General features: G+C 49.9%; 59 protein-coding genes, 8 tRNA genes and 1 riboswitch (2 of these 68 cut by a window edge). Of the genes, 57 read left to right on the plus strand and 10 right to left on the minus strand.

All coding sequences use genetic code 11. From position 1 onward, the window contains the following. The 3 genes from LKH74_RS07955 to LKH74_RS07965 all read left to right on the plus strand — a co-directional run. On the plus strand, positions 1-385 hold the 3' portion of the coding sequence (locus tag LKH74_RS07955; protein WP_287708188.1) for a GNAT family N-acetyltransferase. The gene continues 134 nt to the left of window position 1, outside the view; 385 of the gene's 519 nt are visible here — the last part of the coding sequence; its start codon lies beyond the left edge, outside the window; it ends in the stop codon at positions 383-385. 64 nt (positions 386-449) lie between these two features. Continuing rightward, positions 450-857, plus strand: a complete 408-nt coding sequence (locus LKH74_RS07960; RefSeq protein ID WP_135367557.1) for a hypothetical protein — start codon at positions 450-452, stop codon at positions 855-857. A gap of 276 nt (positions 858-1133) precedes the next feature. After that, on the plus strand, positions 1134-2405 hold the full coding sequence (locus LKH74_RS07965; RefSeq protein ID WP_287708189.1) for a uracil-xanthine permease family protein: 1272 nt from the start codon (positions 1134-1136) through the stop codon (positions 2403-2405). A gap of 765 nt (positions 2406-3170) precedes the next feature. Here LKH74_RS07965 and LKH74_RS07970 read toward each other — a convergent pair. Together LKH74_RS07970 and LKH74_RS07975 are read right to left on the minus strand one after the other, a co-directional pair. Continuing rightward, positions 3171-3506, minus strand: coding sequence for an AzlD domain-containing protein (locus LKH74_RS07970; RefSeq protein ID WP_135367555.1), 336 nt, complete (start codon positions 3504-3506; stop codon positions 3171-3173). Further along, positions 3497-4201, minus strand: a complete 705-nt coding sequence (locus LKH74_RS07975) for an AzlC family ABC transporter permease (protein WP_287708190.1) — start codon at positions 4199-4201, stop codon at positions 3497-3499. The genes LKH74_RS07970 and LKH74_RS07975 overlap by 10 nt, the downstream gene beginning before the upstream one ends. Positions 4202-4388: 187 nt before the next feature. On the opposite strand from LKH74_RS07975, the gene LKH74_RS07980 reads away from it, so the two are divergent. Further along, a complete protein-coding gene (locus LKH74_RS07980; protein WP_125574909.1) occupies positions 4389-4628 on the plus strand; it encodes a MerR family transcriptional regulator in 240 nt (79 codons plus the stop codon). 670 nt (positions 4629-5298) lie between these two features. On the opposite strand, the gene LKH74_RS07985 is transcribed toward LKH74_RS07980, so the two are convergent. Both LKH74_RS07985 and LKH74_RS07990 read right to left on the minus strand, forming a co-directional pair. Continuing rightward, complete coding sequence (locus LKH74_RS07985; protein ID WP_287708191.1) at positions 5299-6021, minus strand: DUF4811 domain-containing protein; 723 nt, start codon at positions 6019-6021, stop codon at positions 5299-5301. Further along, positions 6021-7523: an MDR family MFS transporter gene (locus LKH74_RS07990; RefSeq protein ID WP_287708192.1), complete on the minus strand. Its 1503-nt coding sequence runs from the start codon at positions 7521-7523 to the stop codon at positions 6021-6023. Before LKH74_RS07990 ends, LKH74_RS07985 begins: the two co-directional genes overlap by 1 nt. Before the next feature lie 218 nt (positions 7524-7741). On the opposite strand from LKH74_RS07990, the gene LKH74_RS07995 reads away from it, so the two are divergent. Continuing rightward, the gene (locus LKH74_RS07995; RefSeq protein WP_287708193.1) at positions 7742-8188 is read left to right on the plus strand and encodes a MerR family transcriptional regulator; all 447 of its coding nucleotides are present in this window, start codon (positions 7742-7744) and stop codon (positions 8186-8188) included. 650 nt (positions 8189-8838) lie between these two features. Here LKH74_RS07995 and LKH74_RS08000 read toward each other — a convergent pair. The 3 genes from LKH74_RS08000 to LKH74_RS08010 form a co-directional block, all read right to left on the minus strand. After that, positions 8839-10104: an amidohydrolase family protein gene (locus LKH74_RS08000; RefSeq protein WP_287708194.1), complete on the minus strand. Its 1266-nt coding sequence runs from the start codon at positions 10102-10104 to the stop codon at positions 8839-8841. A 64-nt stretch (positions 10105-10168) separates the two neighbouring features. Then, on the minus strand, positions 10169-10513 hold the full coding sequence (locus LKH74_RS08005; protein WP_287708196.1) for a DUF805 domain-containing protein: 345 nt from the start codon (positions 10511-10513) through the stop codon (positions 10169-10171). A gap of 117 nt (positions 10514-10630) precedes the next feature. Next, the gene (locus LKH74_RS08010; RefSeq protein WP_287708197.1) at positions 10631-11053 is read right to left on the minus strand and encodes a MarR family winged helix-turn-helix transcriptional regulator; all 423 of its coding nucleotides are present in this window, start codon (positions 11051-11053) and stop codon (positions 10631-10633) included. Positions 11054-11824: 771 nt separating this feature from the next. On the opposite strand from LKH74_RS08010, the gene LKH74_RS08015 reads away from it, so the two are divergent. From LKH74_RS08015 to LKH74_RS08045, 7 genes are all read left to right on the plus strand, one after another. After that, the gene (locus LKH74_RS08015) at positions 11825-12397 is read left to right on the plus strand and encodes a GNAT family N-acetyltransferase (RefSeq protein WP_287708198.1); all 573 of its coding nucleotides are present in this window, start codon (positions 11825-11827) and stop codon (positions 12395-12397) included. A gap of 288 nt (positions 12398-12685) precedes the next feature. After that, entirely contained in the window at positions 12686-13582 is an 897-nt protein-coding gene (locus tag LKH74_RS08020; RefSeq protein WP_135367546.1) for a cation diffusion facilitator family transporter, read from the plus strand. 61 nt (positions 13583-13643) lie between these two features. Next, entirely contained in the window at positions 13644-14291 is a 648-nt protein-coding gene (locus tag LKH74_RS08025) for a metal-dependent transcriptional regulator (RefSeq protein WP_287708199.1), read from the plus strand. A gap of 181 nt (positions 14292-14472) precedes the next feature. Then, the gene (locus LKH74_RS08030; protein WP_287708200.1) at positions 14473-14868 is read left to right on the plus strand and encodes a hypothetical protein; all 396 of its coding nucleotides are present in this window, start codon (positions 14473-14475) and stop codon (positions 14866-14868) included. 469 nt (positions 14869-15337) lie between these two features. Next, positions 15338-16093 (plus strand): threonine/serine exporter family protein, encoded by a 756-nt coding sequence (locus tag LKH74_RS08035; RefSeq protein WP_287708201.1) that lies wholly within the window; start codon positions 15338-15340, stop codon positions 16091-16093. A 15-nt stretch (positions 16094-16108) separates the two neighbouring features. Further along, complete coding sequence (locus tag LKH74_RS08040; RefSeq protein WP_135367543.1) at positions 16109-16564, plus strand: threonine/serine exporter family protein; 456 nt, start codon at positions 16109-16111, stop codon at positions 16562-16564. Between the two features lie 103 nt (positions 16565-16667). Then, entirely contained in the window at positions 16668-17336 is a 669-nt protein-coding gene (locus LKH74_RS08045) for a phosphatase PAP2 family protein (RefSeq protein WP_287708202.1), read from the plus strand. A 684-nt stretch (positions 17337-18020) separates the two neighbouring features. Here the strand turns inward: LKH74_RS08045 and LKH74_RS08050 are convergent. Further along, complete coding sequence (locus LKH74_RS08050; RefSeq protein WP_135367541.1) at positions 18021-18815, minus strand: alpha/beta hydrolase; 795 nt, start codon at positions 18813-18815, stop codon at positions 18021-18023. A gap of 174 nt (positions 18816-18989) precedes the next feature. Between LKH74_RS08050 and LKH74_RS08055 the strand changes: the two genes are divergently transcribed. From LKH74_RS08055 to rpoC, 17 genes are all read left to right on the plus strand, one after another. Then, a complete protein-coding gene (locus LKH74_RS08055; RefSeq protein ID WP_287708203.1) occupies positions 18990-19535 on the plus strand; it encodes a GNAT family N-acetyltransferase in 546 nt (181 codons plus the stop codon). 60 nt (positions 19536-19595) lie between these two features. Then, positions 19596-19777: riboswitch (Lysine riboswitch) on the plus strand. Between the two features lie 119 nt (positions 19778-19896). Beyond that, complete coding sequence (locus LKH74_RS08060) at positions 19897-21387, plus strand: amino acid permease (RefSeq protein ID WP_179951128.1); 1491 nt, start codon at positions 19897-19899, stop codon at positions 21385-21387. A 289-nt stretch (positions 21388-21676) separates the two neighbouring features. Next, a complete protein-coding gene (locus LKH74_RS08065; RefSeq protein ID WP_135367539.1) occupies positions 21677-22309 on the plus strand; it encodes a deoxynucleoside kinase in 633 nt (210 codons plus the stop codon). Between the two features lie 812 nt (positions 22310-23121). After that, positions 23122-24393, plus strand: a complete 1272-nt coding sequence (serS, locus tag LKH74_RS08070) for a serine--tRNA ligase (protein ID WP_135367538.1) — start codon at positions 23122-23124, stop codon at positions 24391-24393. Between the two features lie 685 nt (positions 24394-25078). Next, positions 25079-25151, plus strand: a tRNA-Val gene (locus LKH74_RS08075). 38 nt (positions 25152-25189) lie between these two features. Next, a tRNA-Leu gene (locus LKH74_RS08080) sits at positions 25190-25271 on the plus strand. 35 nt (positions 25272-25306) lie between these two features. Further along, a tRNA-Thr gene (locus LKH74_RS08085) sits at positions 25307-25379 on the plus strand. A gap of 27 nt (positions 25380-25406) precedes the next feature. Further along, positions 25407-25478: transfer RNA gene (locus LKH74_RS08090), tRNA-Gly, on the plus strand. Positions 25479-25489: 11 nt separating this feature from the next. Then, positions 25490-25575: transfer RNA gene (locus LKH74_RS08095), tRNA-Leu, on the plus strand. A 20-nt stretch (positions 25576-25595) separates the two neighbouring features. Next, a tRNA-Arg gene (locus LKH74_RS08100) sits at positions 25596-25669 on the plus strand. 35 nt (positions 25670-25704) lie between these two features. After that, positions 25705-25778: transfer RNA gene (locus tag LKH74_RS08105), tRNA-Pro, on the plus strand. A 28-nt stretch (positions 25779-25806) separates the two neighbouring features. Continuing rightward, positions 25807-25880 (plus strand) — tRNA-Pro (locus LKH74_RS08110). Between the two features lie 200 nt (positions 25881-26080). Next, positions 26081-26548 (plus strand): CtsR family transcriptional regulator, encoded by a 468-nt coding sequence (locus LKH74_RS08115; protein ID WP_135367537.1) that lies wholly within the window; start codon positions 26081-26083, stop codon positions 26546-26548. A 17-nt stretch (positions 26549-26565) separates the two neighbouring features. Continuing rightward, a complete protein-coding gene (locus tag LKH74_RS08120) occupies positions 26566-29064 on the plus strand; it encodes an ATP-dependent Clp protease ATP-binding subunit (RefSeq protein WP_287708204.1) in 2499 nt (832 codons plus the stop codon). An 859-nt stretch (positions 29065-29923) separates the two neighbouring features. Then, positions 29924-30529 (plus strand): TetR/AcrR family transcriptional regulator, encoded by a 606-nt coding sequence (locus LKH74_RS08125; protein ID WP_135367535.1) that lies wholly within the window; start codon positions 29924-29926, stop codon positions 30527-30529. A gap of 227 nt (positions 30530-30756) precedes the next feature. Beyond that, positions 30757-34377, plus strand: a complete 3621-nt coding sequence (gene rpoB, locus LKH74_RS08130) for a DNA-directed RNA polymerase subunit beta (protein ID WP_167850138.1) — start codon at positions 30757-30759, stop codon at positions 34375-34377. Between the two features lie 21 nt (positions 34378-34398). Next, on the plus strand, positions 34399-38046 hold the full coding sequence (gene rpoC, locus LKH74_RS08135) for a DNA-directed RNA polymerase subunit beta' (RefSeq protein WP_287708205.1): 3648 nt from the start codon (positions 34399-34401) through the stop codon (positions 38044-38046). Between the two features lie 690 nt (positions 38047-38736). Here the strand turns inward: rpoC and LKH74_RS08140 are convergent. Further along, positions 38737-38925, minus strand: coding sequence for a hypothetical protein (locus tag LKH74_RS08140; RefSeq protein WP_287708206.1), 189 nt, complete (start codon positions 38923-38925; stop codon positions 38737-38739). 265 nt (positions 38926-39190) lie between these two features. Next, positions 39191-39838, minus strand: coding sequence for a prepilin peptidase (locus LKH74_RS08145; protein ID WP_287708207.1), 648 nt, complete (start codon positions 39836-39838; stop codon positions 39191-39193). Positions 39839-40120: 282 nt separating this feature from the next. Here LKH74_RS08145 and rpsL point away from each other — a divergent pair, with 282 nt between their 5' ends. The 28 genes from rpsL to infA form a co-directional block, all read left to right on the plus strand. Continuing rightward, complete coding sequence (rpsL, locus tag LKH74_RS08150; protein WP_011668504.1) at positions 40121-40534, plus strand: 30S ribosomal protein S12; 414 nt, start codon at positions 40121-40123, stop codon at positions 40532-40534. Between the two features lie 78 nt (positions 40535-40612). After that, entirely contained in the window at positions 40613-41083 is a 471-nt protein-coding gene (gene rpsG, locus LKH74_RS08155) for a 30S ribosomal protein S7 (protein ID WP_020090150.1), read from the plus strand. A gap of 187 nt (positions 41084-41270) precedes the next feature. Continuing rightward, a complete protein-coding gene (fusA, locus tag LKH74_RS08160) occupies positions 41271-43370 on the plus strand; it encodes an elongation factor G (RefSeq protein ID WP_287708209.1) in 2100 nt (699 codons plus the stop codon). Positions 43371-43921: 551 nt separating this feature from the next. Further along, positions 43922-45274 (plus strand): MATE family efflux transporter, encoded by a 1353-nt coding sequence (locus LKH74_RS08165; protein WP_287708210.1) that lies wholly within the window; start codon positions 43922-43924, stop codon positions 45272-45274. A 253-nt stretch (positions 45275-45527) separates the two neighbouring features. Continuing rightward, complete coding sequence (gene rpsJ, locus LKH74_RS08170) at positions 45528-45836, plus strand: 30S ribosomal protein S10 (protein WP_011668500.1); 309 nt, start codon at positions 45528-45530, stop codon at positions 45834-45836. A 41-nt stretch (positions 45837-45877) separates the two neighbouring features. Beyond that, positions 45878-46528 (plus strand): 50S ribosomal protein L3, encoded by a 651-nt coding sequence (gene rplC, locus LKH74_RS08175; protein ID WP_287708211.1) that lies wholly within the window; start codon positions 45878-45880, stop codon positions 46526-46528. Between the two features lie 21 nt (positions 46529-46549). Next, positions 46550-47173, plus strand: a complete 624-nt coding sequence (gene rplD / locus LKH74_RS08180; protein WP_135367528.1) for a 50S ribosomal protein L4 — start codon at positions 46550-46552, stop codon at positions 47171-47173. Then, positions 47173-47460, plus strand: a complete 288-nt coding sequence (rplW, locus tag LKH74_RS08185) for a 50S ribosomal protein L23 (RefSeq protein ID WP_125574885.1) — start codon at positions 47173-47175, stop codon at positions 47458-47460. Before rplD ends, rplW begins: the two co-directional genes overlap by 1 nt. Before the next feature lie 26 nt (positions 47461-47486). Beyond that, complete coding sequence (gene rplB, locus LKH74_RS08190) at positions 47487-48335, plus strand: 50S ribosomal protein L2 (protein WP_135367527.1); 849 nt, start codon at positions 47487-47489, stop codon at positions 48333-48335. Between the two features lie 79 nt (positions 48336-48414). After that, the gene (gene rpsS / locus LKH74_RS08195) at positions 48415-48690 is read left to right on the plus strand and encodes a 30S ribosomal protein S19 (RefSeq protein ID WP_048735499.1); all 276 of its coding nucleotides are present in this window, start codon (positions 48415-48417) and stop codon (positions 48688-48690) included. Positions 48691-48706: 16 nt separating this feature from the next. After that, positions 48707-49063, plus strand: a complete 357-nt coding sequence (rplV, locus tag LKH74_RS08200; RefSeq protein ID WP_048735501.1) for a 50S ribosomal protein L22 — start codon at positions 48707-48709, stop codon at positions 49061-49063. A gap of 3 nt (positions 49064-49066) precedes the next feature. Continuing rightward, positions 49067-49726, plus strand: a complete 660-nt coding sequence (rpsC, locus tag LKH74_RS08205) for a 30S ribosomal protein S3 (protein ID WP_125682810.1) — start codon at positions 49067-49069, stop codon at positions 49724-49726. A gap of 2 nt (positions 49727-49728) precedes the next feature. Then, on the plus strand, positions 49729-50163 hold the full coding sequence (rplP, locus tag LKH74_RS08210) for a 50S ribosomal protein L16 (protein WP_287708212.1): 435 nt from the start codon (positions 49729-49731) through the stop codon (positions 50161-50163). Continuing rightward, a complete protein-coding gene (gene rpmC / locus LKH74_RS08215; protein WP_020090139.1) occupies positions 50153-50347 on the plus strand; it encodes a 50S ribosomal protein L29 in 195 nt (64 codons plus the stop codon). The genes rplP and rpmC overlap by 11 nt, the downstream gene beginning before the upstream one ends. Before the next feature lie 28 nt (positions 50348-50375). Further along, complete coding sequence (rpsQ, locus tag LKH74_RS08220; protein ID WP_048735510.1) at positions 50376-50642, plus strand: 30S ribosomal protein S17; 267 nt, start codon at positions 50376-50378, stop codon at positions 50640-50642. 50 nt (positions 50643-50692) lie between these two features. Further along, positions 50693-51061 (plus strand): 50S ribosomal protein L14, encoded by a 369-nt coding sequence (gene rplN, locus LKH74_RS08225; protein WP_125574881.1) that lies wholly within the window; start codon positions 50693-50695, stop codon positions 51059-51061. Between the two features lie 34 nt (positions 51062-51095). Then, positions 51096-51407 carry a 50S ribosomal protein L24 gene (rplX, locus tag LKH74_RS08230; protein WP_125574880.1) on the plus strand — a complete coding sequence of 104 codons (312 nt, stop codon included), beginning with the start codon at positions 51096-51098 and terminating at the stop codon, positions 51405-51407. 25 nt (positions 51408-51432) lie between these two features. Next, the gene (rplE, locus tag LKH74_RS08235; protein ID WP_135367525.1) at positions 51433-51975 is read left to right on the plus strand and encodes a 50S ribosomal protein L5; all 543 of its coding nucleotides are present in this window, start codon (positions 51433-51435) and stop codon (positions 51973-51975) included. Between the two features lie 20 nt (positions 51976-51995). After that, positions 51996-52181 (plus strand): type Z 30S ribosomal protein S14, encoded by a 186-nt coding sequence (locus LKH74_RS08240; RefSeq protein ID WP_082153261.1) that lies wholly within the window; start codon positions 51996-51998, stop codon positions 52179-52181. 33 nt (positions 52182-52214) lie between these two features. Continuing rightward, a complete protein-coding gene (rpsH, locus tag LKH74_RS08245) occupies positions 52215-52613 on the plus strand; it encodes a 30S ribosomal protein S8 (protein WP_048735521.1) in 399 nt (132 codons plus the stop codon). A gap of 30 nt (positions 52614-52643) precedes the next feature. Continuing rightward, positions 52644-53180: a 50S ribosomal protein L6 gene (gene rplF, locus LKH74_RS08250; RefSeq protein WP_287708213.1), complete on the plus strand. Its 537-nt coding sequence runs from the start codon at positions 52644-52646 to the stop codon at positions 53178-53180. Positions 53181-53217: 37 nt separating this feature from the next. After that, positions 53218-53583: a 50S ribosomal protein L18 gene (gene rplR / locus LKH74_RS08255; RefSeq protein ID WP_287708214.1), complete on the plus strand. Its 366-nt coding sequence runs from the start codon at positions 53218-53220 to the stop codon at positions 53581-53583. A gap of 22 nt (positions 53584-53605) precedes the next feature. Beyond that, the gene (rpsE, locus tag LKH74_RS08260) at positions 53606-54109 is read left to right on the plus strand and encodes a 30S ribosomal protein S5 (protein WP_135367522.1); all 504 of its coding nucleotides are present in this window, start codon (positions 53606-53608) and stop codon (positions 54107-54109) included. Between the two features lie 14 nt (positions 54110-54123). Continuing rightward, positions 54124-54306, plus strand: coding sequence for a 50S ribosomal protein L30 (gene rpmD, locus LKH74_RS08265; protein ID WP_125574875.1), 183 nt, complete (start codon positions 54124-54126; stop codon positions 54304-54306). Positions 54307-54341: 35 nt separating this feature from the next. Beyond that, positions 54342-54776, plus strand: a complete 435-nt coding sequence (gene rplO, locus LKH74_RS08270) for a 50S ribosomal protein L15 (RefSeq protein ID WP_125574874.1) — start codon at positions 54342-54344, stop codon at positions 54774-54776. Further along, positions 54776-56086, plus strand: coding sequence for a preprotein translocase subunit SecY (gene secY / locus LKH74_RS08275; protein ID WP_135367521.1), 1311 nt, complete (start codon positions 54776-54778; stop codon positions 56084-56086). The genes rplO and secY overlap by 1 nt, the downstream gene beginning before the upstream one ends. An 89-nt stretch (positions 56087-56175) precedes the next feature. Further along, positions 56176-56826 (plus strand): adenylate kinase, encoded by a 651-nt coding sequence (locus LKH74_RS08280; protein ID WP_287708294.1) that lies wholly within the window; start codon positions 56176-56178, stop codon positions 56824-56826. A 165-nt stretch (positions 56827-56991) separates the two neighbouring features. Continuing rightward, a protein-coding gene (gene infA, locus LKH74_RS08285) for a translation initiation factor IF-1 (RefSeq protein WP_011668477.1) crosses the window boundary here: on the plus strand, positions 56992-57066 show its beginning. 144 nt of this gene lie beyond the right edge of the window; the window shows 75 of its 219 coding nt (coding positions 1-75); it begins with the start codon at positions 56992-56994; the stop codon falls past the right edge of the window.

A 57066-nucleotide genomic window follows, 5' to 3' on the forward strand; every position in this document is an offset into this window, starting at 1 on the left:
CAACCCGCAACAGCTGTTAAGCGAGTTGCGGCAGCCAACTACGACCTACGAATTGATGTGGGTCGGCACGCAGGTGGCGGGGTATCTCAAGTTGAACTGGGGACCAACCCAATCGGAGCCGCGGGGGAACCAGACGCTAGAAATCGAGCGCATTTACATTTTGCCCGCCTTTAAACGCCAGGGGCTGGGCCAGCAGTTCTATCAACACGCCGTCGACCGGGCGCGGGCATTGGGGCTGACCTCGGTGTGGCTGGGCGTGTGGGAATACAACGCGGCCGCACGGAAATTCTACCAGGCCATGGGCTTCACCCAGGTGGGCGACCACGTCTTTCAACTGGGGGCGGACCGGCAACGTGATTTAATTTTGACCAAGACGCTGGTATAATGATGACTAAGTTGCCAGTAGACGGGAGAGCCCCAAGCTGGCGCGTCTAGGAGGAAATTAAACGATGAAAGACAATATTCAACTCGGTGACACTGAATTTGCTAACATGATGTTGGTCTTAAAGCAACCGGTCACCCAAGCCAACCACAAGGAATTCAAGTTCTTGGACGGCACGGAGACGGGGGAGATGCAAGAGATTGCGCCCGATATTTGGGCGATGCCCGCTTACATGCAAGCCGACGATGACTTCACCATGTTTTTCTTGACCACGCAAATCGAATCCGGCGAGACCGTGATGGCTTTTGCGACCGGCGAGATGGCGGACGGCGACTTCCGGCTCAGCCAACCGATGGTCACGGGGGCTGGCCTGAACCTGTTACACGACCAACAACCGGACCGGGCCAAACGGGTGTTGAAGTTCTTAAACGACATTTCCAAGGCCGACGAGGGTGACTGGCGGATGGTTGATTAACCGCGATAACCTTCGGGTGATTGAGCTACTATCATGACGATTGGTTTAGCGGTCAAATGGCCGGATGGCTAAAAACGATTCTCAACAAAGACCGTTGACCTGCCTTGACGGACTGGGTATACTAAATGAAAACATGTTCCTTTAACGTTGTCCCGTGAGGCAATGAAGGGTGCACACGTCGACCAGCGTCGGGCGAAGTCTACAGTGGGCACGTGCGTTTCTTCACGGGAACGGCGTGTCCTTTTTTCTATCTTGAGAATCTGGAGGCTTGCGTTCATGAAAACACCGTCGCGTTACCGTAATCCGGATGCACTGATCGACATTTGGGAGCGCCCCAGCTGGGGTCAGTGGTTCGGGTTATCGCTACAGCACTTATTTTCCATGTTTGGGTCGACCGTTTTGGTGTCCATCCTCGTCGGGTTAAACCCCGGTATCGCCCTCTTCAGCTCGGGCGTGGGGACCCTGATGTACATTTTGATCACCCGGGGCAAGATTCCCGCTTACATGGGGTCGAGCTTTTCGTTTATCGTGCCCATGGTCGCGTTGATGAAGACGACCGGTTATCCCGGCATCGCGCAGGGAACGCTGGCCGTGGGGGCCGTCTACCTGGTCGTGGCCCTGATTGTGGCTTTGATTGGGTCGGACTGGATCAATCGGGCCTTGCCGCCAATCGTGGTCGGTCCGATGGTCATGGTCATCGGGCTGTCGTTGGCCGGTAGTGCGGCTCAAAAGGCCACGGTCGACAGCGCGGGGACGTATCACTGGCAATACTTTGCCGTGGCCATGGCGACCTTACTGTTGACGATTGGCTTCAACCTCTACCTACGCGGCTTTCTGTCGTTGGTGCCCATTCTGCTGGGAATCGTCGCGGGTTACCTGATTGCGGCGGTTAGTGGCCTGGTGAATTTTAAACCGGTCCTCGCAGCGGCGTGGTTTCAGTTACCTAGCTTTGAAGTGCCCATCTTGAGTTATCCGCTGCATTTCTACTGGGGCGCTATCGTAAGTCTGGCCCCAATTGCCTTCGTGACCATGACAGAGCACATCGGCCACATCACGGTCTTAAACGAACTGACCCACCGCAACTTCTTTGAAGATCCGGGGTTGCATCACACGCTGGCCGGGGATGGATTGGCCTCAATCATGGCTAGCTTCGTCGGCGGCCCGCCCGTCACGTCCTACGGTGAAAACGTCGGCGTGTTGGCCATCACGCGGGTCCACAGTGTGTACGTGCTGATTGGCGCGGCCGTGTTTGCCATCATCTTCAGCTTCGTGGGCAAGTTGAGCGCCCTGATTGAAAGCATCCCCAATCCGGTCATCGGCGGTGTCAGCTTCCTGCTATTCGGGGTAATTGCCTCCAGTGGGATGCGCATCCTGATCGAAAAGCACGTGGACTTCAATCGCAAACGTAACTTAATGATTGCCTCGGCAATCCTAGTCATCGGCATCGGCAACGCGTACCTCAAGGTCGGCCAATACGAGTTCTCCGGCTTGGCTGTGGCGGCGGTACTGGGCATCGTATTGAACCTAGTGTTACCGGATAACGATTAAAGTGGCCGCCTACCGCGGCGCGCCAGATGCGTTGGAACGCTGTGGGCGGACGCACCGAGCCAAAGGGCGGTCTCGGTACTCGCTTTGAGCCGAAAGACACGTCTCAAAGACGCCATTTCCCTAACCGACTTCGTCGCTAAGGGAAATCCTACGGCTGAACGCATCTGGCGCGCCGCTCTCGGCTACGGTGGTGTCTGGACAACGTAACTGATTGTCCCTTTCTGTCAAAAACGGTAAGGGGATGCCATCAGTGGCGAGAACGCTGGTATGACCGGAAGAGACAAGGGCGTTTATCCATTATCAGGAAATTACAACAAGGTTAAGTCTTGCGGGTTTTGAACAAAAAATGCCAACCATTCAGGAAGGACTGGATGGCTGGCATTGTCGTTTGATGGTGTATTTGGGGGAGTGTTGTTATTGTTTCTACATCTGGAGAATAGGCTGCAGAAATCAGCGAGATAGCCCAATGACGGACTAAGTCAGTGGGGATGGACACCACCGTTTTGGCAGAACAGTAGACGACATCAGTGGTTGACTGCCACAACCGTAGCCGATAGTTCGCTAGAGATGCGTTCAGCTGTGGGAGTTCCCTTAGCGGCATGGGCCACGGCGCTTAGGAAACTGGCAACTTGGAGACGCGATTCATCGGCTCCAAGTTGAGGGCCAAGACCGTCCTTTGGCTTGGCCCGGCGCCCTCAGCGTTCCAACGCGTCTCTAGCGAACGGCAAGGCGCCCAGCAACCACTAAAGTTGCCAGATTACACAATTAGCCACCAATGGCGAAGTAGCGCAGGACGGCCATGGCCATGATGCCCACGACCACCACCATCAGCAGGCTTTTGGTCAAGATGCCCGCCAGCGTCGCCGGAATGGCCGCCAGACAGTTGGCAACGTTGAGGGTGGCCAAGTGACCGGCGTGGGCGACAAACAGGCTCTCGCAGCACAGCGCTGTCATGATCGTGATGGGGACGAAGGACAGGAAGCTAATCAGCCAGTCCGGCATGTTGAGGGATTTAACAAACGCGAAGGGTAGCACCCGCGACAACACCGTAATGGCGCCGCAACCGAGGATGACCCAGAGTTCCGTAAGACTTATCGACATTTTTTCAGCTCCATTCCAAATAAACAGCCGGCGACGGTCGCGACCATCAACGCAAAGTTTTGGCTCATGACCCCAATCAAGAAATAGTAGGCCAACGCGACAAATACCATGACAGTCAGCTGGAGTGACATACCGAGGTGCTTGTCACTGATCAGTTGGAGGTAGACCAGTCCGATGAACATGGCGGTCAACGCGAAGTCAAAGCCCAAGCGTGTCGGGTCAGCAATCAAACCGCCCAGCATGGCCCCAATCACGGTCGCTGCGCCCCAGACCAGGTAGGCCACCAGATTGGCAGCAGATTGCCAGGCGAAGCTCAGACGGCCCTGGGTCTTATTTTGCTTATTCATGGCCAACGCGAAGGTCTCGTCGGTCACCAGGGTGCCAATCAACAGGTTGCGTAGTAGCGATTCGTGTTTGAAATACTGCGCCAGGCTGGTACTCATCAGAATCATCCGCGAATTGACCAGAAATGTCGAGATAAAAATTGCGGAAAGCGGGTCATGTAAGAGCAACATGCTGGTAATGATAAATTGGGCAGAACCGGCGTAAACGATAAAAGATAATCCGGCGACCACCAATAAACTGAGGTGGCTGGTGTGGGCGACGATGCCAAACGCCAGGCCGACACCAATGTAGCCGAAAACGGTTGGTAAAACGTCACGAACGCCGGTCTTAAAGGTCAGAGAAGGCCCCATGGACAAACTTCCTTTCTAAACTCTAATGGGATTTTAATCTCCAGTTTAGCGCTAACTTATGGTGACGTAAACCCGTAATTTATTCGCTCAAAAACACTTGAATTTTCTGGGCGGAAAAGGTTGCATTTCGGTAAAGGTGGTTGTATGATACTCTCATTGATAACGAATGAAAGTGAGGGTACGGGCGATGAAGATGAACTTAACTGAATTGGCAGCATCTGCACACGTAGACGCGAGCCGCATTGAGGATTACGTTAAGAATGGGCTGTTAGGTAAGGACCACTCCGCAACGGAATTCGATGATTCAGATTTGTACTGGATCGACATGATTCAATGTTTTCAGGATAACGGGACGTCTTTAGACGACTTGTCCGGGTTGTTACCACGCTGCCGCAAAGGCCAAACGCAACTAACCCAGGTGAACTAGTTAAGGTAATGAATCGGTAAAATGACCCACTCAGCAGCTCCACGGATTCCGGCCGTGAGCTGCTTTTTTTCGGCAATTTTTTGGCCGTATTGCAACGGCAACGGGGGCTGGGCGCCTTACCGTTACGTGAAATTTTAGGCTGGAACGCTGGGGAAGGACGGTTGGCGCCAAAGAGCGGTCGCCAGTCTTGCTTTGAGCCGAACCCCACGTCTCAAAGACACCAATTTAGTAGCCAAGAATACTACTAAATTCCCCGGCTGAGCCTAGATTTCACTTCACTCACGGCTAACCGGTGTGCGTACCCGCAGCGGGCGAAAAGAGTCGAATGGTCACTGACACGGTGGGAAAGGTTGCTGGCGAAATGGTGCCGATGGCCGGGGGTGTTCTAAGATAGTTGTTGGTAGTAGCCTAACAGTCGATTTGTGGTGGGGGCCTGCGGTTTTAGCGGATAGCGTCGTTAACCGTCTCTGTAGCCGGGAGTGGCACAGAGCCAGGTTCAGCAAGCCACGAGACCGCTTTTCAGGCTCGGGGCGGTCCTTCCCCAGCGTTCCAGCCAACGGTAAGGCGGCCAGTTCCCCCAAATCTCGTCGGCCATCCCCCCCAAGCCACAAAAAAACAGGCCCCATCACCACCAATGACGGTAGTGACGGGGCCTGTTTGCGACACGCGGTTACTTCTTGACCTGAGCAATCAATTGCTTCATTGCTTGGGCTTGGTAAGCAGCGGTGGCTTGTTTGGTGACCTGTTTTTGTTGCGCAGCGGACATGCTAGGGTTCTTGGTCATGGCAGCCATGACGGCTTTCTTGACGTAGGCCGTAGCGGCCGTCTTTTGTTTAGCCTGGAAGCTCTTGGACTTGGTTAAGGCTTGGAGCTTCTTGGCTTGGGCCGTACTCAAGACGGTCCAGTTCTTGTTGATGTAAATGGTATTGGTTTCCTTCACGTACTTGTGACCGTTACCGGACAGACCGAACCAGAACTTGTAGGCGCCGTTCTTGTATTCGCGGTACACCTTCTTGGTGACGATCCGATTGGCACCCGTGGTCCGCTTGACGACGTTTTTGGTCGTGACCTTGGCCCGGGTGTGTTGGGTCTTCTTGGCGTTAGCACTGGTCTTGTAAACGTAGACCTGGTGCTTGTCGGCCGTCCCGATGGATTGATAGATCATCATCGGGAGTTGTTTCGACGGGGAAGCCGAGTAGATCTTTTGCGTCGACGTTTGGGTGACTTCGTGCAGGCCGTAGTGGTCATGGTCATTTTTCACCATGAAGAAGATACTGGTCAGCAGGCCGATCACGGAAATAGCGGTGAGAATGTTGCTGAGGGGCCGGTTGGCAATGTAGACGTTGCAAACGAAGGACAGGACAGCAAAGATAATCAGCGTAAAGACGATCATTATGCGGCACCTCCTTCAGTGGCTTTGTTTTCTTCGGCTGCGCTCTTGTCAGCTAAATGAATCGAGCGGTTGCTACCCTTTAAGAAAAAGGCGACGACCAAGGCGACCACACAGAAGCCAACAGCAATCCAAAAGGCGGCGTGGTAACCAGACAGCGTGGCGTTGATGGCCCCGTTGGCGTAGCTCAGTGGGTCACTCTTCAAGATGTGCTTGGCTGGCATTTGGCCCTTGGTGACGTTGGTCAAGACACTGATCAAGATGGCGGTCCCCACGGAACTGGCCACTTGCCGTTGCGTGTTGTTGACGGCCGTCCCATGAGAGATCATGTTCAATGGTAAGGCGTTCATCCCAGCGGTCGTGGCAGGCATCATGACCATGGCAATCCCAAACATCCGCAGTGCGTAGAGCAAGACGATGTACAGCGTGGAAGTTTCCTTAGTGATCCAAACGAATGGTAAGGTCCCAACGGTCAGTAAGAACATCCCCATCGTGGCTAAACGCTTGGCACCGAAGCGGTCAAAGGCCCGACCGGTAATCGGACTCATGATCCCCATCATCAGGGCACCGGCCAACAGCGTTAATCCGGAGTGGAAGGCGGACATGCCCTTGACCATTTGTAGGTACAAAGGAATGACCATTTCAACCCCGACCATGGCCATGTTGACCACGGAACTCAGGATAGCAGAGACGGTAAATTCAGCGGATTTGTAAACCCGGAAGTTCAAGAATGGCTTGTCCATCTTCAGCTGACGCCAAATGAAGAGGCCCACGAAGATGAATCCAATGGCTAAGGTCGATAGCACGATCGTACTGCCCCAGCCGTCGTCACCTACAGAGGAGAAACCGTACAGCATGCTCCCAAACCCAATCGTGGATAACACGATGGATAAGAGATCCAGCGGTTCCTTGTGCGTTTCCAAAACACTGTGCATGATCCAGAAACTGGCAATGACCACGATAGCCACGATTGGAATAATCATGCCGAACAGGTCACGCCAAGTCCAGTTGTCAATGACCCACCCAGACAGTGTCGGCCCAATCGCTGGGGCTAACCCGATAACGATTCCGGCCAGACCCATGGCAGTTCCCCGTTTGTTAGCTGGGAAGATGGTCAGCATCAACGTTTGTAAGAGTGGCATCGATACCCCGACACCCACGGCTTGAATGAGTCGGCCAATGAGTAACATGGGAAAGCTCACGGCAGACCAACAAAGAATCGTTCCTAATAGGAAGGTCGACATCGCGCCGATGTACAACCACTTGGAGCTGATGGTCGTCAGCAGCCAAGCGCTAATTGGGATCATGATCCCGTTGACTAACAAGAAACCAGTCGTCAACCATTGAACGGTGGAGGTCGAGACATCAAAGGCCTTCATCAAGGTTGGATAGGCAGTACTTAAAATGGTTTGGTTCAGCACCGTACAGAAAGTCCCGACCAGTAGCAAGACGACCAGTAGCGTCCGGCTATAGGACTTTCCATTGGTATCAATTGCAGTTCCCAATGTATATTCCCTCTTTATCCATAAAATTAATTCTGGGACTACTATACGCAGATTTAGGGTCCTTGTCAACTAGCTTGACATTCTTTTTAAAATATCTATACTGGTTGGAGAAAAGGATACAATGATAATAGAAGAACTCATAAATTTCACAACCGCTTTCATTTACACAATACCGGGTTTTCGGCGTAAGGGGAGCAGAAAGGTGGGAGGTACCCATGATGGACGAAGATGCATCAAACTTATTAAAGAGAATGCCAATTGAAGATTTGATTTTGGGCATTGGCGACGTGGCCGCGGCAACGGGGGTCTCACAGAGTCAGATTCGCTACTGGGAGAGCAAGGGCTACATTCACAGCGAGGTGGCGACCGACGGGAAAAACCGGAAGTTTTCCTATAAGACGGTGCTAAAGGTCCAGCAGATCAAGACGTACCTGGATGATGGCTACACCTTAGTGGGGGCGGCCAAGCGGTCACAACGGCGGTCCAATTACTTCGACACGTTGCGGTCATTTTTCGAGGGTCGCTTCGTCAATATGGCCATTGATGAGGACAATCAGCAGGCCAGTATCGACTTAGGCCCGTTCGATCCGGAACCCGGCAAAAATTTGGTCGCGCAAAGAATTGACGGCCACTGGCACTTTCAGCTGATTGATACCAAGAATTAGGGCGATTTGATTGTTTATCGCCGGTAACAATGGTAATCTGAAGTCACGGGAACATTTCTCGTAGGTGGCAGAAAAAACTTTCGATACCAATCGATCTTCTGGCTGGATTGGTGGTCAATCATGTTGTTGACGTGTTGTGAAACCAGGCGAATAACCATTAGTAATAGCGCGTTTATCTTGCGCATGGACTACGTTGGCAATATGTCAGCGTAAGCGATCGTGAAACTAAAACGACGTGTTTTCTGGAAAATTAATTGTGATTTTTCTCTCGCCGCCTACCGTTCCCGTGGGGCTCACTCAAGTTTAGAAAGTTCTTGGGTGGGTTTTTTATTTGGAATTAATGCAGATGATTTAGTTGCTGAATTACAGAAGTTTTAAAATATAAAGTCGATGAAAACAGTAAATTAGGATTGAACTATCATAACTCATAGTTCAATCCTAATTTTTATTGTATTAAAAATATTGACTTCTCAGCCTATCAAACAAGTATCTTCTTTAATTCGGTGTGACTATTTGTTGATGCTTATCTATTTCAAATAGTATCTTTATCAATGTCAAGCACGTCGTTGGATGATAACCGTAAAGCTAATACGATGTGGTTTATATGATTATTGAGAAAACGTTTGGATAACAACATTCATAAAACTACATTAGATTGACATGACTGCTTTTCCCGCAATCCAGATTTGTTGAATGTCTAAGGTGGCCTGAATATCTTCAAGTGGATCATTCTTCAATAAAACAAGATCAGCTCGCTTGCCACTAGCTATAGTCCCACGATCAGTCGCAAAGTAATCAGCTGGCGTCTTAGTTGCTGCTAACAAAGCTTCAGCGTTAGTTAAGCCAGCTTGTGTCAGCAATTGTAATTCATGATGAAGGCTGGCACCGTGTGCTAGTCCACCTAAGTTAGGTGCTGGTTGCGATACATCAGTTCCTGCCAGAATAGCAACGCCACGGTTATGCAATTCTTTTACATTAAGCAGTGATGCTTGAAAGTCCATATTGGTAGCTGTACCGAAAGTTCTCGCTAGGTTTTCTTGCCATTCAGGTGCCAGTTTTGACATGACACGTTGATCTTTAAGCAAATTGGTTGGTAAATTTCCCGTCAATGAAGCATTTAAACTTAAACATGGTGTGACAAAAACGTGGTTTTGCGCAATTGCATCCAAAATTGCGGGCGTCTTTTCATCATGTTCTAAAAACAAGTGTGCTAAGCCATCGACACCCAATTCGACTGCTTCCAGGGCAAAATCTTGTGACAAAGCATGGGCAATAACTAACTTGTTTTGACGGTGTCCTTCATCGACAGCAGCTTGTAAAACTTCACGCGGTAAAACTGGTAAAGGCGCAGCATTTTCATAACGACCATCATCAAGCATGATTTTAACATAATTAGCACCATTTTTAATCTGTGCATCAACAAAATGCCGGGCATCTTCTGGCGTTTCAATGCTACCATTTTTCCCCTGAGCTTTTTTATGAGCTTCGATAAAGGCATTACGTTCTAATTCAGTCATTGCAGCCATCTCTTTTAGAACGCTGGCTGGGATACCGGCACCTTTTTGTAATTCACTAGGATGACCACCTTTGGCTGTGACCCCCATTCCGGCTGAACGAACATCTGCCATCAGTTGATCTGCATCTGTATGTTTACGCGAATTAGCTCGTCCCATCATTTCTAATTCAGTGGTAACACCAAATTTTAGTGAAGTCGCTAATCCATCTTGACTAGTATGGGTATGTGCATCAATTAATCCTGGAATCAGATAACCACATTGACCATCAACAACATCATCGTAATGATCATCTTGGCGATTAGTTACAGCAATTTTCTTGTCATCAATAACGAGATCCGTCAAGGCTGTATTTTGGCCATCCTTAAATAAGTGAATATTTTTAATTAATGTTTTTTTCATGATCATACCAACTTTCTACATTTTGATTTTGCAGTTAATTGTTCTTAATAACGACTTAAAATTATTATTTTTTAGAAGGTAAGCACCCAAATATGGTAAAAACAAGGGCACCTACTACAGGAATGAAGTCCAATCCAATCAGCCAATGAGACAGCTTAAGATCGTTTAATCGTCTAATCTTAGCCCCTAAGAGTCCACACCAGGCGATCATAAAAATCACGCGACCGGTCAGCCTTAACGTAGGTAATTGTAGGGCAAAGATAGCTGACCAACTATAACCAGCCTGTAACGCTAATAGGATTAAACATATTAAGGCCAATCCATAACTAGCCGAGACAAGTTGCCAAAATTTCGCGCGATTCAGTCGTCCTTTAAATCCTAATTTTTTTATTTTTAATGTAAGTTGCATTTTTACACCTCTTTCAATAAGTACTGGTCTGGTGAATAATAAGAATGCTAACTCTTAGATATCTAATTGTCAACTGTCGTATATAAAAAAGAGGCCTATGAAGGTCTCTTTTTGAGTTTAATCAGTAAATTTTATTTTTTTTAGTAATGTGAGCAACTTGCTAACTTCTAAATCATCCATATTCTCTACGAGCTTCTCTTCAATGGTTTTAAAAATGTCATCCACTTCAGTGATAACTTGTTTACCTTTTTCCGTAATATATAACACCTTTGTTCGGTCATTAGTAGGTGATCGTTTTCTTTCAATATAACCATCACGTTCTAGATTTTTCAACATGTTAGAAATACTAGCACCGCGGCGTTTAAATGCATCAGCAACATCGCGTTGAATTGCGCCAGGATGTTTATCGATATACCCAATTGTCCGCGCTTGTTGACTGGTGAGATTAGTTTGCTTCACGTGTTCAGTAAAATAATGTTGTTCGTCAATTAAAATTTCTCGTAAAAGCCTATTTATTTCTTTGGCCATATTTTCTGACATATTATTACCTCATTATCTTTCTAGTTGAGTTATTCAGTATCAATAGACTGTAAATAAACTAATTGATCGGTTGAAATCTATTCATACAACTTTTTCCCATTGTATCTGAATAATGCTTACTGCTGATTTGATTTTGAACAAATGTATACGCCTACTGTATGCATTATGACATTCATTCCTTTCAAGACATATCTATTTTATAGATTACTATATTGTTAGTTGCCTATCAATATCGCCATCTAATTATATGCTTTAGAAACAAAAACAACTTCTAGACCATGTTGATTTAGCATGGCCTAGAAGTCAAAACTTACAATCTTATTTTAAATCGATTTTTTATTTGGAAAAGAGTGCGCCAACAGGCGGTTAGCTGGCGAGCATTAAGGCTGATAACCGAATAATCCCGGGCTTGGATTGTTTGGTTATCAGGTTTAAGCGGAACCAGCTGCCTGTTGGCGCACGTTTCGGCTATGAGGCAAGCGTGAGACACAACTGTAGCCCCAACGTGCCAACCCATATCTGGCCAGCAGCCAGCGCCCACGACACCACTGGGACCAATCAGCTTGTCGTATGAAAACAACCGACCGAAAAATGAAAATCACTTGAGAATGTGGCAGAAAAAATGTGAACGTAAACGCCGTGATGGCGGGCTTTCATCATCTATCCGAAAAATTTTTAGCGAAAATCGCGTCGCTTTGGTTGTAATCTCTGGCGAACGTGTTAAGATTACAAAATCGCTTTAAAACAAAATTAAAAGGATGGTGTTAACACATGCTGTTACGACAAGCTACTATGGCTGACTTACCTCAAATTGAATCGATTATCCGTGATGGCCGCGAGTTACTGGCGGCGCAAGACATTGATCAATGGCAAGGGTCATACCCCAACACGGCTGTCTTAGTCGACGACATTCACCAAGGGTGGACCGTCGTGCTCGAAGAAGACAACGAAATTTTAGGAACTGCTGCATTGATTCCCGGAGAGGATCCGACCTATAAACAGATCGACGGTCAGTGGCTGACGGAACAAGCGCCATATTTGGCCATCCATCGGGTAGCTGTGTCGAGCCACCATCATGGTCGCGGATTAGCGGGGGAATTGTTCCAACGCTTATTCGCCCAAATCGACCACGCGGCGTCCATCGAAAGCATTCGGATCGATACGCATCCCCACAACATGGCAATGCAGCACGTCATCAAGAAGAACGGCTTCACGGAAACGGGCCGGATCGACTTGGCGGCTGCCGGCATGCCGGGCACAACCGATTTCGCTTACGAACGGTTGACAGCCAACGCTAAATCAGCGCACCTGACCGCTACGCCAACGATTAAGTCACTGAACTAGGCAGGGTGGTTAGCGATGATTGTGCCATCCGTGTACTAGCGAATGGCGCGGCCGCCTGTATCGGGCGTGTTGAAAGATCGGAACGCACTGACTTTCAATCAATCAGATTGAATCAAAATCTACTATAGTATAAGGGAATTGGTTTCGCTTTCAAGCGAGGTCGATTCCCTTTTTTGCTAGGCGGACAAGTTCGGTCACCAAGAAATCGATGAGGTTTGCCGAAAACTGGCTTTTCATTCCCCCTAAATTCTGCGATAATAGACCTAGTTAGTATTGGGGGCGGGACAATTGGAAAAGAGTCTCTCGGGGAGCCGGTTTTTGCTGGTGACCGTGTTAAATGTGGTTATTACGATTTTTGAATTGTTAGGTGGGCTGTTGTCCGGTAGTCTGTCGTTGCTGTCGGATGCCTTTCATAATCTCGGGGATGCCTTATCCATTGTCCTCAGTTACGTGGCCCATCGCATCGGTGGCAAGCGGCAAACCCGTAACAACACCTACGGCTACCGGCGCGCGGAAATTTTAGCGGCCCTGCTGAACGCGGGCGTCCTGATCGTCATTTCACTGGCGCTGGCAATCGAAGCGATTCGGCGATTGCTAAACCCAGAGCCGGTCAAAGGGGACATCATGTTGGTGGTGGCCGTGGTCAGTTTCCTGGCCAACCTGTTTTCGACGATTCTGTTAAATCATGGTGCCCAGCACAACCTGAACATTCGTGCGACGTATTTGCACCTGTTGAGCGACGCGCTGGCCTCGGTCGGCGTCATCGTGGGGGCTATTTTGATCACGGTTTGGCAGATCAGTTGGGTCGACCCGACCATTACGATTTTAGTGGCCGGCTACATCAGCTATGAATCCTGGCCAATTATCAAGCAGACCTTTGGCATCTTGATGGAAGCCTCGCCAAAGTTGGACTACGAGGGAATTGCCCACGACCTATGTCAGCTGCCGAAGGTCGAGGGGGTCCACCACATTCATGCGTGGCTGATTGATGAAAATAACATCGCGTTTTCGGTGCACGTGAACATGGACAACCTGCCACTCAGTGAAATCGAGCCGATTTACCGGCAAATTGAAACGCTGCTGTGCCACAAGTACGGCATCAATCACGTAACGATCCAAGCAGAGTGTCGGCGGGGGAAGAATGAAGATTTGTTTTTCGATCAAAACGATTGGCGACACGACTAGCCTTGCGTTTTGCCGCGATTCGCGGTATAAATGAGGCATTATCTAGATGAGGTGAACAGTGATGACTCCGATGAAGGAGGATTATTTAAAGATTATTTTTGAGCTGGGTGGGAAACAGAAAAAGGTTTCCAATAAGCAAATTGCCATCAGCTTAAATATTGCGGCTGGCTCCGTGACCGAAATGGTTAACAAGATGGCCGCAGAAGGTTTGGCGGAACACACGCCCTACGCCGGGATTTCCCTGACCAGTAAGGGAATTCGGCTGGCCGAGGATTTGGTTCGTAAGCACCGGATCTGGGAAGACTTTCTGGTGGAAAAGCTGGATTATGACTTGCCAGACGTGCACGATGAAGCGGAGGTCTTGGAACACGTCACGAGTGCCAAGTTGGTCAACGCCTTAGACGACATGCTGGGGAACCCCACGCATTGTCCGCATGGCGGCGTGATTCCCGACCGCTACGGCCACTACCACGAAGATTCTCACACCGTGCTCAATGACGCGGCCGATGGGGATATCGTTTCGGTCGATCGGTTCATTGACAATCACGATCTGTTGACGTACTTGGGTGACTTGAAGTTAGACATCGGTGACCAATTGAAGGTCATCAAGCACGATCCGTTCGAGGGGCCAGTGACGGTCCAAAACCTGACGGATAACGCCGAGCTGATCGTCAGTTACAAGGCAGCACATTATATTTTTGTGAAATAGATCGAGTAGGAGAATGGGCCAAAAGGCGATTAGCCGGTTGCCTTTAGGCGCACGTTTCAGCTATGCAAAGGTGACGTGAACGAGCCTGGGAGATTTTGTCCTAGGTTCGTTTTTTTTAGGCAAAATGAGCTGAATTTAAACGCTTTCATGATATTATCAATAGTGAAGGGAGCGGATTATCATGTTTCGACAAAAATTACTGACGGTGTTAGCCGTGGCGACACTCGGCGTTGGGGCCACGACGGCCTTACAACAGCCGCAACCAGCCGCCGCAAAGCAAAATATGTATCAGAAGATTCCCAAGGCCTACCGGGGGACGTGGCACTTGAAACACTCAACGGGTCATCTGAAGAAGGGCCTCAAGCTCAAGATTGGCGCCCGGTCCTTCAAGAGCCATTTCGGCAGCTACCAGAAAAAGCAACTGGGTGTACATATTGGCAAGAAGAAGGTTTCGGTCTTTCAAATCGCCAAGGGCCAGCAGGTCGGGAAGTACAACGTCTTGCGCAAGACCCAGTACAAGGGAAAGCCAGCTTTGAAGTGGTCGTTTGACACGGTCACGTCGTATTACGTTAAATGATGGTGAGTTAAACCAGGAGGCTGTGTCAGTTGTCGCCGACTGAGTAGTTTTTAAATTCGATTGACTAAGACTAGGGTCCAGGGCCGTCTATTCGCCTTGGGCCTTTTGATTTGTAGTGGGGGATGGCCTCGTGTTTTGAAATGGATTTATCGGTGAAGCGTCGGTTACCGGGGGAAGACCAACCGATTTATCCGTCTGATGTTAAGGCCGATTGAACGTTGAGGCTGGTCTAACACATCGTAGATGGATAAGCGCTCACCCGCCGGAGGCAGCTGGTTTAGCCAATCTTGGTGGTTAGAACCTTCCCCAGCGTTCCAGCCCAGAATTTCACGCAACGGTAAGGCGACTGGAGCGGATTAGATTCACGGTCAAATTTGAAAAGTTTTACGGAAAAAGCTGATTGCGTATTTCCCCGGCCGGTGGCATGCCGTATAATGAAAAAAACACGTGCGAGAAGAGAGGGACGGAGATGAGTAGTCAAAAGAAACGGGATCAGCTGATTTTACACACAGCGTTGACTGCAGGGCGCATCATGATTGAAAATGGGTCGGAAATTGAGCGGGTCGAGGACACGATGACCCGAATCGCCCACAATGCCGGGGCCCAGACCAGTCAGTTGTTCGTGATGATCACCGGGATCTTGATGGCCATCAACGGCGAGGTGGGCGCGCAAATTGAGCCTGTCAAGCGTCGGACCTTTGACTTGGAAAAAAATGCGGTCGTCAATGACCTGTCGCGGCAATACGCCGACCATAAGATCAACTTGCGCCAGTTTGCGGACCGGCTGGATCACTTGGATAGCGTCAGTCGTTATTTTCCCTTTTGGCTACAACTGGTGGCTGCGGCGCTGGTCAGTGGCCCGTTGGAAGTAGTCTTTCGCCACAACCTGCCCGACTTTTGGATCACCTGTCTAGTGGGGATGCTGGGCTGGTGGGTCTACTACATTTTGAACAAATACATTCAGATTCGTTTCCTGTCCGAATTCACGTCGGCCGCGGCGATTGGCGTCATGGCGGTGGTCTTTGTCCATTGGGGCCTGGGCAACAGCGTCGATGATATTATCATCGGTAGCGTCATGCCGCTGGTACCGGGGGTGCCCATCACCAACTCGGTGCGCGATATTTTAGCGGGCAATCTGGTCAGTGGACCGGCCCGGGGCGTGGAGGCGTTGGTCAGTGCGGCGGCGATTGGCTTTGGCATTGCCATGGTCTTGCAATTTCTATAGAGAGGAGACGCTGGGATGTCTGTCTTAGAATTTATCATTGAGGTCGGCGGGACCTATGTGGCGACGATTGCCTTTGGAATCCTGATCAATATCCCACGGCGGGCGCTCAACGTGGGCGGCTGGATCGGTGTGTTGGGGTACGTGTTGTACCGCTTCACGGTCCTATGGGGCGGCGGCTACGTAGTCGGTAATCTATTGGGCGCTGTAGCCATCGGGGTCGCCTCGCTACAGGCGGCTAAAATCAAGAAAATGCCGATGATCCTCTTCAACATCCCCGCCATCGTGCCACTGGTGCCGGGCGGGCAAGCGTATCAAATGATCAAGAACTTCGCGCTGGGGCAAAACTCGACGGCCTTCGTCTTCTTACTCCAGGTTGTGATGATCTCCGGCGCCATTGCCTTTGGCTTCTTGCTGTCAGAATTGGTCAACCGGATTCAACGCCGGTTTTGGCGGCACCACAAGCGTTTATGAAAGTGTTAATACTGGCGGAAACGCTAGAAATTTGCCCCCGGGGTGGTATACTCATTGCTAGGGGTTTTCCCAGAATCGGGTATGACGAAAGGAATAGTTAACTATGATGTTATTTAATCGGGACCGGGACCGGCCGTGGAAATTTACCTTGGCAACGGCCTTGTTCTTGGTCGTGGCCATCTACATAAAGGCGCAAAATGCCTACGTCGAGTTCTTGGATTCGTCGATTGTCGACGTGATCCAGAAGAATCAACCGGAGTGGAAGACGCTGCTGTACCGCGGGGTGACGAGCCTGGCAGAGCCTAAGTTGGATATCATTTGGGTGCTGATCTTGGCCTTCCTGCTGTGGGGGTTCAAGTTCAAGATTCCCGCGCTGTGGTGTCTGGCGACCTTAGCCGGCGGGGATGTACTGGCGTCGCTGGTCAAGAACCTGGTCAAACGGGCCCGACCTTCGACCCACTTAGCCATTGACGATGGCTATAGTTTCCCCAGTGGTCACGTCTTCGGCACCTTCCTGTTGATCGCGATGATCTGGGTCATCTTGGTACCAATGATTGCGGCGGCATGGAAGGCCTGGATCGTGCGCATTCTCTTGATCGTCTGGATGGGACTAGTCATGATCTCACGGGTCTACTTAAATGCCCACTTCCCAACAGATACCATCGGCGCCGTCTTACTGGCTTACCTGTGGTTACAATTTGCTGAAGGGCTCTACATTCGCTTGGCGCCGGTCATGCAGAACTGGCCGTTGCTCAAGCGTTCAGAAATTTAAGCGTCACACCAAAGGGCTTGGGATTTTTCCGGGCTCTTTTTGATTACCTAAAAATAAGAGTGGGCCAACAGGCGGTTAACTGCCTAGCGGTGTTAAGCAGAACCAGTTGTCTGTTGGCGCACGTTTCAGCTATGCAAAGGCGATCGACGCGCTGAATCGACGCAAAAAAAACGAGGGCCCACAGACAATGACTGCCTGCGAATCCCCGCTCCATTTCATTCAGTTAAAGGTTGAACCTAAAATTAATGCGTTGAACACCGTAACAGCGGCGCTCTGACACTTGAGATTGGTGAAACCAAGCGTCTGCGTCAGCCAGAGTTCCGCCTGCTCTGGGGAACACCTCCACCCTGGCTGCCTCCGGCAAAGTTGATGGCTATCAGCAACACTGTACTAGCTGAGAGCTAACTGACAAATGGGTTACTACCAAGGGTTAAGCCGATTGTTGTTGGTAAGCACTTTTGTAGCCGAGAGTTCGCCAAATATGGGTTCAGCCGTGGGAGTTGCCTTAGCGGCGCGGTTCTTGCCGCTTAGGCAACTGGCGTCTTTGAGACGTGTTTCTCGGCTCAAAGCGAGGCGTCGAGACCGCCCTTTGGCTCGACCCGTCCGCCCCAGCGCTCCAACCCATATTTGGCGAACGGTAGGCGGCCAGTTCGCATTGTGAGGCTGAAAACGCCATGGATCGCACTAATCCAGTTCATGCAGCCATTCTTCGGCGAGGTCCATCCAGTGGGCCACGTGAGGCAGGTTGGTGCCCGGCTTCCAGGCGGTGACCTGGTTGGCCAGTGCTAAGCCGTGGGGGCCTTGGTGGAAGACGTGGAGTTCGGTGTCGACGTGATTGGCGATTGAGGCCTGCGCGTAGGCCAACGCATTTTGAACGGGGACCAGGGGATCTTCGGCCGTGACCCAGATGAAGGTGGCCACGTTGCGCGGCGTGACGCGCTTATCCGCCGCGATTTGGTCGGGGTCATCGGTCCACTTAGCCAGGGTCTCGGCGTCGGTCGGGTAACCGGCGGCCGGGGTGATGACCGGGTAGCTGAGGATGACGGCACGCGGCTTGATTTCGTATGGCGTCGTGCCGGCCAACTGGTTGAAGTCGTCGTCATGCCACAGGTCGTTGAACAACGCAGTGATGTGGCCGCCGACGGAAAAGCCCGCCACGAAGATGTGGTCGGTGTCGATCAACCAGGCACTGGCGTTGCGCCGCAAGAGGGCGACACTCTTGGCCAATTCCACGACCGGTGTGGGTAGGAGCGGGGCCTTTTCGCCGCTGAACGTGTAGCGCAAGAAGAAGGCTTGATAGCCCCGTGCCGACCAGGCCAAGGCGAGGTCTTCGGCTTGTTGTTCAGGAATGTGGGTGTAAGCCCCACCCGGAACGATGATGATGGCGGGGTAAGTTCCCGTGTCGGTTGCGGGCTGCCGCAGATAAGCTTGTAAGTAAGCTGGCGAGTTCGGTGCCAGTGGCAAAGTGATTGTTTTCAATTGCGAAACCTCCTGAAATAAGTCATGATAGGATTTAACGGTTTTGACAGCGGTGGGCCAGCCAGCAACTGGGCTGCGCTGTCCCAGGCCGCTACGGCCAATGGAATGGTGCCCACCGCTGTATGGTTAAAGTATAACGCATTTAGCGGGGAACTGGAAAAGAGGGAAATGGGAATGGAACGAATTTTAGAAACAGCCCGGGTCCGGCTACGGCCACTAACGGAAAGCGACTTGCCCGGCTATCAGCGCCTGTTGACGATACCCGCGGTGGCGGCGGCTAATGGGTCACCGGCTGACGTATCCTCGGCGCAGATCAAACGTTGGCTAGCGGCCGACCGTCAAAGTCCCTTTGCCTTTACGATTGAGGACAAGAGTACCCAGCGGTTCATGGGAACGATTTTATTTTACCAGCACCAAACGGACACCGGGGCGCCCAGTGATGACGCTTACGACCTGGGGTATTTCCTAGATCCCGTTGACTGGGGGCAGGGCCTCATGCCCGAAGCCTTGGCTGGAAGCCTGTTGTTAGTTCAACGGGCAAAGCAACGCCCGCAGACGGTTTGGGCGACGTGCTTAGTGACCAATCACCGTTCACAACGGGTGCTTGAAAAGCTTGGTTTCACGGTGGTTTTACCGCATTTTGAAGCCCCAACGATTGGGGGTCAAGCGGCGACACCTGAACGACTTTATCGCTTAGATTTACTGGCCGAGAAAAATTAATGGGCACTTTTTTAAGGTTTCGTCTTGCAATGTGAGTTGGGGATGGTATACTACAAAGTATCGAATAGAAGAGGCGCGACCAACAAGAGTCGCTTTCCGGAGATGGGTCACATCACTGAAGGAAAGTTAAAGGGGCGGTCGCCGAAATCAACACGTGAGGGCATAGCGTGGTGGTTGGGTCCTGGTTCAACAGATCAGGGACTGTCGCAGCCAAATATGGGTTGCGGGGCGCTTTCAACGATATTGACTTGGAATAATGAAACTTCCAATCTCTTTCGCGGGCTTTTCTGGCGAAGGAGATTTTTTTATTGGCCCGGGTCGTTTCGAGGAAGTCCTTCTAATCATGAAGGAGGAAATTTTTATGGAACAGAATATGACAAACGCAACAACCAGCATGGCCTCTGATCAGGTCAAGCGGGGACTCAAGACGCGTCACGTGTCAATGATCGCGTTAGGTGGCTGTATCGGGACTGGGTTATTCGTTGCCAGTGGGTCAGCAATTTCCACCGCCGGTCCTGGTGGTGCGTTAGCTGCCTACGTGGCCATGGGGCTGATGGTTTACTTCCTGATGACCAGTTTGGGCGAAATGGCCACCAACATGCCAATCTCCGGGTCGTTTGCGGCGTATTCAGCCAAGTATGTTGATCCAGCCTTAGGGTTTGCGATGGGCTGGAACTACTGGTTCAATTGGGCCATCACCGTGGCCGTCGACATTTCGACCGCTGCGTTAGTCATGAAGTTCTGGTTACCCGGGGTCCCAAGTTGGATCTGGAGTGCCGTGGCCTTGGCCGTCGTCTTTATCATCAACGCCCTAGCCGTCCAAGCTTTCGGTGAAACGGAATTTTGGATGTCGTTGATCAAGGTCGTTACGATCTTTATCTTCTTGGCCGTTGGGTTGATGACCATCGTGGGCATCATGGGTGGTCACGCCACTGGCTTAGGTAACTTCACCTACAAGAAGGCGCCATTCGTTGGTGGCTTCCCTGCCATTTTGAGTGTGTTCGTGGTTGCCGGGTTCTCGTTCCAAGGAACTGAATTAGTCGGGATTACGGCTGGTGAATCTGAAGATCCTGCACACAGTGTTCCTAAGGCAATCAATTCTGTTTTCTGGCGAATCATTTTATTCTACATCTTAGCCATCTTTGTTATCGCCGCTGTCTTACCTTACACCAGTAAGGACCTGTTGGGTTCATCTGCCAGTGACATCGCCATCAGTCCCTTCACGTTGGTCTTCCAGCGTGCCGGCTTGGCCGCTGCCGCTAGTGTCATGAACGCGGTTATCTTGACGTCAGTCATTTCCGCCGCTAACTCCGGGATGTACGCTTCCACGCGGATGTTGTACTCCTTGTCTAAGGAAGGTTACGCCCCACGGTTGTTTGAACGGACTGGGAAGAATGGGATTCCTTATCCTGCCTTGTTCGCCACGACCATTGTTGCCGCATTGACCTTCATCAGTAGTATTGCCGGTCCAGAAATTTACATGTGGTTGGTTGCTGCGAGTGGTTTAACCGGCTTCATTGCTTGGTTCGGTATTGCCTTATCGCATTACCGGTTCCGCCGCGCATTCATCAAGCAAGGGCACAAGTTGTCCGAACTGAGTTACCATGCAAAGTGGTTCCCAGTTGGCCCAATCTTAGCCTTGGCACTGTGTGTGGCCGTCATTGTTGGGCAAGACCCACAATCCTTCTTCTCAGGTAACTGGGAACAAGTGCTGGTCACTTACATTAGTGTGCCACTGGTCTTGATCCTCTACATTGGCTACAAGATCAAGAAGCACACTAAGTTGATTCCACTGAGTGAAGTCGACGTTTCCCCAGTGCACCGCGATGGGACGCTGAAGGAAAACAAGTAGTGTTGTGACAAACGATTATCTGAAATTAAGTGTGGGCACACGAAATTTTAAATAAAAATTGACGGCGTCTAAGCTGGACACTTCCGGCTTGGACGTCGTTTTGTGCCCAGTGAGATTAAGAAAATGGCCACGACATATTGTCTTTTATCCGGGAGGTTGGTACAATATGTGGTGTTGAATTTTTGGACGGGGTCAGTGGCGCAAATGCCTACCGGACCCAGTTTACGTAGAGATAGGGGGTTCCGGTGGCTGCGGTCACGGACCCGGTGTATTTAAAGGAGAAGATTGCATGCTTGTATTATCGGGAACTATTGGCGCTGGCAAAACGAGTTTAACCACTTTGTTAGCCGAACACTTAAACAAACCAGCATTTTACGAATCAGTGGATGACAACAAGATCTTGCCACTGTTCTACCAGAACCCGCAGAAGTATGCTTTCTTGTTACAAATTTACTTCTTAAACAAGCGGCTGGACAGCATCAAGGCTGCCAACGCCGACGATGAAAGTGTCTTGGATCGGTCAATCTTTGAAGATTCCTTGCTCTTTCACTTGAACGCCGACTTGGGCCGGGCTACTAGTACGGAAGTCGACATTTACGATTCCTTACTGGCTAACATGATGCAAGAATTACCAGACGCCACGCACAAGAAGAACCCCGACTTATTGATCCACATCAACATTTCGTTTGAAACGATGTTGGAACGCATCAAGAAGCGTGGGCGTTCATACGAACAAATCGATCACGATCCGAGCCTGTACAAGTACTACCAAGAACTGGACCAACGTTACGTGGATTGGTACAACGCTTACGACAAGTCCCCTAAGATGCAAATCGACGGCGACAAGCTGGACTTCGTGGAAGACCCCGCAGCCCGCAAGCAAGTGCTCCAACTCATCGACGAAAAGATCGCCTCACTCTAGGTTTTAGTGGCAACGTGGCCGGGGCTGGCCGCCTACCGTTGCGCGAAAGTTGTGCTGGAACGCGGTGGGCGGACCAGTCGAGCCAAAGAGCGGTCTCGCCCTCGCTTTGAGCCGACAGTTCGCGTCTCAAAGACGCCAGTTCCCTAAGCGGCCAAGAACACCGCTAAGGGAACTCCCACGGCTGAGCACAACTTTCGCTCCACTCTCGGCTACGGTGGTGATAGTCACCACTACTAGCTGAGTGCGGACGAACTGTTGGCAGTCATCTTGGTTGATGCAACGGACAATCTGCCGGAGGAGGCCAGGGGTGGCGCCAGCTGTGTCGACGCAGTTACCTGGCGTTGCTTGCCAGGTTAGTGCGTGGGACGACTTTGGAGACTGGCGGGTTATGCCAGGCTTCAAAGCGAGCCGGAAGCCCGCTTCTGGGCTGCAGGCGGTCCCCATAGCAGGCAGAATCCCTGGCAGCCGCAGGCACTGGTTTCCGCTAGCGCAACGGTAAGGCGGAGTGTTGCCAGAAACTATAGTTAGTAATTGTTATCTGCCGAGAAATGCGGTATGATGAGATTAATCAAAAACACGTTGTGCCTATTTAGTAGACGGCCAGAGAAGCGGGGGATGCTGCAAACCGCGACGTCGAAGATTCCAGCACGAGAATTCGTGGGCGGGTAATGCCGCACGGTGCAAACCGTTATCATGTTCAAGGGTGTAACTGGGTCGCCAGTTACGAACTTGGGTGGTACCGCGAAGGTCTTCGTCCCATGTGACGGAGGCCTTTTTTGTACCATCCGCGAAAAAAGAGAGGAGAAAACAGCATGTTAGATTTAAAATTGATTCGCCAAGAACCAGATTTTATCAAAGAAAAATTAGCCACGCGGGGGGTGGATCCCGCTGATATCGACAGTTTGTTGGCCTTGGATGCCAAGCGGCGGGAACTGATCGTCAAGAGCGAAACCATGAAGGCCCAACGCAACACGGTGTCTGACGAAATTTCTCAACTGAAGCGCAACAAGCAAGATGCCAACGACAAGATCACCGAAATGCGGCAGGTCAGTGGGGAGATCAAGGACATTGATGCCCAACTGGATACGTTAAAGGCCCAGGTCCACGATGCGGCGGCCCATTTGCCTAACATTCCCAACGACAACGTGCCCGTTGGATTGACCGAAGACGGTAGCGTGGAATTGCGGCAGTGGGGCGAGAAGCCAAACATGGACTTTACGCCTAAGGCCCACTATGAACTCGGGGAAGACCTGGGCATCTTGGACTTTGAAGCCGGGGCCAAGGTTTCCGGGAGCCGTTACCTGTACTACCTGGGCTTAGGCGCCCGGTTGGAACGGGCCGTTTACAACTTCTTCTTGGATGAAAACACCAAGGCGGGCTTCAAGGAAGTCTTGCCACCTTACATCGTGAACGACGATTCCATGTACGGTACCGGTCAATTCCCTAAGTTCAAGGAAGATGTTTACCAACTCCGTGATGAAGATATGACCTTGATTCCAACGGCCGAAGTCCCTCTGGTCAACTACTACCGCGACGAAGTGATTCCTGAAGAGGACCTGCCAGTTTGGTTCACGGCCTTGACGCCAGCGTTCCGGTCCGAAGCCGGCAGTGCCGGTCGCGATACCCGGGGCTTGATTCGCTTGCACCAATTCAACAAGGTCGAAATGGTCAAGTTCTGTAAACCAGAAAACTCCTGGGATGAACTGGAAGCCTTGACGAAGCACGCTGAGAGCCTCTTACAGAAGTTAGGACTGGCTTACCACGTGATTACCCTGACGACCAGTGACATGAGCTTTACGGCGGCGATGACGCATGATTTGGAAGTCTGGTTCCCAGAACAAAACACCTACCGGGAAATTTCCAGCTGCTCCAACACCACGGACTTCCAAGCACGTCGGGCGCACATCCAATATCGCGACGACAACGGCAAGCTGCAATACGTGCACGCTTTGAACGGCTCTGGCTTGGCGGTTGGCCGGACCGTTGCCGCTATCTTGGAAAACTATCAAAACGCCGATGGCTCTGTGACGATTCCAGACGTCCTGGTGCCTTACATGGGCGGTGTGACCAAGATTACCAAATAGTTGAGAGTGGGCTCAAAGGCGGTTAGTCGGCGAGCATTAAGGCTGCTACCCGGATTATCCCGAACCTGGATAATTTGGGTAGCAGGGTTAAGCGGAACCGACTGCCCTTGGACACACGTTTCGGCTAGTTAAAGTTGGTGCTTGATCCTAGTTTACTTGCTAGGGGAATGGGTATCTTGGCAGTCAACGTATGTAAATAAATCAACATTGAAACAAGTCTCTTTCAATTACTGACAATAGTGACCGAGAGAGAACGCGGGTCAGGGCAGATGTCCTGGCCTTTTTATTTGCCCCTGACCAGGGAGGCTAAGCGGAAACCCAGTCAGGGGGACAAAAGAATTTTAGGTAAAAACTCATTTTTTTGAATATTTTTGAAATTTCTTATTGACGCGTCTGGGTCCTTCGTATAAAATAGTTTTTGTTGGTTAATTCCGACAGCCAAAAGAGGCTGCTACCGGAGTCACCGCGCATCGTCGTGAATGAAAAATTCAAATTATTTTGAAAAAAGGCTGGCTTTTTCTTCGCTAGTAGGTTAGAATATTATTTGTTGCTTACCGAGTAGTTATTCAGCTAACGAATATTTATTCAAAAAGATTTCAAAAAAGTTGTTGACATCATTTGCTCGGCATGGTAAATTATAATAGTTGTTTCAAACGAGGACATTGTTTCTCATTTGAAAGTCCATGGAGGATTAGCTCAGTTGGGAGAGCGTCTGCCTTACAAGCAGAGGGTCACAGGTTCGAGCCCTGTATCCTCCATCGGGACCAAGGTCCCTGGCGGTTAGTTCGCCAACGTTGCAGGTGTGGCGGAACTGGCAGACGCGCTAGATTTAGGTTCTAGTGTCTTATGACGTGGGGGTTCGAGTCCCTTCACCTGCATAACTAAATATTGCAAAATATTTTAAAAATATTTTGCCGACTTAGCTCAGTTGGCAGAGCATCTCACTAGTAATGAGGAGGTCGGAGGTTCGAATCCTCTAGTCGGCATGGCTCCATTAATTTAATAGCCAATTTGCGGAAGTAGTTCAGTGGTAGAACATCACCTTGCCATGGTGGGGGTCGCGGGTTCGAATCCCGTCTTCCGCTTTTGCCCTTTTGCCGGGGTGGCGGAATTGGCAGACGCACAGGACTTAAAATCCTGCGGTCAGTGATGACCGTACCGGTTCGATCCCGGTCCTCGGCATTTAATTGAATAATCATTATGCACCCATAGCGCAACTGGATAGAGTGTCTGACTACGAATCAGAAGGTTGTAGGTTCGACTCCTACTGGGTGCATTTTTGTTACTTATGTTTACCGCATAAGTGCTTTTCGGGAAGTAGCTCAGCTTGGTAGAGCACCTGGTTTGGGACCAGGGGGTCGCAGGTTCGAATCCTGTCTTCCCGATTAACTGACATTTGTCAGCGGGCTATTTCGGGAAGTAGCTCAGCTTGGTAGAGCACCACGTTCGGGACGTGGGGGTCGCAAGTTCAAATCTTGTCTTCCCGATTTTTTTATCCCGAAATTACATAAAAGCTGTTTAACGGCCGACCTCCTTACTAATCGTTTGGAAGTCGGCCGTTTTTTTGGTATGCTTATCTTCCAGGACTTCCGAAGAAATCGCGGTCTAATCCGTTGCATTTTCATGGAAAGTTCGTATAATATTAGTCAACATTAGTCAGAAGAACTGCACCGAAGGGGGGACGATAATGGAGAATCAAAATATTTCAGATATTATTGAGTCTTACCTCAAGCAGATTTTGGCTGAGTCTCAGCAGGTGGAGATCCGGCGCGCGGAAATCGCTGATCAGTTCAACGTGGTACCTTCCCAGATCAATTACGTGATCAAGACCCGTTTTACGATTCAAGACGGCTATGTCGTGGAGAGTAAACGCGGGGGCGGCGGGTACATTCGAATCGAAAAGGTCAAGTTGCTAGACAACCTGGATTTCATCGATTCACTCGTCAGCGCGGTGGGTGATCACATTACCCGCCACGATGGCTTGGCCGTTGTGCGGAGCCTATTTGAGGCTGGTACCATTAATCGGCGTGAGGCCAATATCATTTTGGCTGCGATCGAAAAGGATGCCGTTCACACTGGCGACCGCCAGACCAGTGAGCGGGTCCGCGCCCAGATTTTGGTATCGATTTTAAACCACTTACGTTACGAGAGTTAAGAAAGTGAGGAGTTGCAATGGATAACCTATTTACACCGAGTGCTAAGAGCGTCCTTGTTTTGGCACAGGAACAAGCAAAATATTTCAAGCACCAAGCAGTCGGTACGGAACACTTGCTGTTAGCCCTCACCATTGAAAAGAACGGGATTGCCAACAAGGTCTTACAACAATTCTCCGTTAGCGATGATGATGTTCGCGAAGAGATCGAACGGTTCACGGGTTACGGGACCTTGGCGAACCTGGATAAGGATAGCTACTTGCCGTACTCACCTAAGGCAAAATCAATGCTGGCCATGGCTGGCGATGAAGCCAAGCGGCTGGGTGCGATGAAGATTGGCACGGAGCACTTACTGTTAGCCCTGCTCAGTGACGACACGATTCTGTCATCACGGATCTTGAAGAACTTAAATGTCGACTTGACCGATGCTCGCAAGGTAGTCTTGCGGAAATTGGGCATTGCGGATACGCCGAAGCGGCGCAATGCGGATCGTAACCGGCGCAACACGCCTCAGGGCGGTACGCCAACGCTGGACTCCCTGGCTCGCAACTTAACGGATGCGGCGAAGGAAGGCCGGATGGATCCGACGGTTGGCCGGGACAAGGAAGTTAAGCGCGTCATTCAAATTCTGAGTCGCCGGACCAAGAACAACCCAGTTTTGATCGGTGAACCCGGAGTCGGGAAGACGGCGATTGCGGAAGGCTTGGCCCAACGCATCGTGGCCGGCAACGTTCCCGATGATATGAAGGACAAGCGCCTGATGATGCTCGACATGGGCTCACTGGTCGCGGGGACCAAGTACCGGGGCGAATTTGAAGATCGCCTGAAGAAAGTCATCGAAGAAATTTACAACGATGGTCATGTGATTCTGTTCATTGATGAATTGCACACGCTGATCGGTGCTGGTGGGGCTGAAGGGGCTATTGACGCCTCCAACATTTTAAAGCCAGCACTGGCCCGCGGCGAACTTCAAACCATTGGGGCAACGACGCTGGACGAATACCAAAAGTACATCGAATCCGATGCCGCTTTGGAACGGCGGTTTGCGACGGTCCAAGTCAACGAACCGACGCCGGCAGAAGCCAAGGAAATCTTGAATGGCTTGCGGCCACGGTATGAAGACCATCATCACGTCAACATCACGGATGATGCCATTGACCAAGCTGTCAAATTGTCCACGCGTTACATCAGCGACCGGTTCTTGCCAGATAAGGCCATCGACTTGATGGATGAGGCGTCCGCCAAAGTACGGATCGACCAAATGGACAAGCCGACCGCTGCGTCTAAGCAGGACCAAGAACTCAAGGACTTGGCAGAAGCCAAGGAAAAGGCCATCGAAGACCAAGACTTCGAACGGGCCGCTAAGTTGCGGACCGAGGAAATGGCCTTACGGGAAAAGGTGGATGCGCGTGAAGCCAAGGACGCTGAAAAGGCGGACACGGATGACCGGCACTACAGCTTAAACGTGACGGGTGAAGACGTGGCCGATGTGGTCGCTGAATGGACCGGGGTACCGGTTACGCAGTTGAAGCAAACGGACGCGGATCGCCTGGTTAATTTGGAAAAGATCTTGCACGAACGGGTCATTGGTCAAGAAGAAGCCGTTTCGGCGGTTTCTCGGGCCATCCGGCGGGCACGGTCTGGCCTCAAGGATCCGAACCGGCCAATTGGCTCATTTATGTTCCTGGGACCTACCGGTGTCGGGAAGACGGAATTGGCCAAGGCCTTGGCTGAAGCCATGTTCGGGTCTGAAGACAACATGATTCGGGTCGACATGAGCGAATACATGGAAAAGTACTCTACCAGTCGGTTGATCGGGTCAGCACCCGGTTACGTGGGCTACGACGAAGGTGGGCAATTGACCGAAAAAGTTCGGCAAAAGCCTTACTCCGTGGTTCTCTTCGATGAAGTGGAAAAGGCCCACCCGGATGTCTTCAACATCTTGCTGCAGGTCTTGGACGATGGTTACCTGACGGATTCCAAGGGTCGCAAGGTCGACTTCCGGAACACCATCTTGATCATGACCTCTAACTTAGGGGCCACGAAGCTGCGGGATGAAAAGACCGTGGGCTTTGGCGCCGAAGACATGGCGGATAGCTACAAGGCTATGGCAGCCACGATTCGGGAGACCCTGAAGCAATCGTTCCGGCCAGAATTCCTGAACCGAATCGACGAAACGGTCATCTTCCATTCATTAAAGAAGCCAGAACTCCACGAAATCGTGAAGTTGATGGCCAAGCGCATCGTCAACCGCGTGGCAGAACAAAACATCAAGCTCAAGATCACGCCAGCCGCGGTCGATGCCGTCGCCAAGGCGGGCTTTGATCCGGAATACGGTGCACGGCCAATTCGGCGGGCACTGCAAACACAGGTCGAAGATAAGCTGAGCGAATCTCTGTTAAATGGCGAAATCAAGACGGGCGACCAAGTCACGATTGGCGCCACGAAGGGTGAGGTCACGGTCAACGTGAAATCAACCGACGCCAAGGGAACACCGAAGACGGTGGCGAGTCACTAGCCAGTGGTCTGTTCTAGGTGACCAGTCAAACCAGTTTGAAAAATAACGAAGCGTCCAGTATCACTGCTAGTCGGCGGTGGTGCTGGACGCTTTTTGTTGTGAGATTAGACTGTTGTTGGTGCCGCAATGGGGATGGCTGATAAACACGGGCAGAACTAGTGAACCTAGGCGCCTGCGTCAGTCTAGGGTGGGGGGGATTGCGCTGGGGCCTATCAGTCGTGCAAATCGTCTGCACCGTAGGCTAATCCCAAGGTAATACCGTTAACACAGCTAATACCACCTTTAGTTACCGCCAACAAATTGATATCCAGTAATGACCTGTTGACCGGAAGCTAGCTGATAGGCCAGTTGCTACCAAGGGTTCAGTCAATCGTTATGGGCGATCACTCATGTAGCCGAGAGTCCGCCAAATATGGGTTCAGCCGTGGGAGTTGTCTTAGCGGCGCGGTTCATGGCGCTTAGACAACTGGCGTCTTTGAGACGCGATTTTCGGCTCAAAGCGAGGCCGAGACCGCTCCTCAGGCTCGGTCCGGTCCGCCCACCGCGTTCCAACCCATATTTGGCGGACGGCAGGCGGCCAGCTTTCACTGTGAAGCTGTGTTCCCCAGAGTAGGCGGACCCCTGGCTGACGCAGGCGCCTGGTTTCACCAATTTTAGGTTCGACGTTCAGGTAACATTTTTGCGAAAACATTACGTTTGCGAAGAACTGTGACTTGGTCTAACAAGTGATAAGTGAGATGTGGTAAACTAAAGTTACGAGTTGACCGCCTGGATGACGGGGTGTTGGCCACTGGTTGTTTCGGGAAGTTCCCTAACCAGCCGGCTGACCAGGACGGACGGTCAGGAAAGGACGAGAGCGATGAAGAGAGAAGAACAGTTAACCCACACACACGCAGCGATTTTACAAGCTGCCAGAGAACAGTTCTTGGCGCGGGGCTATCAGGCGACTTCCACTCGTGAGATTGCCAAAGAAGTCGGCATTACCCAGCCAGCACTGTACCACCACTTTAGCGACAAGGAGGTTATCTTCCTTGAAGTGATCAAGAGCGTCGGTCAGGAGGTCCAGCAGGGCATCTTAGCCGTTAATGACCGGTTGGCGACCGCAGAGCAGCCCGACCCGGTCGAAGCCTTAGCGGCGGTGACAGAGGTGCTGACGGGGGTCCATCCCCGTGACGTCTTCACGGTGATCCACAGCAGCTTCCGGTTCTTGAAGCCGGAGAACAAACGGCAACTGGGGATGGTCTTCATGCAAGACTACCTGGGCCCGCTGCAGAAGTTCTTCGAGCTGGGCATCGTGACACTGCAGCCCGGCTTGTCGGCCCAGGATGCGGCTTCATTTTACCTGACCAGTCTGAGCCCGCTCTTCAACACGTTCCATCACGTGGGGCCGGCCGACGCATCGCAGCATGACCAGACCCTGGCATTGATTCGATTGATCTTATTTGGGGTCGCGGTCAAAAAGTGAGGGTTCCTTATTGACATTTGCCAATAGATTTAGTACTATATCATTTGTATGCAACTGTGAACTGAAATTGAGCGCGCCGATCTATTGTCCGGTGGCGTTCGTTATAAGAAGCCAAAAGCAAGCTCCAAGTTTGTTTTTGGATTTTTTTTGCCAAAAAACCGGGCGAAAACGCATTTGTAACCAAAATGTAATATTCGGTTTGGCCAGTCACAGAATAAATAGGAGAGGTGAACAACTTGGCAGGACACTTAGTTAAATACGGGAAACACCGTACACGCCGTAGCTATTCGCGAATCAAGGAAGTTCTTGATTTACCTAACTTGATTGAAATTCAAACCAATTCCTACAACTGGTTCCTCGACGAAGGTTTACGCGATATGTTCGACGACATCATGCCAATCGAAGATTTTCAAGGAAACCTTTCGTTAGAGTTTGTTGATTATCAGTTACTGGAACCCAAATATACCGTGGATGAAGCACGGGAGCACGATGCCAACTATTCGGCACCACTTCACGTCACTTTACGTTTAACCAACCACGAAACGGGCGAAATCAAATCGCAAGATGTCTTCTTCGGTGACTTCCCATTAATGACGGCCCAAGGGACCTTCATTATTAATGGGGCAGAACGGGTAATTGTTTCTCAATTAGTCCGCTCACCAGGGGTTTACTTCAACGAAGATACCGATAAGAATGGCCGGACCGTCTTTGGCGCAACGGTTATTCCTAACCGGGGTGCTTGGTTGGAATTTGAAACCGACGCCAAGAACATTTCCTACGTCCGCATTGACCGGACGCGGAAGATCCCAATGACCGAATTGGTTCGGGCCTTAGGATTTGGTTCTGACGATGAAATCTTAGATATCTTAGGTGACAACGAAAGTCTTACACGGACGTTGGAAAAGGATATCCACAAGAACACCGATGACTCCCGTGTCGAAGAGTCCTTAAAGGACATCTACGAACGCTTGCGGCCAGGGGAACCAAAGACGGCAGACTCTTCACGGAGTTTACTGACGGCACGGTTCTTTGATCCTAAGCGTTACGATATGGCGCCTGTCGGCCGTTACAAGACCAACAAGAAGCTGAGCTTAAAGACCCGTTTACTGGGCTTGACCTTGGCGGAAACGTTGGCTGACCCAGATACCGGTGAAATCATCGCGCAAAAGGGGACGGTCGTTGACAAGGACGTCATGAAGACGTTGGCCCCATACTTGGATCAAGACGATTTCAAGATGGTCACCTTCCAACCTTCAGACGAAGCCGTGGTGACGGAACCACTGAAATTACAAATTATTAAAGTTGAATCTCCTGACGATCCAGAACAAGAAGTTCCCGTTATCGGCAATGGCAACATTGACATCAAGCTGAAGCACATTCGCCCAGCCGACATCATTGCTTCCATGAACTACTTCTTTGATCTGCAAATCGGCATCGGCTCGACTGATGACATTGACCACTTGGGTAACCGGCGGATTCGTTCCGTGGGTGAACTCCTGCAAAACCAATTTCGGATCGGGTTATCCCGGATGGAACGGGTTGTGCGTGAACGGATGTCCATTCAAGATGCTGCGACGGTAACGCCACAACAATTGATCAACATTCGTCCAGTTGTGGCCTCCATCAAGGAATTTTTCGGGTCATCTCAATTGTCACAATTCATGGATCAGACCAACCCGCTGGGTGAATTAACCCATAAGCGGCGGTTGTCTGCTCTGGGACCTGGTGGGTTGACGCGTGACCGTGCCGGCTATGAAGTCCGGGACGTGCACTACACCCACTACGGTCGGATGTGCCCAATTGAAACGCCTGAAGGTCCTAACATCGGGCTGATCAACAGTCTGTCCAGTTACGCTCGGGTCAACAAGTATGGCTTCATCGAAACGCCATACCGTCGTGTTTCCTGGGATACGCACAAGGTTACCGACAAGATCGATTACCTGACTGCCGACGAAGAAGATAACTACGTTGTGGCTCAAGCCAACACGCCGTTGAACGATGACGGTTCCTTCGCAACGGATACCATCATGGCCCGTGACGAAGATAACAACATCGAAACTTCTGCTGACCGGATCGACTACATGGACGTTTCGCCTAAGCAAGTTGTTGCTGTGGCCACGGCATGTATTCCTTTCTTGGAAAACGATGACTCCAACCGGGCCTTGATGGGTGCCAACATGCAACGGCAAGCTGTGCCATTGCTGGACCCTCACGCCCCATTAGTTGGGACTGGGATTGAATACAAGGCGGCCCATGACTCCGGTGTTGCCTTGATCAGTCAACATGAAGGAACCGTTGAATACGTTGATGCACGGGAAATCCGCGTTCGGCGCGACGATGGTGCCTTGGACACTTACAAGCTGATGAAGTTCCGCCGGTCAAACGGTGGGAAGAACTACAACCAACGGCCAATCGTTAAGGTCGGCGACCATGTCGACAACGATGAAATTTTGGCTGATGGACCTTCCATGGAAAATGGGGAATTAGCCTTAGGGCAAAACCCATTAGTTGCCTTCATGACTTGGCAAGGGTACAACTTCGAAGATGCCATCGGGATCAACGAACGGTTGGTTCGCGATGACGTTTACACGTCGATTCATATTGAAGAATACGAATCAGAAGCACGTGATACGAAGCTGGGACCTGAAGAAATGACGCGTGAAATCCCTAACGTTGGGGAAGACGCCCTGAAGAACTTGGACGAAGACGGGATCATCCGGATCGGTGCCGAAGTTCAAGATGGGGATATCTTGGTTGGTAAGGTCACGCCTAAGGGTGTTACGGAATTATCTGCCGAAGAACGTCTGCTCCACGCCATCTTTGGTGAAAAGGCCCGTGAAGTACGGGATACTTCATTGAAGGTGCCACATGGTGGTGGCGGGATCATCCAGGATGTTAAGATCTTCACTCGTGAAAACGGGGATGAGTTATCACCTGGTGTCAACATGATGGTTCGGGTCTACATCGCGCAAAAGCGGAAGATCCAAGTGGGGGACAAGATGTCTGGTCGTCACGGTAACAAGGGGACGGTTTCCGTCGTTATCCCTGAAGAAGATATGCCGTACATGCCAGATGGGACCCCAATCGACATCATGTTGAGTCCAATGGGTGTGCCTTCCCGGATGAACATCGGGCAAGTGCTCGAATTGCATTTAGGGATGGCTGCTCGTAAATTAGGGATTCATGTTGCCACGCCTGTCTTTGATGGTGCCCGTGATACGGATATTGCGGATGCCGTTAAGGAAGCGGGGATGGCTGCCGATGCCAAGACCGTCTTATACGATGGCCGGACCGGTGAACCATTTGACAAGCGCGTCGCTGTCGGTGTCATGAACTACCTGAAGTTGGCCCACATGGTCGACGACAAGATGCACGCCCGTTCCATTGGACCTTACTCACTGGTTACGCAACAACCCCTTGGTGGGAAAGCGCAATTTGGTGGACAGCGTTTCGGTGAAATGGAAGTTTGGGCTTTGGAAGCTTACGGTGCCGCTTATACGTTGCAAGAAATCTTGACGTACAAGTCTGATGACGTGGTTGGTCGGGTTAAGACCTACGAAGCCATCGTCAAGGGCGATCCAATTCCAAAGCCAGGTGTGCCAGAATCATTCCGCGTGCTGGTTAAAGAATTACAATCCTTAGGGCTGGATATGAAGGTCTTAAACGGGAACAATGAAGAAATCGAACTCCGTGATATGGACGACGATGACGATGATGTTGTGAACGTTGATGCGTTGAGCAAGTACGCCCAACAACAAGAGGAACGTAAGGCTGCCGCACAAGGCGATGACACCAAGGCCACCTCAGCATCTACAAAAAATGAAAGTCAACCAAACACGCAAGACTAATTAATAAGGGAGGTCGCTTCTTTGGTCGATGTCAATAAGTTCGAAAGCATGCAGATCGGGCTGGCTTCACCTGATAAGATCCGTAGCTGGTCTTATGGGGAAGTCAAGAAGCCTGAAACCATCAACTACCGGACATTAAAGCCTGAAAAAGACGGGCTGTTCGACGAGCGGATTTTCGGTCCTACCAAGGACTGGGAATGTGCTTGTGGGAAATACAAGCGAATCCGTTACAAGGGTGTCGTTTGTGACCGTTGTGGGGTCGAAGTTACCCGTTCTAAGGTTCGTCGTGAACGGATGGGCCACATTGAATTGGCTGCACCTGTTACCCACATCTGGTACTTCAAGGGGATCCCTAGCCGGATGGGCTTGGTCCTCGACATGAGCCCCCGGGCCCTGGAAGAAATCATCTATTTCGCATCCTACGTGGTCTTAGATCCAGGTAACACGCCACTCGAAAAGAAGCAATTACTTTCCGAACGTGACTACCGTGACAAGCTCGTAGAATACGGCAGTGACGCCTTCAAGGCTGAAATGGGTGCCGAAGCCATCAAGAAGTTGTTGATGGCCGTAGACCTAGATAAAGAAGTTGCAGAATTAAAGGAAGAGTTGAAGGAAGCCACTGGCCAAAAGCGGACGCGTGCCGTTCGTCGTTTGGACATCTTGGAAGCCTTCGTGACTTCTGGTAACCGTCCGGAGTGGATGGTAATGGACGCAATTCCGGTCATTCCACCTGACTTACGGCCAATGGTACAACTCGAAGGTGGGCGTTTCGCAACGTCTGACTTGAACGACTTGTACCGGCGGGTTATCAACCGGAACAGCCGGTTGAAGCGGTTGTTAGACTTAAACGCACCTGGCATCATCGTTCAAAACGAAAAGCGGATGCTCCAAGAAGCCGTTGACGCCTTGATCGATAACGGTCGTCGTGGCCGTCCCGTTGCGGGTCCAGGTAACCGGCCATTGAAGTCTCTTTCACACATGTTGAAAGGGAAGCAAGGTCGGTTCCGGCAAAACTTGTTAGGGAAGCGGGTTGACTACTCTGGTCGTTCCGTTATTGACGTTGGTCCTTCCCTCAAGTTCAACCAAATGGGTCTGCCAGTCCCAATGGCTTTGGAATTGTTCCGGCCATTTATCATGAAGGAACTGGTTGCCCGGGGCTTAGCTTCTAACATTAAGAACGCCAAGCGCCAAATCGACCGTGAAGATGACGATGTCTTCAACGTGCTTGAAGATGTCATCAAGGAACACCCTGTTCTGTTGAACCGGGCCCCTACGCTTCACCGTTTAGGGATTCAAGCGTTCGAACCCGTCTTGGTTAGTGGTAAAGCGATGCGGTTACACCCATTGGCTTGTGAAGCCTACAACGCCGATTTCGATGGGGACCAAATGGCCATCCACGTGCCGTTATCTGATGAAGCACAGGCGGAAGCTCGTTTGCTGATGTTAGCGGCTCACCATATCCTGGCACCTGCCAGTGGGAAGCCAGTTGTTGCGCCTTCTCAAGATATGGTTATCGGGAACTACTACCTGACGATGGAAGAAGCCAACCGTGAAGGGGAAGGCATGATCTTTACCGACCTCAACGAAGCTGTTCTGGCTTACCGGAACGGTTTGGTTCACTGGCACACGCGTGTAGGTGTTCAGGTTTCTTCGATGCCAGACAAGCCATTTACTGACGAACAACGTAGCAAGATCATGGTGACGACTGTTGGGAAGTTGATTTTCAACAACATCCTGCCAAAGTCGTTCCCATACTTGAACGAACCTACGAGCACGAACCTGAATGGCGCCGTTCCGGACAAGTACTTCTTGGAACCGGGCGAAGACATTCATGATTACCTGCAAAACGCCGAACTGATTGGGCCATTCAAGAAGGGCTTCTTGTCTGACATCATCGCGGCTGTTTACCAACAATACAAGGTGACCGCAACTTCCAAGCTGCTTGACCGGATCAAGGACTTAGGTTATGACGAATCAACCAAGTCCGGGTTGACGGTGGGGATGGTCGATGTGACCGACTTGAAAGAAAAGCCAGAGATCATCGACGCTGCCCACAAGCAGGTTGCAACGGTTACCAAGCAATTCCGGCGTGGTCTGATTACGGATCATGAACGTTACGAACGGGTTATTGGAATCTGGAACGATGCCAAGGACGACATTCAAAACGCCTTGATTCACAGTTTCGACCAACAGAACCCTATCTTTATGATGAGTGATTCTGGTGCCCGGGGGAACATTTCTAACTTTACGCAGCTGGCCGGGATGCGTGGTCTGATGGCCGCTCCTAGTGGTGACATCATGGAGCTGCCGATCACGTCTAACTTCCGTGAAGGCCTGTCTGTGATGGAAATGTTCATTTCGACCCACGGTGCTCGTAAAGGGATGACCGATACGGCGCTGAAGACTGCCAACTCAGGTTACCTGACACGGCGGCTGGTCGATGTTGCCCAAGACGTTATCATTCGGGAAAAAGATTGTGGGACTGACCGTGGTTTGAAGATTCGGGCCATCACTGATGGTAACGAAATGATCGAACCACTGTACGACCGGATCTTAGGGCGTTACACCCAAAAGACCGTCTACGATCCAAAGACTGGGGACGTCATCGTGCCTAAGAACCAAATGATCGTCGAAGACACTGCCCAACAAATCGTTGACGCGGGTGTTGAAGAAGTTACCATTCGTTCCGCCTTCACTTGCAACACCGAACATGGTGTTTGTGAACGTTGTTACGGCCGGAACATGGCTACTGGTGACGAAGTTGAAGTTGGTGAAGCTGTCGGGACTGTTGCCGCTCAATCAATCGGTGAACCTGGGACCCAGCTGACCATGCGGAACTTCCATACCGGTGGTGTTGCCGGGAACGAAGATATTACCCAAGGGTTGCCTCGTGTTCAAGAATTGTTTGAATCTCGGAACCCTAAAGGTAAAGCTGAGATCACTGAAGTTACTGGGACGGTTGAATCAATCGAAGAAAACCCAGCTGAACGGACCAAGGAAGTTACCATTAAGGGTGAAGCCGATACGCGGAGTTACACGTTACCAATCACGGCACGGATGCGTGTCAGTGAAGGCGACTTTATCCACCGTGGTGGCGCCTTGAACTATGGGTCTGTTGATCCTAAGGAATTGCTGCGGGTTCGCGATGTCTTGTCTACTGAAACTTACATCTTGGGTGAAGTGCAACGTGTTTACCGGATGCAAGGTGTGGCTATTAGTGATAAGCACGTGGAAATCATGGTTCGGCAAATGCTGCGGAAGGTCCGCATCATGGACCCAGGTGACACGGACGTGCTGCCAGGGACTTTGATGGACATTCAAGACTTCCGTCGGGCCAACTACCAAACCTTGATCGATGGGGGCATTGCCGCCACCGCTCGTCCAGTTATCTTGGGGATTACCAAGGCTGCCTTGGAAACCAACAGTTTCTTATCAGCCGCATCCTTCCAGGAAACGACGCGTGTCTTGACCGATGCTGCTATTCGGGGCAAGAACGATCCACTGGTTGGTTTGAAGGAAAATGTCATCATTGGGAAGATCATTCCTGCCGGGACTGGGATGCCAGATTACCGTCAGATCAAGCCCAAAGAAGTTGGCGGTACGTCAACCGAAGGCGTTTATTCCATCAGCGACTTAGAAAAACAAATGCAAGAAGACTCACAGGCCTAGTGACAACTAGCTTGTTGGTCGGGGGCTCGCCAGAGATGGCGGGTCCTTTTTTTGTATAAGAGTGGGCCGTCAGGCGGTTAGCCGGCGAGCATTAACGGTGCTAGACGGATAATCCTGGGCCTGGATTATTTGTCTAGCAGTGTTAAGCGGAACCAGTTGCCTGTTGGCGCACGTTTCGGCACCGTAGTGGGAAAACGGTGCCGCCTGTTGGCGCACGTTTCAGCCGCACAACGCGGACTGGCCGTCTACCGTTCGCCAAATATGGGTTGGAGCGCTGGGGCGGACGGGTCGAGCCAAAAGGCGGTCTCGACGCCTCGCTTTGAGCCGAAAGTCGCGTCTCAAAGACGCCAGTTGTCTAAGCGGCATGAACCGCGCCGCTAAGACAACTCCCACGGCTGAACCCATATTTGGCGAACTCTCGGCTACGGTAGTGCGTATTAGTAACAGTCGTCTTAACCCCAGGTAGTAGCAACATTGACGACTAATTTTTCATTAACACAGTTTTACTGATAGCCGTCAACCTTACCGGAGGCAGCCAGATGGCTCCACCGTAGCCTGGCGCAGGCGCCTGGTTTCACCAATTTTAGATACTGGAACACCGTCGTTACAGCAAAGCGCGTTAATTTTAGGTTCAACCTTTAGCCGCAAAAAAGAGGCCCCAGCTGGCAAGCCGCGACCTCTGAATGAAGCTTATTTATTTTTTGGTGAAGCATATTCTGGAAATTGACGAGCAAATTCTCTTTCAGCTTCGGCGACCGCCTGGTGATATGCCGGCGAATGCATCCGTTTGTTCAAAGCGGCCTGTTCTTCGGGGGTCAGTTTGCGGTCGAGTGAGTCGTCAATGATTAGGGAATCGGGTTCTGGGGTGGTGTAGGGCATTGAAATTGGCCTCCTTTAGGGTCACGGTTATTGGAAAGAAACAATTTGGCCGTCTTGCGTTCGGTTACCTGGGGACGGCGTTGATACGTCGGAGGTGCCAAGCGGTGCCAAGCGTGCATGGTCTTTTCTTCAGTAGGGGTTAAGGCACTGACGATATTGAGCAATGCAGTTTCTAGTCTGCTTCACCAGGAACACTTCCGTTAGTCAACGTCCTAGTCTGCGAGTGCAGTATACCAGAAAGTCGGGAAATCTGCTGTGTGCAAGCTTACCGCCGTATCAGCCACCACCCCACCGCGCTGGCCACCAGATAAGGTAGAAACGCTAACCGTTTCTGCTTGCGTGCGCGCCACAATGCCAAGGTACTGGCGACCAGTAGCCACTGCGCGGTCGCGGTGCTGCCCCAGGTGATGGCGTAGGCTAGGATCAGTTCCAAGTCGCCGTCACCGATCACCGGCGTGGGCCAGTGGCGCCAGAGCAGCTGAATGCCCAGTAGACAGCCGGTGGCCCAAATGATGGTGGGCCAGGGGAGTGCCCAAACCGTTAGCGGCCAGGCCAACCAGACTAGCCACCCGGGAAAGGTTTGGGTACGCGCATCACAGAGGGCGGCAAAGGTCCACAGCCCTAGCCATAGCAATGGTCGCAGAGTGGTCAGGGTCAGCGTGGTGAGCACGATTCCACAGCTGATCTCCAGTACCAGCGTGGTGGGGGGAATCCGCTGCTGGCAGTAGTGGCAACGGCCGCGTAGCACCAGGTAACTGACCACCGGGACCAGTTGCCAGTAAGCCAGGGGTGTTTGGCAAATCTCGCAGTGCGAGGCCGGATAAAGGGGTGACGTGCCCGTGGCATAGCGGTCGGCCATGGCCGTCAGCCACGACCCCAGGCAGGCCCCGTAAATAAATAGGATAATCATCATGAAAGTTTCACCTCTACCCATCAACTCCGTAAAAAATAGCGAAATGTTTCTGCAAAATTGCGGAGAGGCTGGTTGACAGCGGCATTTTGGCATGGTATTCTATTCAAGGTGCTTTTCGCAGACAGGTCTCGGGTATTCACTACCAGACATGCTGACTGACGGCGGGGAGGACACTTCAATTAAATCTCAATCTGGGTCGTCTTTTTTCTTTACAGAAAAATGAACCACCTGGATGTGTGGACTTATAACTCTAGAAAGTATACGGAAAGGAGGACTATTTAGATGCCTACTATCAACCAATTGGTGCGTAAAGGTCGTAAATCTAAAAGTTCTAAATCAGATGCCCCAGCTTTAAACTACGGGTATAACAGTTTCAAAAAAGCTCAAGTTAAGAATCCAGCTCCACAAAAGCGTGGGGTTGCAACGCGTGTCGGTACCATGACACCAAAGAAGCCTAACTCTGCTTTACGTAAATATGCACGTGTGCGGTTGTCAAACTTAATTGAAGTGACTGCTTACATTCCTGGTATTGGCCACAACCTGCAAGAACATAGTGTTGTGCTAATCCGGGGCGGCCGGGTTAAGGATTTACCTGGGGTTCGTTACCACATTATCCGTGGTGCTCTCGATACTGCCGGTGTTACTGACCGTCGTCAAGGTCGTTCCAAGTACGGGACTAAGAAGCCTAAGGGCTAGACCGAGACTCAAAATTAAGGTCGGGTGCACGGTTGCCGTCAACCGGCCTGTAACAGCATTTCAAGGAGGATATTAACAATGCCTAGAAAAGGAAACGTACAAAAGCGTGAAGTCCTTCCTGATCCAATTTACAATTCAAAGTTGGTCACTCGTCTGATCAACCACACGATGATGGATGGGAAACGTGGAACTTCAACTAAGATCATTTATGGTGCCTTCGACATCATTAAGAACGAAACTGGTAACGATCCAGTGGAAGTCTTCGAAGAAGCAATGAAGAATGTTATGCCAGTCTTGGAAGTTAAGGCTCGGCGTGTTGGTGGGTCAAACTACCAAGTTCCTATCGAAGTTCGGCCAGACCGTCGGACCACTTTAGGTCTTCGTTGGATGGTTCAGTACTCTCGTTTACGTGGCGAACACACCATGGTTGAACGGCTTGCTCGTGAAATCATGGACGCTGCTAACAACACCGGTGCTGCCGTTAAGAAGCGTGAAGATACGCACCGGATGGCAGATGCCAACCGTGCCTTCGCTCACTACCGCTGGTAAGAGCAGCTATCGCACTGCCATGCCTACAGTGTGATAAAATGTTAGAGCAGAGTGTTATTTAGCATTTTTGACTCTAGCTTAGAGGAGCAATCCTTTAATCGAGAGTGGCTACTAAAATCAATTGCGATGTTAGTAGTCACTTTTTGGCACAATCTACGATCAAATTGAGAGGAGTTACACATTAATCATGGCTAATACTCGTGAATTTCCGCTTGAGAAGACGCGTAACATCGGTATCATGGCCCACATCGATGCCGGGAAGACGACGACTACTGAGCGTATCCTGTATTATACTGGTAAAATCCATAAGATTGGTGAAACCCATGATGGGGCTTCACAAATGGACTGGATGGAACAAGAACAAGAACGGGGAATTACGATCACTTCTGCCGCTACTACTGCGGAATGGAAGGGTCACCGGATTAACATCATCGATACCCCAGGACACGTTGACTTCACTGTCGAAGTTGAACGTTCCCTGCGTGTCTTGGATGGTGCCGTAGCCGTCTTAGATGGCCAAGCCGGTGTTGAACCTCAAACCGAAACTGTTTGGCGTCAAGCCTCTGATTTCGATGTTCCTCGTATCGTGTTCGTTAACAAGATGGATAAGCTGGGTGCCGACTTCGACTTCTCAGTTAACTCCATTCACGAACGTTTACAAGCCAACGCCTTAGCCTTACAAATGGCTATCGGTGCCGAAGACAACTTCCAAGGTGTCGTTGACTTGATCGAAATGAAGGCCTACATCTACGATAAAGATGAATTAGGTTCTTCATGGGATACGGTTGATATTCCTGCAGATATGAAGGAAGAAGCCGAAAAGCGTCATGAAGAAATGATCGAAAGCGTCGCTGACGTTGACGATGAAATCATGGAAAAGTACCTTGAAGGTGAAGAAATCACCAAGGACGAATTAAAGGCCGCTATCCGGCGGGCAACCTTGAAGCTGGAATTGTTCCCAGTCTTCGCTGGTTCTGCCTTCAAGGATAAGGGTGTTCAGATGTTGATGGACGCCGTTGTGGACTACTTACCATCCCCATTGGATGTTAAGCCTTACAACGCAACTGTTCCGGATACTGACGAAGCCGTTGAATTACGGGCCGATGACGATGCGCCATTCGCTGCCTTAGCATTTAAGGTTGCCACTGACCCATTCGTTGGTCGTCTGACTTACATCCGGGTTTACTCCGGTACTCTGGAAGCTGGTTCTTACGTGCTGAACTCCACGAAGGGCAAGCGTGAACGGGTTGGTCGTTTGCTGCAAATGCACTCTAACCACCGTCAAGAAATTCCAGAAGTCTTCTCCGGTGATATCGCTGGGGCCATTGGTTTGAAGAACACCACTACTGGTGACTCTTTGACTGACCCAGATCACCCATTACATTTGGAATCTATGGACTTCCCAGATCCAGTTATCCAGGTTGCCGTAGAACCAAAGACGAAGGCTGACCAAGATAAGATGAACACCGCCTTACAAAAGCTTTCTGAAGAAGACCCAACTTTCAAGGCTGAAACTAACCCTGAAACTGGTGAAACGCTGATCGCTGGGATGGGTGAACTTCACTTGGATATCATCATCGACCGGATGAAGCGTGAATTCAAGGTTGAAGCTAACATTGGTGCCCCTCAAGTTGCCTACCGTGAAGCCTTCACGAAGTCAACTAAGGTCCAAGGTAAGTTCGTTCGTCAATCTGGTGGTAAAGGTCAATATGGTGACGTTTGGATCGAATTCACCCCTAACGAACGTGGTAAGGGTTACGAATTCGAAGACGCTATCGTTGGTGGGGTTGTTCCTCGTGAATTTATCCCTTCAGTTGACCAAGGTCTGCAAGAAGCCATGGCAAACGGTGTCTTAGCCGGTTACCCATTGGTTGATGTTAAGGCCAAGTTATACGATGGTAGTTACCATGAAGTCGATTCTAGTGAAGCAGCCTTCAAGGTTGCCGCTTCCTTGGCTTTACGGAACGCTGTTAAGTCTGCTGGCCCTGTTATTCTTGAACCAATCATGAAGGTTGATATCTTGGTTCCTGAAGAATACATGGGTGATATCATGGGCCAAGTTACCGCTCGTCGTGGTAAGGTTGATGGTATGGAAGCACGTGGTAACGCACAAATGATTCACTCATTCGTTCCGTTATCCGAAATGTTCGGTTACGCAACGACGTTACGTTCTGCATCACAAGGTCGTGGGACATTTACCATGACGTTTGATCACTACGAACCAACGCCTAAGAGTGTTCAAGCTGACATTATCAAGAAGAACGGCGGCACACCAGTCGAAGACTAGTCTGTCAGTTGTTTAAAGAAAACGTCTAACTTTCGGGTTAGGCGTTTTTATTTTGTCTTGAAGTGGGGGAGACTGGTGTTAGCGGTCGGCGGAATGGATATAAAATGAAGCGTCTTTTTACAGATCGTTTGGATGTCGGTATTTGTTGATGGGTCTCAACTTCAACATCTAGTTTTGGTTGAGAGCGACGTCATGTCGGGCACGATTAAATTTGGTGGGGCGATGGTATTTAGAGTGGGTTACGCCAGTAATTACGGAAAGTTACGACGACAGCCGAGAGGTCGCTAGAGATACGTTCAGCTGTGGGAGTTCCCTTAGTGGCATGGTTTTCGGCACTTAGGGAACTGGCAACTTGGAGACGCGTACCTTCGGCTCCAAGTTGAGGGGCAAGACCGCTCTTTGGCTTGACCCGACGCCCTCAGCGCTCCAACGTATCTCTAGCGACCGGCAGGCGGCCAGCCCAACCAAAGCCGCCAAGACCAACTAGCATCACCCGCAGAATTTGCGGTATAATAAGCACGCATGTGTCAAAAGGAATTGGAGAGTGAGTTATGGAAGAGTTGTTCGAACACGCCCCGATTCCGCGGGCGTATTTTAAGCTGGCCTTGCCCGTCGTCTTGGCGATGGTGGCCAGCATGATTTACAATTTGGCCGATACGTTCTTCGTGTCGCAGACCCAAAACACCAACCTGGTGGCGGGAGTGGCGTTGTGTACACCGCTATTTTCGCTGCTGATTGCCATTGGCGACATCTTTGGGTTGGGGGGCAGTTCGTTGATCTCTCGGCTGTTGGGCGAAAAGGCCTACACCACAGGGCGTCGTGTTAGCAGCTTTTGTCTGTACGGCGCCGTGGTGATTGGCCTGATCACCACCGTCGTCTTATTGGTGTTCATGCGGCCGTTTCTCTACCTATTAGGGGCAACCTCAGCGACGTATCCCTATGCACGGGACTTTTATCGCATCATGGCGTTGGGGGCGATGCCCATCATCGTATCGATCGTACCGGGAAACCTGATCCGAACGGAAGGGTTCGCGGCTCAGTCCATGGCTGGCACGCTGGTGGGGACCGTGATTACCATTATCCTGGATCCCATCTTGATTTTCCCCGCTGGTCTGGGAGCGGCCGGGGCAGCGTTAGCGACCGTGATTGGCTACACCATTTCCGCCATCACCCTGGTCTATTTGACCAAACGCTACTGTCAGGTCATCTCGATTGACGCGCGGTTGAGTAAAATCAGCTGGGCGTGGATCCTGCAGGTCTTGGCGATTGGGATTCCAGGATCCATCACCAACCTGATGCAGGCCTTTGGGACCACCGTCTTGAACCGGTACCTGATTGCCTTCGGTCCGACCAAGGTCGCCGCGATGGGGATCGTGTTGAAGGTCTACATGATCATCATGTTAGTCATGGTGGGCTTTGCCTTTGGCGCGCAACCATTGATTGGCTACACATATGGTGCCAAGAACATGGCACGCTTCAAAAAGATCCTCCACTTTGATCTGCTGGTCGAGGTCGGCTACGCGTTGATTCTGGCGGTCATCTTGATGATTCTAGCGCCGCAGATTATTGGCCTGTTTCTCCATAGTCAGGCGGTCATTACGGCGGGGACTTACATGCTGCGGGTCTTCTTAGTCACGACGCCGTTCGTGGGGGCGGTCTTGGTGTACACCACCGTTTTCCAAAGCACCGGGAAGGCCATAGGTGCCTTCATCATGTCGATTGCGCGGCAGGGGGTCGTCTTCTACCTGGCCATCGTGCTTGGCGCGCGCCTGATTGGCTATCACGGGATCATCTGGGCTCAGCCGATTGCCGACGTCTTGACCTGTGCAATCGGGTGGGGCTTAGCCCGGGGACTTCTTAATAGTAGAAAGTCGACCGAAGCGTCCTTGCGAAATGAAAATTGATTGACGTCAAGTGACGGGCATTTTTCACAAAAAGTTTGAGAAATTCGGCGAAAACCCTTGCCAGTCGGCAGTTTATTTAGTATGATAGTCAAGTGCTGTATTTCCCAGGGTATTTTTGTGCCCCCGGGGGTCGGACAAAAGTTTAGCGATGATGTGGGATATTGCGACACACCCGGCCGCTTTGCCATGAGGGTGTGGCGGGAATTTCCACGGAGTTAGTCTTATTTTTAAAATAGACGAAGGAGGGAACACAATGGCAAAACAAAAAATTCGGATTCGGTTGAAGGCTTACGAACATCGTATCCTCGATCAATCAGCGGACAAGATTGTTGAAACTGCAAAGAGAACTGGTGCCGGTATTTCAGGTCCAATCCCATTGCCAACTGAACGGACAATCTACACCGTATTACGTTCACCACATAAGTTTAAGGACTCACGTGAACAATTCGAAATGCGGACGCACAAGCGTTTGATTGATATCGTTAACCCAACGCCAAAGACGGTCGACTCATTAATGAAGCTTGACCTGCCTAGCGGTGTTGACATCGAAATCAAGTTATAATTTTCAAGAATATTAAATACAATATAATCGGAGGTGTACTCATGACCACTAAAGGAATCTTAGGGAAAAAGGTCGGGATGACGCAAGTCTTCACTGATGCTGGCGAATTAATCCCCGTTACTGTTGTCGAAGCAACGCCAAACGTTGTGTTACAAGTTAAGACGATGGAAAACGACGGTTACGATGCCATTCAACTTGGTTACCAAGACAAGCGTGAAGTACTCAGCAACAAGCCCGAACAAGGTCATGTAGCAAAAGCAAACACGACTCCTAAGCGCTTCATTCGTGAATTCAGAGATGTTGAGCTGGGAGATTACAAGGTAGCAGACGAAGTTAAAGTTGATACCTTCCAAGCAGGAGACATCGTGGATGTCACTGGTGTCACTAAAGGTCATGGATACCAAGGTAACATTCATAAGGACGGCCAAAGCCGTGGCCCTATGGCCCATGGTTCTCGTTACCACCGTCGTCCAGGTTCTCTGGGTGCCATCATTAACCGGGTATTCCCTGGCATGAAGCTCCCAGGTCGGATGGGTAACAAGCAAGTTACTATCCAAAACCTTGTGATCGTTAAGGCTGACGTTGATAACAACGTTCTGTTGATCAAGGGCAATGTGCCTGGTGCTAACAAGTCACTCGTTACTGTTAAGAGTGCTGTTCGCCCACCACGCCTAAAGCATTCTGATAAATAAATAGGAAGGGAGGATAATTAAATGACAAGCGTAGCATTATACAAACAAGATGGTAGCCAAAACGGCAACGTTGATTTGAACGCTGATATCTTCGGCATCGAACCTAACGAAAATGTCGTATTCGATACGATTTTGATGCAACGAGCTTCCTTACGCCAAGGAACCCACGCCGTTAAAAACCGGAGTGCCGTTCGTGGTGGTGGTAAGAAGCCATGGCGTCAAAAGGGTACCGGTCGTGCCCGTCAAGGTTCCATCCGTTCCCCACAATGGGTCGGTGGTGGTGTGGTCTTTGGCCCTACCCCTCGTTCTTACAGTTACCGCCTTCCTAAGAAGGTTGGCCGTTTAGCATTGAAGTCAGTTCTTTCACAAAAGGTTCTCGACGAAAGCTTAGTCGTTCTTGACGGTTTAGCATTCGACGCACCTAAGACGAAAGAATTCGCTGCTGTGTTGGCTGGTTTGAATGTCACGACTAAGACGTTGGTTGTCCTTGAAGACGACAACGTAACTGCTGCTTTAGCAGCCCGTAACTTAGCAAATGTTAAAGTTATTCCAGCCAAGAGCTTGAATGTCTTAGACATCGCTGATGCGGACAAGTTAGTGATTACCCAACCAGCTCTTTCTCAAGTAGAGGAGGTGCTCGCATAATGGAATCACGTGACATTATCTTACGCCCAGTTGTTACCGAAGCTACGATGGCAACTATGGACGACAAGCGTTACACCTTTGACGTTGACGTACGAGCAACCAAGACTCAAGTCAAGCATGCCGTAGAAGACATTTTTGACGTTAAGGTTGTTAAGGTTAACATCATGAATTTAAAGGGTAAGAAGAAGCGTCAAGGACGTTACGAAGGCTACACTAAGAAGCGTCGTAAGGCCATTGTCAGCTTATCTGCCGACTCAAAAGAAATCAAGTTATTCAACGAAGAATAAAATCTCAGATATAGGAGGGAAATAACGTGGCGATTAAGAAATACAAACCAACAAGCAATGGTCGTCGTAACATGACGAGCTTGGTTTACAAAGACGTCATCACTAAGACGACTCCTGAAAAGTCATTGCTTGATTCACAAAGTCACACGGCTGGCCGGAACAACGCTGGTCGCATGACTGTCCGTCATCGTGGCGGTGGTAACAAGCGTCAATACCGGATCATCGACTTCAAGCGAATCAAAGATGATGTTCCAGCAACCGTTAAGGCTATCGAATACGATCCTAACCGGACTGCTAACATTGCATTATTAGTTTATGCTGATGGTGTAAAGTCATACATCTTGGCTCCTAAGGGCTTAAAGGTTGGCGACAAGGTTCAATCTGGTCCAGATGCCGATATCAAGACTGGTAACGCATTACCATTGAAGAACATCCCATTTGGGACGGTTATTCACAACATCGAATTAAAGCCTGGTAAGGGTGGCCAATTGGTACGTTCTGCTGGTACTTCAGCACAATTGTTAGGTAAAGCTAACGATGAAAAGTACGTATTAGTTCGTTTATCTTCCGGTGAAGTTCGGATGGTCTTGAACGTTAACCGTGCAACTATCGGTGCCGTTGGTAACGAAGAACACGAATTAGTTAACGTTGGTAAAGCCGGCCGTAACCGTTGGGCTGGTCAACGTCCTCACGTTCGTGGTTCAGTTATGAACCCTAACGATCACCCACATGGTGGTGGTGAAGGTAAAGCACCTGTTGGTTTACCATCTCCTCTTTCTCCATGGGGTAAGAAGACTGTTGGTAAGAAGACGCGTTCGAAGAAGAACAAGACTGAGAAGTTCATTGTTCGTCATCGTAAAGGTTCTAAGATGTAATATTCCGGTTATCCGGAAGTCAAGAGACCTGGTGATCATCGTGTTCCACGATGCGCCACAAGTAGAGGAGGTTTCATAAATGGGTCGTAGTTTGAAAAAAGGACCTTTCGCCGATGCGCATTTACTGAAAAAGGTTGATGCACAAAAGGATCAAGACAAAAAGGCTGTCATCAAGACCTGGTCCCGCCGGTCTACTATTTTCCCTAGCTTTGTAGGTTTAACTATCGCTGTATATGATGGACGGAAGCACGTACCAGTTTACGTTCAAGAAGATATGGTAGGCCACAAGCTTGGCGAATTCGTACCAACCCGGACATTCCGTGGTCATGGTGGCGACGACAAGAAAACTCGTTGATAAGGAGGATTAACTAATGGCTGAACAAGTTACATCAGCGCAAGCGACTGCTAAGACGGTTCGGATTGCTGCTCGCAAAGTCCGCCTTGTCATCGATCTTATCCGCGGCAAGAGCGTCGCTGAAGCAATCGCAATCTTAAAGTTCACACCGCGTGGCGCATCACCGGTTGTGGCAAAGGTTTTAAACTCTGCAATTGCTAACGCAGAAAACAATTTTGACTTAGATCGTCAAGATCTAGTTGTTAGCGAAGCCTATGTGAACGAAGGACCAACCCTCAAACGGTTCCGTCCTCGTGCCAAAGGCTCTGCTTCACCAATCAACAAACGTACGAGTCACATTACGGTTGTTGTATCTGAAAAAGAGGAGGGATAACGCGTGGGTCAAAAAGTAAATCCAACTGGATTACGGGTCGGTATCATTCGCGATTGGGAAGCAAAGTGGTATGCTGAAAAGGATTTCGCTGCTTACCTGAAGGAAGACCTTCAAATCCGTAAATTTATCGAAAAGCGTCTTGTAGATGCTTCTGTTTCAACTGTTGAGATTGAACGGGCTGCAAACCGCGTCAACATCTCAATTCACACTGCCAAGCCAGGGATGGTTATTGGTAAGGGTGGTTCCGAAGTCGAAAATCTCCGTAAGGAATTGAACGACTTAACTGGCAAGCGTGTCCACATCAACATCGTGGAAATCAAAAAGCCAGATTTGGATGCCAAGTTAGTCGGCGAAAACATTGCTCGTCAATTGGAAGGCCGTGTTGCTTTCCGTCGCGCTATGCGTGGGACGATGCAACGGACGATGCGTTCTGGCGCCAAGGGTGTTAAGACGCAAGTTGCTGGCCGGTTAAACGGTGCTGACATGTCTCGTGTTGAAAGCTATGCTGAAGGCACGGTTCCTCTGCACACGTTACGTGCTGACATCGATTACGCTTGGGTTGAAGCGCACACCACTTATGGTTCTCTGGGTGTTAAGACCTGGATCTACCGTGGTGAAATTCTTCCCGAAAAGAAACAAACTAACGGACAAGGAGGGAAATAAGCATGCTGGTACCTAAGCGAGTAAAGTTCCGTCGTGTCCACCGTGGTAAGCTACGTGGCGAAGCCAAGGGTGGCAAGAGCGTTGCTTTCGGTGACTACGGTTTACAATCGTTAGATTCCAAGTGGATCTCCAACCGTCAAATCGAAGCAGCCCGTGTGGCAATCACACGTTACATGAAGCGTGGTGGGAAAGTTTGGATTAAGATTTTCCCTCACAAATCCTACACCAGTAAAGGTGTTGGGGTCCGGATGGGTAATGGTAAAGGTACGCCTGATGGCTGGGTAGCCCCAGTTAAGCGCGGTAAGGTTATGTTTGAAGTGGGTGGCGTTTCTGAAGAAGTCGCTCGCGAAGCCTTACGTTTGGCTGCCATGAAGCTTCCCGTTCGTACGAAGGTTTTATCCCGAGAGGAAGTAGGTGGCGAATCAAATGAAAACTAAAGAAATCAACGAATTAACCACTGCTGAAATGCTCGATAAAGAAAAGAGCTACAAGGACGAATTATTCAACCTGCGTTTCCAATTAGCTACTGGTCAATTGGAAAACACTGCACGGCTGAAGCAAGTTCGTAAGAACATTGCGCGGATTAAAACCGCTCTTCGCCAACAAGAACTGAACAAGTAGAATACGATAAGAAGGAGGTCACTAATACATGAGTGATGCACGTAATAACCGCAAGGTTTACCGTGGTCGTGTCGTTTCCGACAAAATGGAAAAGACGATCACTGTCGTTGTAGAAACGACGAAGACGGATGCAAGATATGGCAAGCGTGTCAAGTACTCCAAGAAGTACAAGGCACATGACGAAAACAACGAAGCCCACACTGGCGACATTGTTGAAATCATGGAAACTCGTCCTCTGTCTGCTACCAAGCGGTTCCGCTTAGTCGACATTGTTGAAAAAGCAGTAATCATTTAGGTGTCGTTTTTATCGTATTCTGAATTAGAACTGAAGGGAGGACACTAGCTGTGATCCAACAAGAAAGTCGCTTAAAGGTTGCCGACAACTCTGGCGCCCGTGAAATTCTGACTATCAAAGTTCTGGGTGGCTCCAAGCGTCGCTACGCCGGAATTGGTGATATCATTGTCGCTACTATCAAACAAGCAACACCAGGTGGCGTTGTCAAAAAAGGTGACGTTGTAAAGGCCGTTGTTGTTCGTACCAAGTCTCGTGTACGTCGTAACGATGGTTCATACATCAGCTTTGATGAAAATGCTGCAGTGCTGATCAAAGACGATAAGAGCCCACAAGGGACTCGGATCTTCGGACCGGTTGCCCGTGAATTACGTGACAACGATTTTATGAAGATTATCTCATTAGCACCCGAAGTACTGTAATCAAGAAACGTTTAACAAGGAGGTGCCCACAGGAATGCTTATTAAAACTGGTGACAAGGTCCGCGTGATCGCCGGCAAAGACAAAGGAAAAGAAGGAACTGTTTCCAAAGTCATGAATGCCAAGAATCGTGTGATCGTTAAAGGTGTCAATATGATTAAGAAGCACCAAAAAGCTTCTCAAGCCAACCCACAAGGCGGCATTATCGATATTGAAGCGCCAATTCACGCATCCAACGTTATGCTCATCGATCCTTCGAACAACGAACCAACCCGGCTTGGCGTTCGAGTAGAAGATGGTCACAAAGTCCGTTTCGCTAAGAAGTCCGGCGAAACCATCGACAAATAATCTTTGAAAGGAGGAACATAATTTCATGTCAGCTCGTTTAAAAGAAAAGTACGTTAATGAAATTACACCAGCATTGGTGGAAAAATTCAGCTACAGTTCTGTTATGCAAACGCCGAAGATCGAAAAGATCGTTTTGAACATGGGTGTTGGTGATGCTGTTTCCAACGCTAAGAACCTGGACGAAGCCGTTGAAGAATTGGGTTTGATTTCTGGTCAAAAGCCATTGGTTACTAAGGCCAAGAAGTCAATCGCCACCTTCCGTCTTCGTGAAGGCATGTCAATCGGTGCTAAGGTCACCCTGCGTGGGGACCGGATGTACGAATTCCTGGACAAGTTAATCAACGTGTCATTGCCACGTGTTCGTGACTTCCGCGGTGTTAGCAAGCGTGCCTTTGATGGTCGCGGTAACTACACCCTGGGTGTTAAGGAACAATTGATTTTCCCAGAAATTAACTTTGATAACGTTAACCGTGTTCGTGGTTTGGACATCGTTATCGTTACGACGGCTAACACTGATGAAGAGTCACGCGAATTGCTGACTCAATTCGGTATGCCGTTTGCACACTAATTTAAGGAGGTTCACACAAATTGGCTAAGAAATCTCAAATTGCTAAGAACAAGCGTCCTGCGAAGTTCTCTACTCAGAATTATACTCGTTGCGAACGTTGTGGACGTCCACACTCTGTTTATCAAAAGTTCCATCTTTGCCGTATCTGCATGCGCGAATTAGCCCACAAGGGTCAAATTCCTGGCATGAAGAAGGCTAGCTGGTAAAACGAATTTTAAACAAAGGGAGGGTAAACGTTAATGTCCATGACTGATCCTATTGCAGACTTCTTGACGCGGATCCGTAACGCCAACATGGTGCGTCACGAATCACTCGAAGTACCTGCATCAACAATTAAACGTGACATCGCTGAAATCCTGAAGCGCGAAGGGTTCATCCGTAACGTCGAATACATCGATGATGACAAGCAAGGCATCATCCGCGTATTCCTGAAGTACGGTAAGGATAACCAACGTGTCATCAGTGGTTTAAAGCGTATTTCAAAGCCCGGCTTACGTTCATACGTTAAGGCCGACGCTGTACCAAAGGTATTAAACGGTTTGGGTATCGCTATTATCTCCACCTCTGAAGGTGTAATTACTGATAAAGAAGCGCGCGCCAAGAAAATCGGTGGCGAAGTTCTCGCCTACGTTTGGTAAAACTTTTAAGAAGATAGGAGGTGCCTTACAGTGAGTCGTATTGGTTATAAAACTGTCAACGTCCCAGCCGGCGTTGAAGTTAAACGCGATGGTGATCAAGTGACCGTCAAGGGTCCTAAGGGTTCTTTAACCCGGACTTTCTCAAACGTCATTTCTATGAAGATTAGTGATGGTGCGGTTGACTTCGATCGTCCAGATGATAACAACAAGACGCGGGCCCTTCACGGGACTCAGCGAGCTAACTTGAACAACATGGTTGAAGGTGTTGTTAATGGCTTTGCTAAGACCTTGAAGCTGGTCGGTGTTGGTTACCGTGTTCAAGCTAAGGGCAAGACCTTGGTATTGAGCGTTGGTTACTCCAACCCAGTTGAAATGGCTATTCCTGAAACCTTAGATGTTAAGGTTCCAGATAACACCACTATCAACATTTCCGGTATCAGTAAGCAAGAAGTCGGTGACTTCGCTGCTGAAGTTCGTGCCGTTCGTTCACCAGAACCTTACAAAGGTAAGGGTATCCGTTACGAAAACGAATTCGTTCGTATCCGTGAAGGTAAAACTGGTAAGTAACATTAAAGCAGCTTAAAGCTGATAATTCTACAAAGAGGTGACTATTTTGATTTCAAAACCAGATAAGAACAAGACACGTCAAAAGCGTCATATGCGTGTCCGGAACAAAATTTCTGGGACTGCAGAACGCCCACGCTTAAACGTTTTCCGCTCTAACAAAAACATCTACGCTCAAGTCATTGATGACGTAGCGGGTGTCACGCTTGTTAGTGCCTCAACGTTAGATAGCGATGTCAAAGGTGACAACAAGACCGACCAAGCTAAGGCTGTTGGTGAATTAGTTGCTAAGCGCGCTGTCGAAAAGAAGATTAGTGATGTTGTGTTTGATCGTGGCGGTTACTTATACCACGGCCGTGTTCAAGCATTGGCAGAAGCTGCTCGCGAAAACGGGCTGAAATTTTAACAGTAAGGAGGAATAACCACACATGGCAAAATTTATTGATCCTGACAAGTTAGAACTTGAAGACAACGTTGTTGCTATCAACCGTATCACTAAGGTTGTTAAAGGTGGCCGTCGTCTGCGGTTTGCTGCGCTTGTCATCGTCGGCGATAAGAACGGTCACGTTGGCTTTGGTACTGGTAAAGCTCAAGAAGTTCCAGAAGCTATCCGTAAGGCCGTTGAAGCCGCTCGTAAGAACCTGATCGAAGTACCTATCGTGGGAACGACCATTCCTCACGAAGTTCTCGGTTCATTTGGTGGGGGCAAGATCATGCTCAAGCCTGCCGCTGAAGGTTCTGGGGTTACTGCCGGTGGCTCAGTTCGTTCCGTCATGGAATTAGCTGGTGTCGCTGACGTTACTTCCAAGCGTTTAGGTTCTAACACGCCAGTCAACGCTGTTCGGGCCACTTTTGCTGGCTTGGCTCAGTTGAAGCGTGCTGAAGAAGTTGCCGCTCTCCGTGGTGTCTCTCTTCAACACTTAGCTGAATAAGGAGGGGTATTAAAATGGCTCAATTAAAAGTTACTTTAATTCATAGTGTTGCTCACCGCCTCCCTAAACAGCGGAAGATTGTGGAAGCTATGGGCTTACACCGAGTAAACAGCACCGTTATCCAACCAGATAACGACGCCACTCGTGGTGCGCTTTTCCAAATCGCACATTTGATTAAGGTTGAAGAAGTTAAGTAATTCTCATATCATTAAATAAGGAGGTGCGCAATAGCATGAAGTTGAATGAATTAAAACCTGCTGAAGGCTCACGGAAGGTTCGTAACCGGGTTGGCCGTGGTGATTCATCTGGTAATGGTAAGACCGCTGGCCGTGGCCAAAAAGGTCAAAAGGCTCGTAGCAAGACTCGTTTGGGTTTTGAAGGTGGCCAAATGCCATTGTACCGTCGTATTCCAAAGCGTGGGTTTACCAACATTAACCGTAAGGAATTTGCTGTCGTAAACTTAGCTGCTTTGAACGTCTTTGATGATGGTGCTGAAGTAACTCCAGCTGCCCTGGTTGAAGCCGGTATCGTCAAGAACGAAAAGGCCGGTGTTAAGATCTTGGGTAACGGTGAGTTAACGAAGAAGTTGACGGTGAAAGCCGCTAAGTTCTCCAAGTCAGCCGCCCAAGCTATCGAGGCTGCTGGTGGTAAAACTGAGGTGATTTAATGCTATCAAGCTTGAAAAACGCCTTTAAGATTAAAGACATTCGTAAAAAAATTCTCTTTACTCTATTGGTTTTGATTGTCTTTCGGTTGGGTACTTATATTACCGTCCCCGGCATTAACGCAAAGGCACTTCAAAGCGTTGCGTCTTCTGGATTGGTTAGTATTTTAGATACCTTCAGTGGTGGTGGGTTGACCAACTATTCCATCTTTGCGATGGGGGTTTCACCTTACATCACTGCACAAATCGTTATTCAATTGCTACAAATGGACATCGTTCCACGCTTCGTTGAATGGAGCAAGCAAGGGGATACTGGTCGGCGGAAGTTGAACCAGGCCACACGGTACTTAGCGATTGCTTTGGCATTCGTTCAGTCTATCGGGATCACGGCCGGTTTTAGTGCCTTAAGTTCACTGAAATTGGTCGAAAATCCAAGTGTTACCACGTACCTGTCAATCGGGTTGATCCTGACTGGTGGGACCATGTTAACGACTTGGATGGGTGATATGATCACCGATCGTGGGTTGGGTAACGGGATTTCAATGATTATCTTTGCGGGGATCATTGCCCGGACGCCAACTTCTGTTTACAAGTTGTACCAAACTTACTTCGTTGACGCTACGGCGGGCACCATGTGGAAGAGTGTCGTTTTCGTGCTTGCTTTAATCGTGTTGGTATTGATCATTGTGACCTTTACCACCTGGGTTCAGCAAGCGGAACGGCGGGTACCTATGCAGTACACGCGGCGGGTATCTGGTTCGCCAGATAGCAGCTACCTTCCATTAAAGGTTAACGTTGCTGGGGTTATTCCAGTTATCTTCGCTAGTTCGTTCATTGCGACGCCACAAACTATTTTGATGGCGTTCCAAAACACGCACTCCCAAGATGCCTGGTACCAGACGTTAACGGATGTCTTCAACATGCAAACGGTCGATGGGGCCATTTTGTACACTGTTCTGATCATTGTGTTCACGTTCTTCTATGCGTTCGTGCAAGTCAACCCAGAAAAGTTAGCTGAGAACCTGCAAAAGCAGGGGAGCTACATTCCTGGTGTTTGGCCGGGTCACGAAACACAAACTTATGTTTCCAACTTATTGATGCGGCTCAGCACTGTTGGGTCCCTCTTCCTTGGATTCATTTCCTTAATTCCGTTATTAGCCCAAAACCTTTGGGACTTAGATGAGTCAATTGGTTTAGGTGGTACCAGCCTCTTAATCGTCGTTGGTGTGGCCATTGAAACCATGCGGCAAGTTGACGGATTGATGATGAAGCGCGAATACGTTGGCTTTATCCAAGATCCAGAACCAGCTTAATGAGTTTCCAGCGGGTGTGTTGATCTATTAGCACACCTGCTTGTGTTTTTCGGGCAAATTTTCGAATAAGGAGAACGAACATGACAGCAATGAATTTGATTCTCATGGGTTTACCAGGCGCCGGTAAAGGGACGCAAGCTGAAAAGATTATCAAGGAGTTCCACTTACCGCACATTTCTACGGGAGACATCTTCCGTGAAGCGATGAAGAACGAAACTGAAATGGGTTTGGCTGCGAAGAAGTTTATCGACAAAGGTGAATTGGTACCGGATGAAGTCACTAACGGTATCGTTCGCGACCGGTTAGCTCAAGATGATACCAAAGACGGGTTCATGTTGGATGGGTTCCCCCGTTCCTTAGCTCAAGCCGAAGCGTTAGATACCTTTGGCCCCGAACTGGACCGGACCATCAACGCCGTGATCAACATTCACGTCGAACCAGATGTCTTGGTTGAACGCCTTTCTGGTCGTTACATCTGCCGGACTTGTGGGGCCACTTACCACAAGCTCTACAAGCAACCTAAAGTTGCCGGCACGTGTGATGTCTGTGGTGGGCATGACTTCTATCAACGTGAAGACGACAAGCCAGAAACGGTGAAGAACCGGTTAGCGGTCAATCTGAAAATGAACACGCCGCTGGTTGATTACTACACCAAGAAGGGCTTGTTATTCACTGTTGATGGTGACCGTGATATCGATGATGTCTACGTCGACATCGAAAAAATCCTGAAGAACCTGTAACAGGTCGCTAAGTTCTTGCGTCTTCGCAAGAATTATGGTAAGCTTATTCAGGTTTAGCCTGTAAATGGCGCGCTGTCGCAATTCACAGGTGCTAGGCGGGGGCAAGTTCCTTGTCCCTACCGCTTTTACGTGTATTTTACACGCAATTAAAAGGGAGGTACTTTCGTGGCGAAAAGCGATGTCATCGAAGTCGAAGGTAAAGTTACCGAAACATTACCTAACGCAATGTTTCGGGTCGAA

Source organism: Levilactobacillus sp. (assembly GCF_022646225.1).
Lineage (GTDB): Bacteria > Bacillota > Bacilli > Lactobacillales > Lactobacillaceae > Levilactobacillus > Levilactobacillus suantsaiihabitans.

Bases quoted from the DNA above. Each gene is read 5' to 3' on its own strand.
- LKH74_RS07960 (WP_135367557.1), top strand. From the start codon at position 450: ATGAAAGACAATATTCAACTCGGTGACACTGAATTTGCTAACATGATG.
- LKH74_RS07965 (WP_287708189.1), top strand. From the start codon at position 1,134: ATGAAAACACCGTCGCGTTACCGTAATCCGGATGCACTGATCGACATT.
- LKH74_RS07970 (WP_135367555.1), bottom strand. From the start codon at position 3,506: ATGTCGATAAGTCTTACGGAACTCTGGGTCATCCTCGGTTGCGGCGCC.
- LKH74_RS07975 (WP_287708190.1), bottom strand. From the start codon at position 4,201: ATGGGGCCTTCTCTGACCTTTAAGACCGGCGTTCGTGACGTTTTACCA.
- LKH74_RS07980 (WP_125574909.1), top strand. From the start codon at position 4,389: ATGAAGATGAACTTAACTGAATTGGCAGCATCTGCACACGTAGACGCG.
- LKH74_RS07985 (WP_287708191.1), bottom strand. From the start codon at position 6,021: ATGATCGTCTTTACGCTGATTATCTTTGCTGTCCTGTCCTTCGTTTGC.
- LKH74_RS07995 (WP_287708193.1), top strand. From the start codon at position 7,742: ATGGACGAAGATGCATCAAACTTATTAAAGAGAATGCCAATTGAAGAT.
- LKH74_RS08000 (WP_287708194.1), bottom strand. From the start codon at position 10,104: ATGAAAAAAACATTAATTAAAAATATTCACTTATTTAAGGATGGCCAA.
- LKH74_RS08005 (WP_287708196.1), bottom strand. From the start codon at position 10,513: ATGCAACTTACATTAAAAATAAAAAAATTAGGATTTAAAGGACGACTG.
- LKH74_RS08010 (WP_287708197.1), bottom strand. From the start codon at position 11,053: ATGTCAGAAAATATGGCCAAAGAAATAAATAGGCTTTTACGAGAAATT.
- LKH74_RS08015 (WP_287708198.1), top strand. From the start codon at position 11,825: ATGCTGTTACGACAAGCTACTATGGCTGACTTACCTCAAATTGAATCG.
- LKH74_RS08025 (WP_287708199.1), top strand. From the start codon at position 13,644: ATGACTCCGATGAAGGAGGATTATTTAAAGATTATTTTTGAGCTGGGT.
- LKH74_RS08030 (WP_287708200.1), top strand. From the start codon at position 14,473: ATGTTTCGACAAAAATTACTGACGGTGTTAGCCGTGGCGACACTCGGC.
- LKH74_RS08035 (WP_287708201.1), top strand. From the start codon at position 15,338: ATGAGTAGTCAAAAGAAACGGGATCAGCTGATTTTACACACAGCGTTG.
- LKH74_RS08040 (WP_135367543.1), top strand. From the start codon at position 16,109: ATGTCTGTCTTAGAATTTATCATTGAGGTCGGCGGGACCTATGTGGCG.
- LKH74_RS08045 (WP_287708202.1), top strand. From the start codon at position 16,668: ATGATGTTATTTAATCGGGACCGGGACCGGCCGTGGAAATTTACCTTG.
- LKH74_RS08055 (WP_287708203.1), top strand. From the start codon at position 18,990: ATGGAACGAATTTTAGAAACAGCCCGGGTCCGGCTACGGCCACTAACG.
- LKH74_RS08060 (WP_179951128.1), top strand. From the start codon at position 19,897: ATGGAACAGAATATGACAAACGCAACAACCAGCATGGCCTCTGATCAG.
- LKH74_RS08065 (WP_135367539.1), top strand. From the start codon at position 21,677: ATGCTTGTATTATCGGGAACTATTGGCGCTGGCAAAACGAGTTTAACC.
- serS (WP_135367538.1), top strand. From the start codon at position 23,122: ATGTTAGATTTAAAATTGATTCGCCAAGAACCAGATTTTATCAAAGAA.
- LKH74_RS08115 (WP_135367537.1), top strand. From the start codon at position 26,081: ATGGAGAATCAAAATATTTCAGATATTATTGAGTCTTACCTCAAGCAG.
- LKH74_RS08120 (WP_287708204.1), top strand. From the start codon at position 26,566: ATGGATAACCTATTTACACCGAGTGCTAAGAGCGTCCTTGTTTTGGCA.
- LKH74_RS08125 (WP_135367535.1), top strand. From the start codon at position 29,924: ATGAAGAGAGAAGAACAGTTAACCCACACACACGCAGCGATTTTACAA.
- LKH74_RS08140 (WP_287708206.1), bottom strand. From the start codon at position 38,925: ATGCCCTACACCACCCCAGAACCCGATTCCCTAATCATTGACGACTCA.
- LKH74_RS08145 (WP_287708207.1), bottom strand. From the start codon at position 39,838: ATGATGATTATCCTATTTATTTACGGGGCCTGCCTGGGGTCGTGGCTG.
- rpsL (WP_011668504.1), top strand. From the start codon at position 40,121: ATGCCTACTATCAACCAATTGGTGCGTAAAGGTCGTAAATCTAAAAGT.
- rpsG (WP_020090150.1), top strand. From the start codon at position 40,613: ATGCCTAGAAAAGGAAACGTACAAAAGCGTGAAGTCCTTCCTGATCCA.
- fusA (WP_287708209.1), top strand. From the start codon at position 41,271: ATGGCTAATACTCGTGAATTTCCGCTTGAGAAGACGCGTAACATCGGT.
- LKH74_RS08165 (WP_287708210.1), top strand. From the start codon at position 43,922: ATGGAAGAGTTGTTCGAACACGCCCCGATTCCGCGGGCGTATTTTAAG.
- rpsJ (WP_011668500.1), top strand. From the start codon at position 45,528: ATGGCAAAACAAAAAATTCGGATTCGGTTGAAGGCTTACGAACATCGT.
- rplC (WP_287708211.1), top strand. From the start codon at position 45,878: ATGACCACTAAAGGAATCTTAGGGAAAAAGGTCGGGATGACGCAAGTC.
- rplD (WP_135367528.1), top strand. From the start codon at position 46,550: ATGACAAGCGTAGCATTATACAAACAAGATGGTAGCCAAAACGGCAAC.
- rplW (WP_125574885.1), top strand. From the start codon at position 47,173: ATGGAATCACGTGACATTATCTTACGCCCAGTTGTTACCGAAGCTACG.
- rpsS (WP_048735499.1), top strand. From the start codon at position 48,415: ATGGGTCGTAGTTTGAAAAAAGGACCTTTCGCCGATGCGCATTTACTG.
- rplV (WP_048735501.1), top strand. From the start codon at position 48,707: ATGGCTGAACAAGTTACATCAGCGCAAGCGACTGCTAAGACGGTTCGG.
- rplP (WP_287708212.1), top strand. From the start codon at position 49,729: ATGCTGGTACCTAAGCGAGTAAAGTTCCGTCGTGTCCACCGTGGTAAG.
- rpmC (WP_020090139.1), top strand. From the start codon at position 50,153: ATGAAAACTAAAGAAATCAACGAATTAACCACTGCTGAAATGCTCGAT.
- rpsQ (WP_048735510.1), top strand. From the start codon at position 50,376: ATGAGTGATGCACGTAATAACCGCAAGGTTTACCGTGGTCGTGTCGTT.
- rplX (WP_125574880.1), top strand. From the start codon at position 51,096: ATGCTTATTAAAACTGGTGACAAGGTCCGCGTGATCGCCGGCAAAGAC.
- rplE (WP_135367525.1), top strand. From the start codon at position 51,433: ATGTCAGCTCGTTTAAAAGAAAAGTACGTTAATGAAATTACACCAGCA.
- rpsH (WP_048735521.1), top strand. From the start codon at position 52,215: ATGTCCATGACTGATCCTATTGCAGACTTCTTGACGCGGATCCGTAAC.
- rpsE (WP_135367522.1), top strand. From the start codon at position 53,606: ATGGCAAAATTTATTGATCCTGACAAGTTAGAACTTGAAGACAACGTT.
- rpmD (WP_125574875.1), top strand. From the start codon at position 54,124: ATGGCTCAATTAAAAGTTACTTTAATTCATAGTGTTGCTCACCGCCTC.
- rplO (WP_125574874.1), top strand. From the start codon at position 54,342: ATGAAGTTGAATGAATTAAAACCTGCTGAAGGCTCACGGAAGGTTCGT.
- secY (WP_135367521.1), top strand. From the start codon at position 54,776: ATGCTATCAAGCTTGAAAAACGCCTTTAAGATTAAAGACATTCGTAAA.
- LKH74_RS08280 (WP_287708294.1), top strand. From the start codon at position 56,176: ATGAATTTGATTCTCATGGGTTTACCAGGCGCCGGTAAAGGGACGCAA.